Source organism: Pseudomonas sp. 1L-E-NC-VB-C3 (assembly GCF_057291535.1).
In genome coordinates this window covers 112,426-168,358 of the sequence record NZ_JBXAWD010000004.1, presented here as the reverse complement: position 1 = coordinate 168,358, position 55,933 = coordinate 112,426, and the positions used below count along the sequence as shown (strand labels likewise).

The following is a 55,933-nucleotide window of genomic DNA, read 5'->3' as shown; positions in this document are numbered from 1 at the left end:
ACCGGCCCTGACAAGCAAGTGCTGGACAAGGTCGCCGATCGCCTGAAACAGGAATCCTCTACCGCGCAACTGACCGTTACCGGTCACACCGACAGTGTCGGCAGCGATGCCTACAACAAGAAACTGTCGGATCGTCGTGCGCACTCGGTGGTGGAATACCTGATCCAGCAGGGCGTGCCGCGTGCCAGCTTCGTTTCGGTGTCGGGTCTTGGTGAAAGCCAGCCTGTGGCTGACAACAAGTCGGCTGATGGTCGTGCACAGAACCGTCGCACCGAAATCAAAATCGTCCGCTAGCCCCTCTCGCATCCGCGGCTTGTGCAGTCGCGGATGCGGGTCTTTACTCCTGTGTAACCGGTATGGGCCGGTACACAGGAGCGTTCACAAATGCGTCTTTTCTCAAGGTCCGTCTTGCCGGTGCTGCTGCTTGGCAGCTTGCTCACCGGTTGTGCCACTCACAGCGATGGCACCGCCCCCCTCAATCAACGTACGTGGCCGATCTGCAGCCTGCTTGGCGGTCTGGTCGGCGGCGGTCTTGGCGCCATTGAAAGCGCCGGCTGGGCCGGCGGCGGCGCGGCATTGGGTATCGTCACCGGCGGGCTGATCTGTTACGCCCAGGATGGCGACGAAGACAGCGACGGCGTCTTCGACCGCCGCGACCGCTGCCCGGACACTCCGGAAAACACCGAAGTCGATCACCGTGGCTGCCCGCTGCCGCAATATCCGGTGGCAGTCAAACCGGTCGAACCGGCGCCGCAATCTGAAGTGATCACCTTGAGCGATGCCGGCAACGTGCTGTTCGATTTCGACAAGTCCGATCTGACCCCGGCGGCCAAAGCCCAGCTCGACACCTTGATGGACAAGCTGCGCAATGCCGATGTGGTCAGCATCAAGGTCATCGGGCACACCGACAGTAAAGGCTCCGACGCCTATAACCAGGCTTTGTCCGAGCGGCGCGCGAGCAGTGTCGCAGCGTATCTGTTGAGTCAGGGGCTGGCGCCGAACAAGCTCACCAGCGAGGGCCGAGGCGAGAGTGAGCCGGTCGCCGATAACGCCAGCGATGAAGGCCGCGCGGAAAATCGCCGGGTCGAGCTGCACATCAATCGTTAGCAACCGTCTGTAGTGCGCAGGCTAGAGCTGCCGGGTCGAGATCGTCGGCCCGGCAGCCATTTCATCCGCGTTTGCACAAATTTCATTTTTCCCTCTGGCTTATCCCCCGCAGAAGCCGGTACTGTGCGTGCAAAGAATAATTCGCAACACGGGGGAGCGTATGAAGGTGTTCTGGGGGCTGGGGCGTTTGCTGACCCTGCTGTTCTGCTGCGTGGTACTGGCCAATCAACTGGTGCCGTTTGTTCATCCGCTGCATCTGCTGGTCAATCTGGCCGGCGCTCTGTTGTTGCTGATTCATCTACTCGAAGTGCTGCTGTGCAATCGCAGCCTCAAGGGTCGTCCGCACCCTTGGCGTGATCGTGGCCGCATTCTGTTGTTCGGCGTTTTCCACCTGCAAACCATCCCGGCCCCGGCCGCTCCGGAGGCTTCTTCCCATGCGTAAACTCTGCCTGCTCGCTGCATTCATCAGTCCACTGGCCTGCGCCCAGGTGGTCAACGTGCAAAGCAATTCTTTGATGCGCTTGCCCAACACCACCAGCACGCTGCAACTGGAGAAACTGGAAGTCGCCGATTACGGCACCTTGCTGATCCCGTCCAACGTGACTGAATTGAACATTGATGAACTGCGTCTGGGCCACGAAGCACGTATTGCTATCGTTCCGGCTGAACAGGCGCTGGAAGTGAAGGTCAAGCGCGCTGAATTGAGCGAGGGCAGCCAGATCACCGCGCGCGGCGCCCCCGGCACTTATGAAAAAGCGGCCCGGGCCGGGCGCAATCTGAACCTGCAATTTCAGGCCCTGAGCGCGCCTCAACTGACGGTCGATGCCCGTGGCGGCAGGGGCGCGCCGGGTTTCGTCGGCCTCGACGGCGGCAACGGTGAAGATCCGGGCTGCACCTATGGCTCGGCCGGCCACGGTGCCGATGGCAGTGACGGCAGCGATGGTCAGCCAGGCGCGCCGGGTGCGCTGGTGCGCCTCGCCGTACCACGGGATTTCCCAGTCGAGCTGATCAAGGTCAACGTGGCTGGCGGTGCCGGCGGACCGGCGGGTGTCGGCGGCAAGGCGGGCAAGGGTGGCAAGTCCAAGGGCTGCCTGGTCTATCGCGCTGATGGCGGCAAGAACGGCAAGGCCGGCGCGGATGGCCAGCCTGGGCCGGTGGGGGCGGCGGGTTCGGTTACCGTGCAACGGCTCTGAAACTGCGACCCACTCTCTGATCAATAAAATGCTTTGGTGAGTGAAGATCTTTGGTGAGTGAAGATCTTTGGTGAGTGAAGATCTTTGGTGAGTGAAATTATGTGGCGAGGGGATTTATCCCCGCTGGGTCGCGAAGCGGCCCCGCTCTAAAAATCAAAAGCGGGACTGCTACGCAGCCCAGCGGGGATAAATCCCCTCGCCACAACTGTGTTCACAGCAGAAAAATAGTGCGATTCAGAGCATCGGTCTCGCCGCCGCTACCGCCACCAGCACCAACCCGACAAGCAGATTAAGCCCCACCACCCGCCGAATCCGCCCCAGCACCGCCGCACCCGCCGGCCAATCCTTCGCCTCAACCGCCTTGCGCAACTCTGGCAGCATCAACCCCTGAATGCGGATGAACAGTGCCGTCATCACCACGTACAAACCGATCATCACCTGCACGTACTTCGGCGCGGTTTCAAATCCGACCTGCTGCAGATGCAACATGCCCACGCCGCTGATCGGCAACAGGATCACCGCGACCCAGACCCAACGGAAAAAACCTTGAAACACTTCCACCCACAGGGTCAGGCGAGCGGGGCCGTCCAGAGCCTTCACAGCCGCAGGGCGCAAGACCATCCAGGCGAAAAACATACCGCCGACCCACACCAGAGCGGCGAGGACATGCAGGGGGTAAACGAGGCTAAAAGGTGTCATTGGGTCACTCCGTTCTGCGCGGGATCGATTAGCGGGGTATGATAGCCGCCGAATCAAACCACTGAAAATTTATCCAGCGTTTTGCGCCCGACACTCAATGATCAGCACTGAACTCAAAACCACGATCCAGGGCGCCTATTCGCGTTTTCTAGAGGCCAAGAGTCTCAAGCCGCGTTACGGCCAGCGCCTGATGATCGCTGAAATCGCCAAAGTCCTCGGAGATATCGACACCGACGACGAAGGCCGGCGCAGTGGCGACCCCGCGATTGTCGCGGTGGAAGCCGGCACCGGTACCGGCAAGACCGTGGCCTACAGCCTGGCGGCGATCCCCACGGCGAAACTGGCCGGCAAGCGTCTGGTCATTGCCACCGCGACCGTCGCCCTGCAAGAGCAGATCGTCTACAAGGATTTGCCTGACCTGATGCGTAACAGCGGGCTGAATTTCAGTTTCGCCCTGGCCAAGGGCCGTGGCCGCTACATGTGCCTGTCCAAGCTCGACATGCTGTTGCAGGAAGGCCACGCACAAACCGCCACCGCGCAGTTGTTCGAAGAAGAAGGCTTCAAGATCGAAGTCGACGAGGCCAGTCAGAAGCTGTTCACCAGCATGATCGAAAAGCTCGCCGGCAATAAATGGGACGGCGACCGCGACAGCTGGCCGAACGCGCTGGAAGACGCCGACTGGGCGCGCCTGACCACCGATCACAGCCAGTGCACCAACCGTCATTGCCCGAACTTCGGCCAGTGCGCTTTCTACAAGGCTCGCGAAGGCATGGGCAAGGTTGACGTGATCGTTACCAACCACGACATGGTCCTGGCTGACCTGGCACTGGGCGGCGGCGCCGTGTTGCCTGACCCGCGCGACACCATTTACGTGTTCGACGAAGGTCACCATTTGCCGGACAAGGCCATCGGCCACTTCGCTCACTACACGCGCCTGCGTTCCACCGCCGACTGGCTGGAAACCACCGCCAAGAACCTGACCAAGCTGCTGGCCCAGCATCCGTTGCCGGGCGATCTCGGCAAGCTGATTGAGCAGGTGCCCGAGCTGGCGCGGGAGATCAAGACGCAGCAGCAGTTCATGTTCACCGCCTGCGAGCAGATCGCCGATTTCAAACCGGGCGAAGACGTCGAAGGCCGCGAGCGCCCGCGTCATCGCTTTGTCGGCGGGGTGATTCCCGAGGATATGCGCGAGATGGGCATCGAGCTGAAAAAAGGCTATTCGCGCCTAAACGACCTGTTTCAACGCCTGACCGACCTGCTCAAGGAAGGCATGGACGGCGAGGTCAACATCGGTATCGCCAGCAATCAGGCCGAAGAATGGTATCCGCTGTTCGGCAGCCTGCTGTCCCGCGCTTCCGGCAACTGGGAATTGTGGACCGCGTTCACCGCCGAAGACCCGGAAGACAGCCCGCCCATGGCACGCTGGCTGACCCTGGCCGAAAGCGGCTCGCTGTTCGACATCGAGGTCAACGCCAGCCCGATTCTGGCGGCGGAAACCTTGCGTCGCAGTTTGTGGAACGTCGCTTACGGCTGCTTGGTGACGTCGGCGACGCTGACGGCGCTGGGCACCTTCGACCGTTTCCGCATGCGCGCCGGTCTGCCGAAAAAAGCCGTCACCGCCGTAGTGCCGAGCCCGTTCCATCATGCCGATGCCGGCGTGTTGCGTGTGCCGGACCTGAAGGCCGACCCGCGCGATGCTGCTGCTCACACGGCGGCGATCATTCGCGAACTGCCGGATCTGGTCGACGGTTCCCGTGGCACGCTGGTGCTGTTCTCCTCGCGCAAGCAAATGCAGGACGTATTCGACGGCCTCGACCGCGACTGGCGCAAGCAAGTGTTCATTCAGGGCAACCTGTCGAAACAGGAGACCCTCAACAAGCACAAGGCGCGGGTCGACGGCGGTGATTCCAGCGTGCTGTTCGGGCTGGCCAGTTTTGCCGAAGGTGTCGACTTGCCGGGGGCCTACTGCGAGCACGTGGTGATCGCCAAGATTCCGTTCTCGGTGCCCGATGATCCGGTTGAGGCCGCGTTATCGGAGTGGATCGAGGCGCGCGGTGGCAATCCGTTCATGGAAATCTCCGTGCCCGATGCCTCGCTGAAACTGGTTCAGGCCTGCGGCCGTCTGCTGCGCACCGAAGAAGACCGCGGCACCATCACCTTGCTCGACCGGCGTCTGGTCACTCAGCGCTACGGCAAGGCGATCCTCAATGCGTTGCCTCCTTTCCGTCGTGAAATATCCTGAGACACGGGTGGGCCGATTGGCCCGCCGCGTTGTCTATCTCTCTGCCACCGCTTTTCCACTGGCCTTGACTGGTCGTTAGGGAGAACTCCGTTCTTATGATCCGTCGTTCGTTGCCCGCTGTTTTCGCCTTGATCTTTGCCGCGCCGTTGCTGGCTGCGCCCGCCGGTCAGCAGACGCTGTTCAACTTCGTACGCCCGGCCGACGTGGTCAAGGTCGCCACGGAAAACGCCGACCTGCCGCAGGCCAATGCCGAACAGACCGCGGAAGGCGAAGTGCTGCGCCGGGTGACGTTCAACCCGGTCGCCCGGCCGACCTTGCGCCTGACCCCGCAGACCGGCGCTTGGGACTGGTCGCAGTCCGACATGATGACCCTGCGTCTGCAAAGTGCGATGAATTGGGCGGTCACAGTCTATGTGCAGATCCAGAGCAACGATGGCCGCACTCTGGTCAGCCGCGTCGATCTGCCGGCCGGCCCCGCGCAGACCTTGCTGGTGCCGCTGGTGGCTTCGACGCCGCTGAGCCAGGGCATGAAAGCCGGGCCGCCGATGCCGATGACCGTCGATGGCCAACGCATCCTGCTGGCCAGCAGCACTGGCGAGATCGACCGCAGCCAAGTGGTCTCGGTGAGTCTGTCGATGGATCAGCCGAAAGTTGCGCAGAGCCTGTTGCTCGAGCGGTTCGGCGTGCAGGACGGCGAATCGGTGACGCGGGCGGTGTACGGCAATCTGGTCGACGCCTACGGTCAGTCAACCCGTAGTAAATGGCCGGAAAAAGTCAGCAGCGACGAACAACTGAAAAGCGCCGCCAGCAAAGAGCAGCAACAGCTGAATACGTGGCTGGCCGAGCGTGAAAAGGCTTCGCTGGACAAGTTCGGCGGCTGGAACAAAGGCCCGGCGTTCAAGGCCAGCGGATTCTTCCGCACGGAAAAACGCGATGGCCGCTGGTATCTGGTGACTCCTGAAGGCCACCCGTTCTATTCGCTGGGCGTCAACACCGTCAGCGCGCAGGTCAATCAGACCTACGTCGCTGGTCGCGAACACATGTTCGAATCGTTGCCGAAGAACGACGACCCGCTGGCCGCGCATTTTGGCGAGGGTGACAACCGTGGCGGCAATGGCGCCGACCAGGGGCGTGGCTACGGCAACGGCCGCTGGTACGACTTCTATGGCGCCAATCTGCAACGCCTGTACGGCGAACCGTGCAAGGCAGACAGCGACAACAAGGCCGGGATTGCCGAAGCGGCGAAGGCTGGGGCGGCTGAGGCCGGTTCGGTGCAGGCCGCTGAAACCGCAGCGGTGCCTGCCGAGCCAAAATCCGGTATTGCCGAAGCGGCGCAGACCGATGCGGTGCAAGCGTCCAGCGAGGAAACCGCTCCGTGCAAAGCCACTATTGATGAAGAACGCTGGACCCGGCATACCCTCGATCGGCTGCAAGCCTGGGGCTTCAACACAGTGGGCAACTGGAGCGCGCCGTCGCTGGCGGATGCTGAGCGCGTACCGTACACCTTGCCGCTGTCGATCGTCGGCGATTACACCAGCATCAGCACCGGCAGCGATTGGTGGGGCGGCATGCCGGATCCGTTCGATCCGCGTTTCGCCATGGCCACCGAGCGCGCCGTGGCCATTGCCGCCCGCGATCACCGTGACGATCCGTGGCTGATCGGTTATTACGCCGACAACGAACTGGCCTGGGCTGGCCCAGGCGACGATCCGAAGGCTCGCTACGCGCTGGCCTACGGCACGTTGAAAATGACCACCGACGTGCCGGCCAAACGCGCCTTTCTCAAGCAATTGCGCGACAAGTACCGCAATCAGGCCGGACTGTCCAAGGCCTGGGGCATCGAGTTGCCGGCGTGGGAATTGATGGAAGACCCTGGCTTCGTGCCGCCACTGCCGAACCCGGAGCATCCGGAGATCGAAGCGGATTTCAAATACTTCCAGAAGGTCTTCGCCGATACCTATTTCAAGACCATTTCCGATTCGCTGAAATGGCACGCGCCGAACCAGATGCTCCTGGGCGGTCGCTTCGCCACCAGTACGCCTGAAGCCGTGGCGTCCTGCGCGCAGTATTGCGATGTGTTGAGCTTCAACATGTACACGCTCAAGCCGCAGGACGGCTATGACTTCGCCGCGCTGGCAGCCCTGGACAAACCGGTGCTGATCACTGAATTCAACTTCGGCTCGGCTGACCGAGGCCCGTTCTGGGGCGGCGTGACGCAGCTGGCCAAGGAGGAAGATCGCGGCCCGGCCTATGCCAACTTCCTCAAACAGGCACTGAGCGAACCGTCGATTGTCGGCGTGCACTGGTTCCAGTATCTCGACCAACCGGTGACCGGGCGTTTGCTCGACGGCGAGAACGGCCATTTCGGTCTGGTCGGGATGACCGATCTGCCGTATCAGGGCTTCGTCGAAGCGGTGCGCAAAAGCAATCTGCAGGCGCTGGAGCAACTGGGCAAGGAGGCGCAGAAAACCCCGGCGGCGGAAGTGGAAGGCGGGCGCAAGGGCGAGGCTGGCAAAGCGCCGGGGGCTGCACAGGCGGGTGGGCATTCGGGGAATGGTCACTAGGTTTCAGACCGCGTTATCGTTCTTCGCGAGCAGGCTCGCTCCCACACTGGATATCAACAGCAGCGCAGATCCCCTGTGGGAGCGAGCCTGCTCGCGAAGGGATCGCCACAAATTGCGGATCAACCGTCTGGCCCGCGCCTGTTCCCAAATCCCTCAAGGGCTGGAACAATGCGGGCCACTTTGTAGAGCGTTTTCGCGGGGGAGTTGCGGGTGCAGATTCAGGGACATTACGAGCTTCAATTCGAAGCGGTGCGCGAGGCTTTCGCCGCACTGTTCGACGATCCCCAGGAACGCGGCGCAGCCCTGTGCATCAAGGTCGGTGGAGAAACCGTCCTCGACCTCTGGTCCGGTACCGCCGACAAGGACGGCGCCGAGGCTTGGCACAGCGACACCATCGCCAACCTGTTCTCCTGCACCAAGACCTTCACCGCCGTTACCGCGCTGCAACTGGTGGCCGAAGGCAAGTTGCAACTCGATGCCCCGGTTGCCCGCTACTGGCCGGAATTCGCCGCCGCCGGCAAAGAATCCGTCACCCTGCGCCAATTGCTCTGCCATCAGGCCGGCTTGCCGGCGCTGCGCGAACTGCTCGCCCCTGAAGCCCTTTACGACTGGCAAACCATGGTCGACTCCCTCGCCGCCGAAGCGCCATGGTGGACGCCGGGCACCGGTCACGGTTATGCCGCGATTACCTACGGCTGGCTGGTCGGCGAATTGCTGCGCCGCGCTGACGGGCGTGGGCCGGGCGAGTCGATCGTCGCTCGGGTCGCCAAACCGTTGGGCCTGGATTTCCATGTGGGCCTGGCCGACGAAGAATTTCATCGCGTGGCGCACATCGCTCGTGGCAAGGGCAACGCCGGCGACGCTGCGGCGCAGCGCCTGCTGCAAGTCACCATGCGCGAACCGACGGCCATGACTACCCGCGCCTTCACCAATCCGCCGTCAGTGCTGACCAGCACCAACAAGCCGGAATGGCGCCGCATGCAGCAGCCTGCGGCTAACGGCCACGGCAATGCGCGCAGCCTCGCCGGGTTTTACGCCGGCCTGCTCGATGGCAGCCTGCTCGAAAGCGAGATGCTCGAAGAGCTGACCCGCGAGCACAGCCTTGGCGATGACAAGACCTTGCTCACCCGTACCCGTTTCGGCCTCGGCTGCATGCTCGATCAACCGGACGTTCCCAACGCCACCTACGGCCTCGGCCCACGCGCGTTCGGCCATCCGGGAGCGGGCGGCTCGATCGGTTTTGCTGATCCTGAGCACGATGTGGCTTTCGGTTTCGTGACAAATACCCTGGGGCCTTACGTTTTGATGGATCCGCGCGCACAGAAGCTGGCGCGGGTGCTTGCCACTTGTCTGTAAAGCTTCAACTGAGGTTCCAGGGTCGGAACCTCGAAGGGATTTTCGTTTCAAAACGGCTGTTTATCCGGGCGAAAGTGCTCTGATTTTTCATTACTTCATTTTGTGGATTTTCAATGTCATCTAAAAAGACCCTCGCCCTGGCCCTGTGTGTAGCGATCACCGGTTGCGCACAGACTCCGAAAAACGATGCAGACGGCGGCAGTTGGTGGCCGTTCGGTTCTTCCGACAAAGTCGCGGCCAAAGATTCGGCCCCGGCTCCGGCTCCTTTGAAACCTGCGGCGACTGCGCCAGTGGCCAAGGCCGAAAGCAGCAACCCGTGGTACTGGCCGTTCGGTTCCAGCGATGAAGCGGCCAAGGCTGATCTGAAAGCCGAGGTCAAACCTGAAGCCAAACCGGTCGAGGTGGCCAAAGCCGAGGCGCAGTCCAATGGCAAATGGTGGTGGCCGTTCGGCGGCAAGGACCAGCCAACCGCCAAAGCCGTGCCGATGCCCGATCCGAAGGTGACTCAGGCCTGGCTCGACGACTACGAGCCGCGTCTGCGTGAAGCGGTGAAAGACAGCAATCTGCAACTCGAGCGTCGCGATAACGTGCTGGTCGTAACAGCCCCTGTCGAAGGCTCGTTCAACCCGGATCGCCCGGCGATGCTGCTGCCGGTCACCCTTGGCCCGTTCACTCGCGTAGCGAAAATCCTTGAAGCCGATCCGAAAACCGCAGTGCTGGTGCTCGGTCACAGTGACACCAGCGGTGCCGCACCGGCCAACGTCAAGCTGAGCCAGGAACGTGCGCAATCGGTGGCAGCGATCTTCCGCCTCAGCGGCTTGCAGCGTGATCGCCTGATGCTGCGCGGCATGGGTTCCGAAGCGCCGCGTGCGGCCAACGACAGCGTTGAAGGCCGCGCCTTGAACCGTCGTGTCGAACTGCTGGTGACTCCGCAAAACACCATGGTTGCGCTGCTGAGCAAATACAACATGCCTGCGCCGAAGCCGGTGACGATGGTTGCTGCGCAAGACGTCAAGCCAGTGGCCAAACCGGTTACCCCGGCGCCTGCCGCGAAAAAAGCCGCTGTGCCGGCGGCGAAAAAGGCGCCAGCCAAGAAAACCGCCGCCAAGGCTCCTGCGAAGAAGGCACCGGCCAAGGCTCCAGCGAAAAAAACTGCACCGGCCAAAGCCGCCGCGACCGACAAGAAAGTCGCCGCAGCCGACGCTGCCAAGAAGTGATCCGCTAACGAAAAGGAATCCGCCATGACCCAGGCTCTGGCCGATATGCGTCGCGACTACACCCGTGACGGTTTGACCGAGGCGCAAGCCCCGGCCGAGCCGTTTGCGCTATTTCACCAGTGGTTCGCCGATGCGGTGAAAACCGAGCAGGCGCCGGTGGAAGCCAATGCCATGACCCTGGCCACGGTCGATGCCGACGGTCGTCCGCATTGTCGCATTCTGTTGCTCAAGGGCCTGGACGAGCAGGGCTTCACCTTCTTCACCAACTACGACAGCGCCAAGGGCCAGCATCTGGCGGCCAACCCGTTTGCTGCCATGACCTTCTTCTGGCCCACCCTGGAGCGCCAGGTGCGCATCGAAGGGCGGGTGGTCAAGGTCACGCCGCAAGAGTCCGACGCGTATTATCAGGTGCGTCCTCTGGGCAGTCGTCTCGGCGCCTGGGCCTCGCCGCAGAGCCGGGTCATCAACGGTCGTGGCGAACTGGAAGATTTGCTCAAGGCCACCGAGCAACGCTTCAGCGACAGCCAGCCGCACTGCCCGGAACATTGGGGCGGTTACCGCTTGTTGCCCGAGCGCATCGAGTTCTGGCAGGGCCGTCCGAGCCGCCTGCACGATCGCCTCAACTACCGCCTCCAGGGCGTCGAGTGGATTCTGGAACGACTGGCACCCTGAGCAGTCTACCGAGCGAGATAAACGCGGATGGCGCAGGATCGCTGATTTGACGCTACCTTGAGTGGACGCTTGCGGGCATCTGTACCAGGCCTGAATGGAAGCCAATTTTATCCGGATGGTGTCGTGACAGGCGCCAGGCCACGGGGTTTAATGAACACATGTTCTTTTGGAGTTGATGCTATGCGTAAGTCTGTTCTGCTGGTTGCTTCCTTTTCGACGATGGCGATGTTGCTGACCGGCTGCCAATCGAGCCTCACCGGCGACTCCTACTCCCGTGACGAAGCGCGTCGTGTGCAGACGATTCGCATGGGCACCATCGAATCCCTGCGACCGGTAAAAATCGAAGGCACCAAGACCCCGATCGGCGGCGCAGCAGGCGCAGTGGTCGGCGGCGTCGGCGGCAGCGCTATCGGCGGCGGCAAGGGCAGCATTGTGGCTGCGGTCATCGGCGCAGTGGCCGGCGGCCTGCTTGGCTCGGCCACCGAAGAAGGCCTGACCCGCACCCAAGGCGTGGAAATCACCGTCCGCGAAGACGACGGCAGCATGCGCGCCTATGTGCAGCAGGTTCAGGAGAATGAAGTCTTCCGCGTTGGCGAGCGGGTACGGATCTCCACCGTTGGCGGAACCAGCCGCGTTTCGCACTAAGCGAGAAGCTGGGCAAATGAAAACCCCGATCAGGTGACTGGTCGGGGTTTTTCTTTGTTTGTGAATTGCTCATTCAGTATGTGGCGCAGGTGCCCATGAAGTATTCGAGGCCCTTTGGAAAACTGACGTTGAGCAGGTTTTCCAATGCGGTTACCTGATCCTGAGTCAACAACAGCTCGCCGGGTTCCACCTCATCCAAGGGCTTTGATTCAATGAGCTGAGCCACTTTTTCATTCATCTCGCTGCCTGTGATATCCAGCTCGAATTGCAAGGAGTCGTCTTGGGCTTCGTCAGGGAAAAAACCGGTAATTAAAAGAAAGTGCATGGAGCTAATACTTCCGGGGCTGTTAGCCGTAGTCAAACGAAATTTGATAGTCGTGAACTCTCAAATCGATTTGATGTTGAAAATACGGCTGAATGGTGGCGAGCCAATTTTGAGCGACGTTGAAACTGCCATTGTTGATGTTGTCCGCGGCGGGAATCCCCAAGGCGTTTAACACTGACTCGTCACCACCCAGGTCTTTTGACGACTCTTCCCCCTGAAACTCCAAGGTTGCTGTGTCGTACCATTCCAATCTCAGTTCCAGTCCCATCTACCATTGATCCCGGTAAACGAACGATACCTGATAGTCGTAAGAAGAAAATTGAATGGAATGCTGGAAGTGGGGCTGGAGAGTCTTGATCCAATCGGCTTTTACATCAAATCCGCCGTTATTGAAGCTTTTCGACGGTAGGCCTAATGCTTCCATTAATGAGCCGTCCTCGCCAAAATCTTTCGACAGTTCCTCCCCCTCACCCAGTTCGGTTTGTTGGTCGTACCATTCGAGTCTGGCTTTGAGTCCCATGTAATCCTCATAAATATTTTTTAATACTACGGTTTTTTTTGGGTGGATCTATCTGTTCACCAGTTCTGTGGTCGTAAGAGCCTAAATGGCTGCCATCACTTGCGCGGTAGCCTTCAAGCTCGCCGTGTAAATAGTCCCATTCATAAATTATTCGGCCTTTTGCATTGATCCAGCGATCCCGGAGCCCACCGTTGAACGGCGTTTTCTTTTTTGCTCTTCTTAAATCGGGAAAGGCTGTGATATCCGACGTTTCGGGAGCGGGGTGATAGGTATGTCCCGCTTCAGCGGTGCCTTTCGCAGAGCTGACAACGATGTAAATCGGTTTTACACCCGAGTCTGTGGGAAACACCAGAATGAAATCTTTGTACTCCGGCGGATAAAGCGGATTCACCAGTATCCCGTCCGCCGCCTTCGTCGGTGGATACACCCAGATATGCGGTGCCTGCGGTGCGGCCTCCAGTGCTGGAATGCCGAGAATGTCCGAGCCATCCACCGCCGGGGTCCAGAGCAGTTCGACGCCTTCACCCAGATCGGCAACGAACCGGTCGCCACGCGCAATGAACTGCACGACATCGACCATTTCCCAATCGCGGTTCTTACCGGTGTAGAAACCGTAACCCTTGAGGCTGCCATCGGCCTGTTGCTCGACGCGCAGGCGCACGCGGGTTCGGGCTTGTTTGAATGTGCTCAGTTGCTCATCGGTGTAGAGCGCGCTGTCGCCCAGGCTGGATGGCATCAAAAGCGCAACCAGCCCCACCAACGTCGCAGCCGCCGCAGGGGAGGCGAGCGCCGGTAGCACTTCAAAAGCCGAGCCTGCCAAGGCCAGACTGCCGAACCCGACCGGGATGGTGTTGGCGCTGATTTTCTTGAGAGGAATGCCGCCGCTTGCGTCGGCTTCGCGAGCGCCGAGCAGGATCAGCTCGCCGTAATCCTTCAGGCTGTCGGTCGGTACCATGCCGGAAGGATTGCTGTAATCGATAATCGCATCCGGCAACTTGCAGGACTTGGCGAATACACAGCCGGCACGCACGGCTTCAGGTTTTTTCGCAGCCACTTCACGGCTGTGCTCGAAAGCCTCCTGCCGCGCCAGCATCGCGTCGTAAGCGTTTTGCCCGGCTTCGCGCTCGGCCAGTTCTGCCGCCGTCATATACCGCCAGGTAACGTGATGCCCGTCGCCCTGCGGTGGGTTTTGCACCCGGGGAATGTCCTTGTTCCGCGCCACTGATCGTCCCTTCGTTAATCATCGACAGCCCCTCGGAAAGGGGCTGCACGACGTTATCGAAGCGGGGAAAGTGTGGCTGTAGGACGGGTCGCTAATGACGTGGGGATTGTTCGCTGCGTAACTGTCAGGCGAGGAATCTGTGGCGAGGGCCAATCTCCCTCGCCACAGGGGTCATTGCAGTTGTGAATTCTTGCGACTCGCCGCCGCCGTCACCGCATAACCTATCACCGCCGCGAGAATCGAGCCGGTGAGGATGCCCATGCGATCCATGCCGGCGTAATCACTCACGCCCGGTTCGAAGGCCAGCGAGCCGACGAACAGGCTCATGGTGAAGCCGATGCCGCAGAGGATTGCCACGCCGAGGACCTGACCCCAGTTGGCGCCTTGGGGCAGGGCGGCGATGCCGATCTTGACCGCCAGCCAGGTCAGGCCGAACACGCCGACGGTCTTGCCCAACAGCAGGCCGATGGCGATGCCCATCGGTACGTCGTGGGTGAAGCTTTCGACGGTGACGCCGCTCAGTGACAGGCCGGCGTTGGCGAAGGCGAACAGCGGCAGGATGCCGTAGGCGACCCACGGGTGCAGCGCGTGTTCGAGGGTCAGCAGCGGCGACGACTCGGCGTTTTTCGTGCGCAGGGGAATGCAGAAAGCCAGGGTCACGCCGGCCAGTGTCGCGTGGACACCGCTCTTGAGCACGCAGACCCAGAGGATCAGGCCGATGATCATGTACGGCCCGAGCTTGACCACGCCGAGCCGGTTCATCGCCACCAGCGCGGCAATGCACGCAGCCGCCAGGCCAAGGGACAGGGTCGAGAGTTCGCCGGAATAGAAGATTGCGATGATGACGATGGCGCCCAGGTCATCGATGATCGCCAGGGTCATCAGGAACAGTTTCAGCGACACCGGCACGCGTTTGCCGAGCAGGGCCAATACGCCGAGGGCGAAGGCGATGTCGGTGGCGGTCGGAATGGCCCAGCCGCTCAGGGCGGCGGGGTTGTCGCGGTTGAGGAACCAGTAGATCAGCGCCGGCACCAGCATGCCGCCGATCGCCGCTGCGCCGGGCAGGACGATCTGCGAAGGCTTGGACAATTGGCCGTCGAGCACTTCGCGTTTGACTTCCAGACCGATCAGCAGGAAGAACATCGCCATCAGGCCGTCATTGATCCACAGCAGCAGGGGTTTGGCGATTTTCAACGCGCCGATCTGCGCCACCACCGGGGTGTCGAGCAGGCCGGTGTACAGCCACGACAGCGGTGAGTTGTTGATGATCAGCGCGAGAACGGCTGCGGCGATCAATAGCAGACCGCTGGCGGCTTCCAACTGAAAGAAACGCGTGAAAGTGCTACGCAGAGGCAAGGTCGCTCTCCATCGAATCAAGAAAAAGGTGAAACACCCTAACCCGTACCGTTAGTTGTTAAAACAAAAGTTATATTCTTTTTTGTTATATGTCGTTACAGGCTGTCTGGCTCGGGCAGCACTGAGCCTAGCAGTTGCCTGACACATTGAGACTCAGCTGTATCTTTGCCGCCTGCGGGATTTTTCCTAAGCTTGCGGCAGACCTTTTTCAGAAGACCGATCTTCTGGCTGATTCAACGAGAACCGAAACCATGAGCGACAACCGACAGTGGGCACGCGAAGCCATCCGCATCATCGAGGCGGACTTCCAGCGCAGCGCCGACACCCACCTGATCCCTTTGCCGCTGCCCGGTTTTGCCGGCATCGAGTTGTATTTCAAGGACGAATCGAGCCACCCGACCGGCAGCCTCAAGCATCGCCTGGCCCGTTCGCTGTTCCTTTACGCGCTGTGTAACGGCTGGCTGAAACCCGGCGCGCCAGTGATCGAAGCGTCCAGTGGGTCGACGGCGATTTCCGAAGCGTATTTCGCGCGCATGCTCGGTTTGCCGTTTATCGCAGTAATGCCGGCGACGACTTCGAAAGAGAAGATTGCCCAGATTGCTTTTTACGGCGGGCAGAGCCATCTGGTGCAGGATCCGACGCAGATCTACGCCGAATCCGAGCGCCTGGCCCGCGAGCATGGCGGGCACTTCATTGATCAGTTCACTTACGCCGAACGTGCCACCGACTGGCGAGCGAACAACAACATCGCCGAGTCGATCTTCCAGCAGATGCGCTACGAAAAGCACCCTGAACCGACCTGGCTGATTTCCAGCCCCGGCACCGGCGGCACCACCGCGACCCTCGGCCGTTACGTGCGCTATCGCCAGCACTGCACCCGCGTGTTGTGTGCCGATGCCGAGCGTTCGGTGTTCTTCGATTTTTACCAGACGGGAGATGCCAGCCTGCGTCTGGATTGCGGCTCACGCATCGAAGGCATTGGCCGGCCTCGGGTGGAAGCGTCGTTCCTGCCCAAGGTGATCGATGCGATGGTCAAGGTGCCGGACGCCCTGTCGCTGGCGGCCATGCATTATCTGGCGCAGCGTTTGGGGCGGCATGTCGGCGGGTCGAGCGGGACCAATCTGATCGGTGCGCTGATTGCGGCGCAGCAGATGAAAGCGGCGGGGCAGTCGGGGTCGATCGTGGCGATCCTGTGCGATGGCGGAGAGCGTTATGCCGACACGTATTACGATCAGCAATGGCTGAAGGCGCAGGGCTATGAACTGGGTGATTTGATTGCAGTGGTGGCGGCGAGTGCCGAGCGCGGGGAGGCGCTGCCGACCTCGGTGCTGCGCGCCAACATCTGAAGAAACGCAAAAACCAATGTGGGAGCGAGCCTGCTCGCGAAGGCGGAATCACATTCAACAACTTCGTTGAGTGACAGACCGCTTTCGCGAGCAGGCTCGCTCCCACAGGGTTTTGTGTTGGGTCAGCTGATGCTGATCAGGCTTCCAGGCCGAGGATATCGCGAGCCACTGCCTCGGCAATGCGAATCCCGTCAACACCCGCCGAGAGAATCCCGCCGGCATAGCCCGCGCCTTCACCGGCCGGGAACAGGCCTTTGACGTTCATGCTCTGCAGCGACTCGTTGCGGGTGATGCGCAGCGGCGATGAAGTGCGCGTCTCGATCCCGGTCAGCACGGCGTCGTGCAGCGAATACCCGCGAATCTGCTTCTCGAACGCCGGCAAGGCTTCACGGATCGCCTCAATGGCAAAGTCCGGCAGCGCCAAGGCCAGATCGCCCAGCGCCACGCCCGGCTTGTACGACGGCTCGACTTCGCCCAGTTCGGTCGATGGAATGTCGTTGATGAAGTCGCCAACCAGTTGCGCCGGAGCCTTGTAGTCGCTGCCGCCAAGGATGAACGCGTGGGATTCCAGGCGCTCCTGCAACTCGATACCGGCGAGCGGGCCGCCCGGATAGTCGACTTCCGGGGTAATGCCGACGACGATGCCGGAGTTGGCATTGCGCTCGTTACGCGAGTACTGGCTCATGCCATTGGTGACCACGCGATTGGGCTCGGAGGTCGCCGCGACCACGGTGCCGCCCGGGCACATGCAGAAGCTGTAGACCGAACGCCCGTTCTTGGCGTGGTGCACCAGTTTGTAATCGGCCGCGCCAAGTTTCGGGTGGCCGGCGTACTTGCCCAGGCGCGCGCGGTCGATCAGCGATTGCGGGTGCTCGATGCGGAAACCCACCGAGAACGGCTTGGCTTCCATGAACACGCCACGGCTGTGGAGCATGCGGAAGGTGTCGCGGGCACTGTGGCCGAGGGCCAGAACCACATGCTTCGAATGCAGGATTTCGCCGCTGGCCAGTTGCACGCCGACCAGTTGGCCGTCTTCGATCAGCACGTCGCTGACGCGCTCCTGGAAGCGCACTTCACCGCCCAGTTCGCGGATCTGCTCGCGCATGTTTTCGACCATACCGGTCAGGCGGAACGTACCGATGTGCGGCTTGCTGACGTAGAGGATTTCTTCCGGCGCGCCGGCCTTGACGAACTCGTGCAGGACTTTGCGGCCGAGGAATTTCGGGTCCTTGATCTGGCTGTACAGCTTGCCGTCGGAGAACGTGCCCGCGCCGCCTTCGCCAAACTGCACGTTAGACTCGGGATTGAGCACGCTTTTGCGCCACAGGCCCCAGGTGTCTTTGGTGCGCTGACGGACTTCGGTGCCGCGTTCGAGAATGATCGGTTTGAAGCCCATTTGTGCCAGCAGCAGGCCGGCGAAGATGCCGCACGGGCCGAAACCGACGACGATCGGCCGCTGACCCGGATCGCTCGGTGCCTGACCAACGAATTTGTAGCTGACATCCGGCGCCACGTTGACGTTACGGTCGTCGGCAAACTTGCCCAACACTCTGGCCTCGTCGCGTACGTTGAGGTCGATGGTGTAGATGAAGCACAGTTCGGAGGACTTTTTGCGCGCGTCATAGCTGCGCTTGAACAAGGTGAAATCGAGCAGATCATCGCTGGCGATGCCCAGGCGTTGCACGATGGCGACGCGCAGGTCTTCTTCGGGATGGTCGATTGGCAGCTTGAGTTCAGTGATTCGTAACATGGCGGGGATCCGGATTCGCGGGGCGCACAACTGCGCCAGGGCGTTTGAAGGCGGCGATTATAAGCCGCCGCGAGCGGATCCGTGGGGGAAAAACGATCAGTCGTTGCGTGCGCCGCCGAAATAGCCGCAGCCGCGCTGGACCTGACCGTCGATGCGCAACTCGGCGCTCATGTGCTGCACGCTGCCGGTGCTGCTGTCGACGCAGCGCTGTGGCGCCACCCACAATTCGATGCGCTGGTTGTTGGCTTCGCTGCTGAGATTGAAGCGGCCGTCGCCCAGTTGCTCTTCCACATACGGCACGGCGAGTGGAGCCTGGCCGTCGCGCTCGATGACCATGCCTTTGCCGCTGACCTTGACGTTCCACTCCGGGCCATGGCCGGCGGCGCGCAGGATCAGCAGTTTGAAATTCGGATCGTCGCAGGCCGTGCCCGAGCGCTCGACGCGATACAACTGGCCGAGGTCGAGACGGTCGCCGGAGACCTTGCCGCGCGCATCGGCAAACAGCTTGCCCTGTTCGTCGGCGAGTGTAGCGGCCTCTTGCAGGACGCTGGTGCCGCCGATGTCGTTGACCACCAGTTGCCGCTGATCCTGGCACGGCTGGAACACCAGTTTGCCGTCGGCGGCGGTCAGTTGCCCCTGCATGCGCGTCTGTCCGGCATGGGACACACTTTCACGCTGGCCGTCGAACAACTGGCAGGCGGCAAACATCGGCAGCAGGGCAACGAGGACGAACGAACGGGCAACACGCATCTTTGGCTCTCCAGACAAGTGCTGCCACGTTACGCAGCCTGACCGCTCATCACAAGGGCCTTAACCCACGTGAAACGTCTGCCCTGTTTGCAATCCTTCGACACTTTTCGCGTAGGCCAATGCCACTTCCGCGGCAGGAACCGGCTTGAAGCCACGGAAGTAGGGCGCGTATTTGCTCAGGGCTTCGGTCAGTACGGTCGGGCTCACCGAGTTCACCCGCAGGCCACGCGGCAGTTCGATGGCGGCGGCGCGGACGAAGCTGTCGATGGCGCCGTTGACCAGCGCTGCCGAGGCACCGCTGCGAATCGGGTCGTGGCTGAGCACGCCGGTGGTAAACGTGAACGAAGCGCCATCGTTGGCGTACTCGCGGCCGATCAGCAGCAGATTGACCTGACCCATCAGTTTGTCTTTCAGGCCGAGGGCGAAGCTGTCTTCGGTCATGTCGTCCAGCGCTGCAAAAGTCACGTTGCCCGCCGCGCAGATCAGCGCATCGAACTTGCCGGTCTGTTCGAACAGCTTGCGGATCGAGGCGCTGTCGCTGATATCCACTTGCAAGTCACCGCTGTTACGACCGATACGAATGACCTCGTGGCGTTGCGACAATTCTTTGTCCACCGCTGAGCCGATGGTGCCGCCTGCGCCTATCAACAGAATTTTCATCGTGCTGTACCCCATGTGTGTGAATGAGGTTTCAGTCTAGGGTGGTTTTTTTTGCGGATAAGCGCACTAATAGGCAACCTTTGGTTTTCAATTGGAAACAATCCATGAGCGAAATGGATGATCTCGCCGCGTTCGCTGTGCTGATCGAGGCCGGCAGTTTCACCCTTGCGGCGCAGCAGTTGGGCTGCAGCAAGGGCCAGTTATCCAAGCGCATCAGCCAGCTCGAAGCGCAGTTCGGTGTGGTATTGCTGCAACGCACCACCCGGCGCTTGAGCCTGACGGCGGCGGGGGCGGCGCTGCTGCCGCAGGCCCAGGCGCTGGTGGTCCAAGTCGAACGCGCACGGCAGGCTTTGGCGCGGTTGAAGGACGACATGGCCGGCCCCGTGCGCATGACGGTTCCGGTGTCGCTCGGCGAGACCTTCTTCGACGGCTTGCTGCTGGAGTTTTCCGGGCAATACCCGGAGGTGCAGATCGAGCTGGAGCTGAACAACAGTTATCGCGATCTGTCGCGCGATGGCTTTGATCTGGCGATTCGCGCCGAAGTCGCCAATGACGATCGGCTGGTGGCCAAGCCGCTGTTGGCGTGGCACGAAATGACCTGCGCCAGCCCGGCCTACCTCGAGCGCTTCGGCGAGCCGGCGACGCCGCATGCCTTGGCCGAGCATCGTTGTCTGCTCAACAGCCATTACAGCGGTCGCGAAGAATGGCTGTATCACCAGCAGCACGAGTTGCTGCGGGTGCGGGTCTCGGGTCCGTTTGCCAGCAATCACTACAGCCTGTTGAAGAAAGCAGCGCTGTCCGGCGCCGGCATCGCCCGTCTGCCGTCGTATCTGCTGCAAGCGGAACTGGCTGACGGCCGCTTGCGCTGGTTGCTGCGCGATTACCAGACCCGACGCATGCCGATGTATCTGGTGCACCCGTATCAGGGTGGATTGCCCAAACGCACGCAGGTGTTGGCGGATTATTTGATGGGCTGGTTCAAGCGCAGTGGCGAGGCGCTGGATCGACTCCAGCGCTGACACCGAACCTGTGTAGGAGCTGCCGAAGGCTGCGATCTTTGGATTTTTAGAAGCAAGATCAAAAGATCGCAGCCTTCGGCAGCTCCTACAGTTTCAGGTCAGCCTTGGCATCGGCGGGCAATCAGGTGATCGATCGACAATTTGCCCGGCCCGGTCGCCATCAGGTACAGCAACACCGCCGCCCAAGTGCCGTGGGTCGGGTAGGCAGCCGGGTAGACGAACAGTTGGATAGTCAGGGTCATGCCGAGCAGTGCCAGCGCCGAAAATCGTGTGGCGAAGCCGAGCAGGATCAGCAGCGGAAACACATGCTCGGCAAACGCCGCCAGATGCGCGGCAATTTCCGGCGAAAACAGCGGCAGGTTGTACTCGCTCTGAAACAACGGAATCGTCGAGTCGGCCAAACGTGGCCAGCCCAGTTCAAAGGTGCCGTCAATCAAGTCGACGGCCAGTCCTTCGACCTTGGTTTGCCCGGATTTCCAGAACACCGCAGCAATGGAAAAACGCGCGATGAAGGCAATCAGGCTGTGCGGGATTTTTTCCAACAGCGCGATGACGCGCAGGATAAAAGCGTTCATGGCAACTCCTTGTAATTCAGACGGGTAATCGCGTTATGCGCAATCAGTAAGGCGAGGGTTTGCGCGAGATCGAACGGCGGGCTGTTTTCTGCCGCCGCGAGCAGTGGCGAGTCCTGGAGCAGATGGCCAATGAACACGCTCGCACCCGCCTCAAGAGCAAACACCTCAACGTCGAGACCGTTGCGCAGCACCAGGGCATGCTGGCCTTGATGGAGGCCAATGCCCGCCAGACTTGGCTCCTGCTGATGCGCGGCCCAGATCGCCACGACCGCAAAAGCAGAGTCGAGCAGGTGCAGCGAGGGATGGAGTTCGAAACACAGTTCACTCAGCGTCTGCGGATCGGCCAGCGCGGCACTGACTTGTTCAGGCCGGATCGGCTGCGCATCGGCGGCGTGGTAGGCAACAGTGCGCAAATGCTCGAGTCGCGCGACATCAGCCACATAAGGCACGCCGGCAATGGGTTCGAATTGTGCGATAAAGTCGGCGAAGTCCTCGCCATAGCGGCTCATCAACGGACTTTGTGGCGGCTGACTCTGGACGAAAATCGCCGCCATGGCGCGGAAGAATTCCTCGCCGACCAATTGCAGCACCACTGGATAACTGTCGGCCAGGGCATTGATCAGCGAACTCTGCACGTTGTTGCGATAGACCGCAAAACGCCGCGACGGATCGGCGCCGTTGTGGCTGCACAGGCCCTTGGGATACGGCAGTTGCGCATTGAGCAGGGCGGCGGCGAAGTCCGCTTGCGTGCTCATGCCGCACGCTCCGCGCGACGCAACAGCGTCTCGGCTTGCTGCGCTTCGGCGAACAATGCGTTGAAAGTCGGGACGTGATTATCGCGTTCGATGAGTGTCGCCACCGGGCCGATACGGCGCAGCACTTGCCGGTACAGATCCCAAACGGCCTGATCAACCGGCGCGCCGTGATCGTCAATCAGCAAGCGGTCGCCGAGGTTGTCGCAATCTTCAGCGAAGCCGGCCAGATGAATCTCGCCGACTGCGTGCAGCGGTAACGCATCAAGGTAGGCCAAAGGATCGCGCTGATGATTGATGCACGACACGTAGACATTATTGACGTCGAGCAACAAGCCGCAGCCGCTGCGGCGGATTACTTCGGCGATGAACTCGGCCTCGTCGATCGTCGAATGCTCAAACGCCAGATACGTCGCCGGGTTTTCCAGCAGCATCGGTCGTTTCAGAGTGTTCTGCACCTGGTCGATGTGCGCACAGACGCGGTTCAGTGTCGGCGTGTCGTAAGCCAGTGGCAGCAGGTCATTGAGGAACACCGGGCCGTGGCTCGACCACGCCAGATGTTCGGAAAAGGCTTGCGGTTGATAGCGCTCGATCAGCTCGGCGAGGCGTTTGAGGTGCTGGCTGTCCAGCGCGCCTTCGCCACCGATCGACAGCCCCACGCCGTGCAATGACAGCGGGTACTGTTCGCGAATCAGACCGAGAAAATGATGAAACGGGCCGCCGGCCACCATGTAGTTTTCGGCGTGGACCTCGAAGAAACCGAGGTCCGGTACGGAGCCGAGCACATCAAGGAAGTGCCCGGTCTTGAGCCCCAGCCCGGCGCGGGCAGGGAGCTCGGTGCGAGCTGCCTGAGTGCGCGGCAGGGACGGTTCGTGATGACTGAACATGAGCGTCACTCAGGCAGGACGTGGATCAGGACTTGGCTTTGAAGGCTTCGAGCTGACCGAAACCGGTCGGCGAGGTTTTGCTCTCGGTGGTGGCGCAGGTGCCCTTCGGAACGAGCTTCCAGGCGTTGGCCTGATAGTCCATTTTCGCCGTGCCGGCGCAGGTGGTGCCGGCACCTGCGGCGCAATCGTTCTTGCCTTTCAGGGCTACGCCGAAGCATTTTTCCATGTTGGCATCAGCGGCTTGAGCGGTGGAGACAGTGGCGATGCTCAGAGCGGAACCGAGAGCCAGAACCAGAGCGGTGGCGGACAGGGTACGGGTAGTCGCAGTCATGATGTTTCTCCAGGTTTATCAGGGTTTCTGCAAGTGCTGTTGCGCTTGCTTGTCCCTCTAGAGAACGGGTGGGGGGATGCGTTACAGGTGGGGCGATAAATATATAAAAAATTTCGGATTCAGCAGTATCCCTGTGGGAGCGAGCCTGCTCGCGAAGGCGGTGTGACATTCAACATTATTGGTGCGTGATACATCGCTTTCGCGAGCAGGCTCGCTCCCACAGAGGATCGGTGTTTTTCGTTTGGGCATAAAAAACGGCCCGAAGGCCGTTTTTTTGTGCAGCGATAACACTCAACCGCCGAGGTACGCCTCGCGTACTTTCGGATCGGTCAGCAGCGCTTCACCGGTGCCTTGCATGACCACGCGGCCGTTCTCCAGAACGTAGGCGCGGTCAGCGATTTTCAGCGCCTGGTTGGCGTTCTGCTCGACCAGGAACACCGTCACACCGTCCTTGCGCAGCTGTTCGATGATGTCGAAGATCTGCTGGATGATGATCGGCGCCAGACCCAGCGACGGCTCGTCGAGCAGCAGCAGCTTGGGCTTGCTCATCAGTGCACGGCCGATGGCGAGCATCTGCTGTTCACCGCCGGACATGGTGCCGCCGCGCTGGTTGAAACGCTCTTTCAGGCGTGGGAAAAGTCCGAGGACCTTGTCCATCTGTTCCTGATAGTCGCCCTTGTCGGTGAAAAATCCGCCCATCGACAGGTTTTCTTCCACGGTCAGACGGGCAAACACTCGACGACCTTCCGGGACCACGGCGATGCTCTTGCGCATGATCTGCGACGAGTCCTGGCCGACCAGTTCCTCACCCATGTAGCGGATGCTGCCGCTGTGCGCCTGCGGCGAACCGCACAGCGTCATCAGCAGCGTGGATTTGCCGGCACCGTTGGCGCCGATCAGTGTCACGATCTCGCCCTGACGGACTTCGACGTTGACGCTGTGCAGGGCCTGGATCTTGCCGTAGAAGGTGGAAACGTTTTCGAACTGCAGCATTTACGCTTCCCCCAGGTAGGCTTTGATCACTTCAGGATTGTCGCGGATCTGTTCCGGCGTACCGTCGGCCAGCGGCGTGCCCTGATTGATCACGACGATGTGGTCGGAAATGCTCATGACCAGTTTCATGTCGTGTTCAATCAGCAGCACGGTGACGTTGTGCTCTTCGCGCAACACACCGATCAGCGCCTTGAGGTCTTCGGTTTCCTTCGGGTTCAGGCCGGCGGCCGGTTCGTCGAGCATGAGAATCCGCGGACGGGTCATCATGCAGCGGGCGATTTCCAGACGCCGTTGCTGGCCGTAGGCGAGGGTGCCGGCGGTGCGGTTGGCGAACTCTTTGAGGTTGACCTTTTCCAGCCAGTATTCGGCAAATTCCATCGCCTCGCGCTCGCTTTTGCGGAACGCCGGGGTCTTGAACAGGCCGGACAGGAAGTTGGTGTTCAAGTGACGGTGCTGGGCGATCAACAGGTTCTCGACCGCAGTCATGTCCTTGAACAAACGCACGTTCTGGAAGGTACGCACCACGCCTTTGAGCGCGATCTTGTGGCCCGGCAGGCCCTGGATCGGCTCGCCGTCGAGCAGGATGCTGCCGCCGGTAGGCTGATAGAAGCCGGTCAGGCAGTTGAACACGGTGGTCTTGCCGGCGCCGTTCGGGCCGATCAGGGCAACCACCTGTTTTTCCTTGACGGTCAGCGCCACGCCGTTGACCGCCAGCAAGCCGCCGAAGCGCATGCTCAGATTTTCGACTTTAAGGATCTCGCGGCTCATTTGCGCAACTCCATGTGTGGGCGTTGCATCGGCAGCAGACCTTGTGGACGCCAGATCATCATCAGCACCATCAGCGCACCGAACATCAACATGCGGTACTCGCTGAACTCACGCATCATTTCCGGCAACAGGATCATCACGATCGCCGCCAGAATCACACCCAATTGCGAGCCCATGCCACCCAATACGACGATGGCAAGGATGATCGCCGACTCGATGAAGGTGAACGACTCGGGCGTCACCAGCCCCTGACGCGCGGCGAAGAAGCTGCCGGCGAAACCGGCGAACGCAGCGCCCAGGGTGAAGGCGGAGAGCTTGATCACGGTCGGGTTCAGGCCCAACGCGCGGCAGGCGATTTCGTCTTCACGCAGCGCTTCCCACGCACGGCCGATCGGCATGCGCAGCAGACGGTTGATCACGAACAGCGCGGCCAGTGCGAGCAACAGCGCAACCAGGTAAAGGAAGATCACCTTGTTGATCGAGTTGTATTGCAGGCCGAAATACTCGTGGAACGTCTGCAGGCCTTCGGCGGCTTTGCGCTCGAAGGTCAGGCCGAAGAACGTCGGTTTTTCGATGTTGCTGATGCCGTTCGGACCACCGGTGATGTCGGTCAGGTTACGCAGGAACAGACGGATGATTTCGCCGAAACCCAAGGTCACGATCGCCAGATAGTCGCCACGCAGACGCAACACCGGGAAGCCCAGCAGGAAGCCGAACGTCGCCGCCATCAGGCCGGCAATCGGCAGGCAGATCCAGAAGCTCAAGCCGTAGTAATGCGACAGCAGCGCGTAGCTGTAGGCGCCGACGGCGTAGAAACCGACGTAGCCCAGGTCAAGCAGACCGGCCAGACCGACGACGATGTTCAGGCCCAGGCCGAGCATCACGTAGATCAGGATCAGCGTTGCGATATCCACCGCGCCACGGGAGCCGAAGAACGGCCAGACCAGGGCGATCAGAATCAGCGCAATGATGAAATAGCGCTGGGTGGTTGGCAGGGTCAGGAAGTTGCTGGCCTTGGCCGGGATCAACGGCATGCCCGGCGAGGAGCGCCAGGCCTTGCTGATCTGCTGGTTGAACAGCACGCGCAGGAACATCAGCACCGAGCAGATCGCGATGGTCGCGAGTACCGCAGGGCTGGTGTTGTGCACTTCCAGATTGATGCCGACGATGGTCAGTTTCAGACCCAGTACCGGGTAGGCCACCGCCCACACCAGCAAGGCACTGAACAGTGCCTGTTTAAGATTCCTAGTCATACTTTCTCAACCTCCGGACGGCCCAGAATGCCGGTCGGACGGAACAACAGCACCAGAACCAGCAGGCCGAACGCAACGACGTCCTTGTACTGGTCGCCGAAGATATCGGCACCGAACGCTTCCGCTACACCGAGCACCAAGCCGCCGAGCATGGCCCCGGGGATGCTGCCGATGCCGCCCAGTACCGCAGCGGTGAAGGCCTTGAGGCCGACGAGGAAACCGGCGTTGGGGTTGATCACGCCGTATTGCATGCTCAGCAGCACCGCAGCGACCGCCGCCAGCGCAGCACCGATGACGAAGGTCAGGGCGATGATGTTGTTGGTATTGATGCCGAGCAGGTTGGCCATCTTGATGTCCTCGGCACAGGCGCGGCAGGCGCGGCCCAGACGGGAACGGGAGATGAACAGGGTCAGGCCGAGCATGGCGATCAGGGTCACCACGAACACCACGATCTGCATGTAGGAAATCAGCACTTCTTGTGCGCCACCCGGACCGAAGGCGAAGTTGCCCGGGATCAGGTTGGGGATAGCTTTGTCCTTGGAGTCTTGCGCCAGCAGAACGGTGTTCTGCAGGAAGATCGACATACCGATGGCAGAAATCAGCGGGATCAGACGGTTGCTGCCGCGCAGGGGGCGGTAGGCGATCCGTTCGATGCTGTAACCGTAGGAACTGGTGACGACGATGCTGGCGATGAACGCCGCGGTCATCAACAGCGGGACACTGTCGAGTCCCATCATGGTCAGCCCGGCGATGGCGATGAAGGCCACGTAGGAACCGATCATGTACACCTCGCCGTGGGCGAAGTTGATCATTCCAATGATGCCGTAGACCATCGTGTAGCCGATGGCGATCAGGGCATACATGCTGCCAACGTTGAGGCCGTTAACCAGCTGTTGGAAGAAGTGATAGAGGTCAGGCATTACAGCGCTCCTAAAAACCTGTACGCATTTCACTGGTGGAGTCATTTTCCCGCCCGGCCCCGTGGATCTCTATCCACTTCGAATCCGGGTTTTGCCAGCGAACCGCTGATGACGGTTTTGAGATTTTCAGGTGGGCAGACTGGCGGATCACGCCAGCGCGGCCCATACATTCGCAAAACAAAGCCCACGGCACGCCGTGGGCTTTATTGGCAGTCAGTCGGGCAAGGCCTTACTGAGGCGAAACTTCGGTTTTAGGTTTGCCGTTGTGCCACTCGTACACGACAAATTTGAAGTCCTTCAGGTCGCCTTTGTCGTCGAAGCTCAGGTCGCCGGTCGGGGTCTTGAACGAACCGGCGTGGATGGCTTCAGCCACTTTGGTCGCGTCTTCGGACTTGGCCGCCTTGATGCCTTCGGCAATCACGGTCACTGCCGAGTAGGACGGGAACACGAACGGACCGCTCGGATCTTCCTTCTTGGCCTTGAACGCGTCAGCCAGGGCAACGTTGGCCGGATCCTGGTCGAAGGATTTCGGCAGGGTCACCAGCAGGCCTTCGGACGCATCCTTGGCGATCTGGGTGATCGAGTCGTTACCCACGCCTTCCGGACCCATGAAGCGGGCTTTCAGGCCTTTTTCCTGAGCTTGGCGCAGGATCAGACCCAACTCCGGGTGGTAGCCGCCGTAGTAGACGAAGTCGACGCCGGCTTGCTTGAGCTTGGCGATGATGGCGGAGAAGTCCTTGTCGCCAGCGTTGACGCCTTCGAAGACGGCAACCTTGGTGCCTTTCTTCTCGAGGGTCGATTTCACCGCGGTGGCGATGCCTTCACCGTACTGCTGTTTGTCGTGCAGCACGCCAACCACTTTCGGTTTCACGTGATCGGCGATGTAGTTGCCGGCGGCAGGGCCTTGGGCGCTGTCGAGACCGATGGTGCGGAAGATCATTTTGTAGCCACGGGCGGTGATGTCCGGGCTGGTGGCAGCCGGGGTGATCATGATCACGCCTTCGTCTTCGTAGATGTCCGAAGCGGGCTGAGTGGAGCTGGAGCACAGGTGACCGACCACGAACTTGACGCCGTCGTTGACGACCTTGTTCGCTACCGCTACCGCTTGTTTCGGATCGCAGGCATCGTCGTATTCAACGGCTTCGAGTTTCTTGCCGTCGACGCCGCCCTTGGCGTTGATCTGCTCGATGGCCATCTTCGCGCCACTGAACTGCATGTCGCCGTACTGGGCTACTGGACCGGTTTTAGGACCGGCGATACCGATTTTGATGGTGTCAGCTGCGAACGAATGGCTGGCAACCCCGGCCAGAACCATAGCGGCAAACAGTTTGGAAATCTGCTTAGTAGCCTTAGTCATAGTGCTCCACTCTTACTGTTGTATTTTTTAGAGTTCTGGCGCCGTAGCAGCAGAACCGGGTCAGATATCTTTGCGATACCCTCCGGAAAATGCCCCGGCAACTGTACCGGTACAGTGTAGAGCGCCGCTTGATCAACTGGGAAGCGGGCGCCACGGGGCAAAACTTGGGGGTGTCGCATTTTTGAATGAAAGAGACAGAATTGCGGCGGGGCAATCGGGGGCATATATCCCAAAAGGCAGCATTCCCTGGCGTTCCTGCTCTTTTCGTTCGGTGCAGCGATTTGCAACCGGGTTTTTCTGACGGACCACCGACGTTATCATTCGCGTCGATTTCTTTTCCGGACAGCTCCCATGAATCAAGAACCTAGCACCCTCTATGCCAAGCTGCTTGGTGAAACGGCATCTATTACCTGGAAAGAGCTGGAGCCGTTCTTCGCCAAGGGTGCCCTATTGTGGGTCGACCCTGACCTGGATTTGATCGCCGCCGCCGAGGCCGTGGCCTCGGATGAAGGCGAGAAAGTCGCGGCCTGGCTGGCCGACGACAAGGTCGCCAAGCTGTCTGAAACGCGGGCGCTGGATATTTTCGAACGTGATCCGCAGCTGTGGGCCGTGGTGGTTTCGCCGTGGATTCTGATCCAGGAAAGGGCGACCGTTTAATTGCCTGCACCCTTTTGGTGCCTCGATTGCCGCGCCGCAAGTGTGTAGCGGAGTAGCGTGATGGCACCTTGCCGTGGAGAAATGCCACGCCTCACGGTGACGTAAACGTAACGGGAACAGTTTATGGAGCGGCCTGAGGGTCGCTTAATTGTTTCTGAATGTTCGCAGTGTTGGAGTTTGTCGGTGAAGTCGAGGGCGCCTTCGCGAGCAGGCTCGCTCCCACACTGGAATGCACTTTCCTGTGGGAGCGAGCCTGCTCGCGAATGGGGCGACTCGGTGCTGGATCAGACCGAGTAAGTCTTGCCGGTATGGTTATTCAGCGAAATGACCTTGGTCTTGCCAATCCGGTGGCGGTAGATCTCGCGCAGGTACTTGATCGACTTCTTCACGCAATCGCGTGACAGGCGAATGTCATTGATCGAGACGAACTTGTCCTTGTCGTTGATCAACTCACGGTATTTCTTTTCGTACATCGGTTTGATCGCGTACCAGTTGGTATCGAGGATCTTCGCCGGGTTCTCGAATTCGTTGAGCAGGTCGTCGATCCGCTCCTCGTCGAAGTCTTCCTGAATGATGAAGTCGAGAATCGAGTTATCCAGCGTCTCGTCGAAACGGTACGGATTCTTCGCGAAGCAGCGCTTGATGAACGCCACGATCAGTGTGAGGAAGTCGTCCGACAGGCACGGGCTCTTGGCGATCAGGGTGGTCAGCGACAGGTTGGCCGAAGCGCCGATCACCAGCGCGTAGCGCTTGAGCGTGGTGTTGGGGAACAGGCTGTTGAGGTGGGTCTTCAACCGGTTCAGATCCATGTACGACAGTTTGTAGTCTTTCGGCAGCGAGACGATCGAGACCACCGACGAGCAATTCTTGAAGAAGTGCAAATCGTGCAGCGCGGCGGCGTCGTAGCCGGAATTCTTGTACTGCTCAAGCGAAGCGCGATAACGCTTGGATTCGATCGGCAGCAGGCTGATGCCTTCGATGGCCTGAGTGACCTTGTTGAAGTGCGGCAGGTCGATCGAACGGAAGAACAGGTCGTCGATGTTCAGGCGCTGTGGCTCTTTATCGAAGACCTTGAACTTGTCGCTGCTCGGCGGCGGGGTTTCCGGCACTACCGATTCGGCGTAGGCAATCGCCACAGGCCCGGCCAGACTCATGAACAGGTCGTTGGCATCCAGGCGGATGGTTTCGCCGATGTCGATGCCGGCGCGGCGGAAGTAGTTCTGGTCGTAGTCGGTGGTGACTGCCTGCGCCGTCAGAATGTTGAAGATCTGTTGCGAGATGTACTGGTTGGCGTGCTTCTCCATGGCATTGACATCAATGTTCTGGATGTTGCCGTCATCGCTTTCTTCGGCGTAACGCATGATGTCGTTGGAGATCAGCATCATCGCGTTCCACGGGCGGATACGCCCCATCACGCTGGCTTCGCTGCTGTCTTCGTTGGCGAAGTTGTAGGAGAAATCCCATTCTTCCGACAGGTACTTGCAGAGCAGGCGCCCGGCGTTGATGTGCAGCGCCTCGGACATTTCGCTGCGGTGGTCGGAAATGTTCGGCAGCACGCAAATGCCGCTGGTGAAGATTGGCTCAAAGACAAACGAATGGCCGCTCTTGCCGTCATGCTCATCCATCGGCTTGGTGTCGAAGGTCTTGTTCATGTACGAGTGCTGCTGCGCCAGACCGAACTCCGAGGCCATGCCCGAACCGGTACCGCCGCCGGCACTGAAGATCGAGAAATACAGGCGCGACTGGTTGGCCTTGATTCCGCAGCTGTCGATCAGGTACGAGTGGATCATTTTCCAGTCGGGGCTGGAGAAGCGCTGGGTGTCCTTGTTGAGGATGATCTTCGCCAGATACTGGCCGAGGATCGGCGCGTTACCGGCGCCACCGGCGTGGACTTCGGACAAGTCCATGATCTTCATTTTGCTGTAGTCGCGCAGGAAGCCGCTTTTCTCGCCCTTGCGCGAGAAACGGATGCGCCCGGCGATGTCCTTGTCGAGGTCGCCAAGCATCACCAGCGGTTCGACCAGAAACACCGGTTTGGTCGATTTGCTGGTGCCGATGCGCAGGTTGTTCTTGATCCACTGCGCTGGGCTGTAGCCCTTGTCGGCCAGGCGTCGGTCGCTCGGGCGGTCTTCGGTGTTGAACTCGTTGAGGTAGAACTTGCGCGCGTTGTACACCAGCTCCGCCACGTCGAGGGCGATGTTGGAGCCGCAGCGACCGAGGCCGATCAGGCACACCGAGGGAAATTCCTGGTCGTTGTGCTGCTCGTTGTCGCCTTCCTGATGCGCCGGGCGCGGGAACACCGAATCGCGCAGGCCGTCGAGGTTATCGAGGATGCGGTCAGTGTTGGTTTCGGTGAAGTACAGGTATTGCTGGGTCGACAGCGGACGCGAAGGCGGCGTCGGTCTGGATAATGACGCGCTGTTCGCGGCGGGGCTCAGGGTCAGATCGGCTGTTGCACTGGCGGGGTTGTTTTTAGAGGTCATGGTGCGCCATTTACCTGGACTGGGTTGGCCCGCCGAACAGTGCCGGCGAACCTCACGGAATAAGATCTCGCGTCTTGTGTGCGCGAATACGGCCCGGGCGTCGTAGTGCTGGCTGGTCTGATCGCCGGGCGGAATCCTTTCCTGATCGTTGATGAATCGGCCATGATTCGGTGATCTTTAATCGAAAAGAGGCGAAATGATGTCAACGCTACCTTCGTTGGGGTTTGCCGGAATCGGCCTGATGGGCCTGCCCATGTGCCGGCGTCTGCTGGCGGCGGGTTACCCGTTGACGGTGTGGAACCGCAACCCGGACAAGTGCGCACCGCTGGTTGCGACCGGCGCCCGCCAGGTATCGAGCCCCGCCGAACTGTGCGCACACGCCGACATCGTTATGCTGTGCCTGGCCGATACCGCCGTGGTGCGTGAAGTGGTGTTTGGCACTGGCGGTATCGCCGAAGGGGCAAAAAACGGCCAGCTATTGGTGGATTTCTCCAGTCTTGAACCGACCGCGACTCGCGAGATGGCCGCAGCGCTGGCCGAGAAAACCGCCATGGGCTGGCTCGATTCACCAGTGTCCGGCGGCGTGGTCGGCGCCGAGGCCGGCAGTCTGGCAATCATGGTCGGTGGTGCAGCGGCAGATCTTGAGCGCGTGCGCCCGGTGCTGCTCAGCCTTGGTCAGCGCGTCACGCACATGGGCGGCATCGGTGCCGGCCAGGTGACCAAGGCCTGCAACCAGATGATCGTCGCGTGCAATGCGCTGGTGATTGCCGAAGTGGTGGCGTTGGCCGAGCAGGCCGGGGTCGATGCCAGTCTGATCGCCGAGGCGCTGGCCGGTGGCTTTGCTGATTCGAAGCCGTTGCAGATCCTTGCCCCGCAAATGGCCGAAAGCCGTTTCGAACCGGTCAAGTGGCACGTGCGCACGCTGCTCAAGGATCTCGACACAGCAGTGAAATTTTCCCGCGAGCAGGGCTCGGCGACGCCAATCAGCGGATTGGCCGCACAGTTGATGCGCCTGCATGGGGCGCAAGGCTTTTTAGCGAAGGATCCAGCGACGCTGGTGCAAATGTATCGCGCGCCAGACTCAACGGATTGACCCCGAGCACGGGTTTGCGCTGGTTGATTTCATCGAGCACCGCGCGCAATTCGTCCAGCGGCACCGGGCGGCTGAGCAGATAACCCTGAATGAAGTCGCAGCCCGAACGCTCGAGAAACTCATATTGCTCCAGGCTCTCGACGCCCTCAGTGACCACCTGCAGATGCAGGGTGTGGGCCATGACGATGATCGCCTGCACGATCTCTATGTCCGCCGTGGCGGTGGGAATGTCGAGGATGAACGAGCGGTCGATTTTCAGGGTGTTCAGCGGCAGACGCTTGAGGTAGGCCAGCGACGAATAGCCGGTGCCGAAATCATCGATCGACAGCGACACACCGAGGGCGCGGATCTGCCGCAGCAGCACCAGAGTGTCGGCGATATTGCCCATCAAGGCGTTTTCGGTGACCTCCAGTTCCAGGCGTTCCGGGGCAACGCCCGCCGTGTGCAAGGCGTGCTCGATCTCCTCGGCCAGCTCTTCGCGCGCCAGATTCAGCGGCGAGCAGTTCCAGGCGATTTTCAATTCGGCACAACCATGCCGCGACAGCTCGCCAAGATCCTTGCAGGCGCGGCGCAGCACCCAATTGTCCAGTTCGGCGATCAAACCGTTGTTCTCGGCGATACCTATGAAGCGATCCGGTGTGAGCAAACCGTGAACCGGATGCTGCCAGCGAATCAGCGCCTCGAGCTTGGTCACGCGTCCGGTTTTCACTTCGAAGATCGGCTGGTAGTAGAGCATCAGCGCGTTGTCTTGCCGTAGCGCACTGCGCAGTTCTTCTTCCAGTTGCAGCTCGAAACTGGCGCGGGTCTTCAGGCTGGAATTGAAGAAGTGCAGACCGTTGCGCCCGGCGCCTTTGGATTGGTACAGGGCCAGGTCGGCGTGTTTGAGCAGCTCTTCGCAGGTAGTGCCGTCTTCGGGAAACAGGCTGATGCCGATGCTGGTGGTCATCACCATGCGCCGGCCGGCCAGTTCGATCGGCTCTTTCATCTTGTGCATGATGCGCTGCGCCATACCGCGCGCCTCTTCGCGGTCGCGCAGGCTGATGAGGATGCAAAACTCGTCGCCGCCGAACCGCGCGACCACGTCTTCGTGGCTGCGCACCGAGCTCTTGATGTGCTGGGCGATGACTTTGAGCAGCGCGTCACCGGCATCATGGCCGAGGCTATCGTTGATGCGCTTGAAGTGGTCGATGTCGAGAAACATCACCGCGAGCATGCCGCCTTCGCTGGTTTTCTGGCTGAGTTTTTCGGCGAACATCTGGTTGAAACCACGGCGGTTGATCAGGTTGGTCAGCGCGTCGTAATTGGCCGCTTGCTGCAAAGACATGCGCGCCTGATCGAGTTGGCTGAGCAGGGCGTTGACCCGGCGCAGGTCGTTTTCCTTGTTCTGCAGTTTCTTGTCGGCGAGGGCGGCGCTGATCGCACTGCCGAGAATCAACAGGATGATCAGCGCCACGGTCAGGCCAAGTTGCAAATGCCCGGTTTCACTGCCGCTCGCTGCCAGGGCACCTTCGGGAAGAACCAGATCCAACGCGGCCATGCCGGTGAAGTGCATGCTGATGATGCCGGCGCCGAGAATCAGCGCCGCGCTGTACTTGAGCAATTGATGCGCGACCCCGCTGCCTTCGCTGAGATAGCGCGCCACCCACAGCGCGGTGAAACTGGCGCCGATGGCAATCAGCACCGACAGCGCTAACAGCCCTGGCTGATAGTAGGCGGTGGCGCTCGACTTCATCGCGGCCATGCCGACGTAATGCATGCCAGCGATGCCCAAACCGATGACACACGCGGTCTTCAGGCAATGCAGCGCGCTCGGCTGCACCTCACTGAGAGTGTGCATGGCCAGCCACGAGGCGAGCAGAGCGATCAGTAACGACAAGAGGGTGATGCCGAGGTCGTACTGAATATCGATGGGGGTCTGGAAGGCCAGCATGCCGATGAAGTGCATGGCCCAGATGCCGCCGGCCAGGCAGGTCGCGCCGATCCAGCGCCAGATGCGCCGCGACCCCGGATCTTCGGCATGCACCAGGCGCTCTGCCATGTCCAGGGTGGCGAAACTCGCCGCGCAGGCGACCAGATAGGCCACCATCACCAACAAAGGGTTGTGGCTGCAATCGAGGAGAATCTGCCCGCTCGCCGGCAGCTCGGCAACAAACTGCAAACCAAGCCACTCCATAGCATGCCCCGTCTCGGATTCATCTGGCCCGTGCGTCAATCAACGCAGGCGAATGGATGGAGTATAGAGGCGGTTTTCACGCTGCAAGGCGTAGTGGCACATTGGTGGTAATGATTTTGCCATTAGCCTCATAGCGATTTGCGCTAAGGCTCAGGCAATGCGCTCCAGCGGCAGATCATTCCAGTGTGGCGGCAAGGGCGGCAGGCCGTGGGCAGCGCGGGCCTTGTCGCAGTCCGGATTGTGTTCGCCGTTCTCCCACGACGCCTCGAACTCACGACACGTACTCGAGCGCTTGTCATAGATCGTGCAGGCCACGGCACTGCCGACCTCACCCGCCAGGGACATGCAACGCGCCGGTTTGCGATCGGTGCCGATCATTGCCACCCGGCTCGGGGTGATCTGCGCGACCAGTTCATCGGGCACCGTTCCGCCAGAGGATGAGCACTCACCCCAGAAAAAAGACACACGAAAATGGGAACAGCAGGCACCGCAATTCAGACACGGACTGGCTTCGGACATGGGCGGGGGTATCAAAGGGATTGATCGGAAGATCCGGACGGATCCGGCGGCCATTCTAGACTTTGCCATGGCGTTGGGAAGGGGGGCGCGAAACTATTTTTTTGTCGCCGGATTTTGCCGCGAAAGCCCCGTATGGCGGGGGATTCCAGACTTATCAAGGGCTTACGTTTCGTTACAGTGCGATGGGTCGATATCAGGCTGACGAATGATGACAGACAGCCCCCGTGCGGCTGACTAGATTGCAGGTTCCGGGCTCGACGCGCTGGCAGTGAAGCCCTCATAACAATAAAGAGACGGACCCATGCAGAACTCGACCCAAGCGGCGAATGCCTGGCGCATTCTGTTCCTGCTGTTCCTCGCCAACCTGTTCAATTTCTTCGACCGCACCATCCCGGCGATCATCATCGAACCGATCCGCATGGAATGGCACCTCAGCGACTTTCAGCTGGGCATCATCGGCACCGCGTTCACCATCGTTTACGCCATTGCCGGCCTGCCACTCGGGCGCATGGCCGACACCGGTTCACGCAGCAAGCTGATGGGCTGGGGCCTGGCCACCTGGAGTGCGCTGACTGCGGTCAACGGTATGGTCGGCAGTTTCTGGAGCTTTTTGATCGTGCGCATGGGCATCGGCATCGGCGAAGCCAGTTACGCACCAGCGGCCAACTCGCTGATCGGCGATCTGTTTCCGGCGCACCGTCGGGCGAGGGCGATGGGTATTTTCATGCTGGGCCTGCCGCTGGGGCTGCTGCTGGCGTTCTTCACCATCGGCGCGATGGTCAAGGCCTTCGACAGCTGGCGCGCGCCGTTCTTCATCGCCGCCGTGCCGGGGCTGATCCTCGCGGTGTTCATGTTCTTCATCAAAGAGCCGAAACGCGGCGCGGCTGAAACCGTGCAGGTCTCGCAAGAGAAAGTCGACAGGCCTATCCGCCGCGTTCTCGCTGTGCCGACCTTCCTGTGGCTGGTGATGGCCGGGCTGTGCTTCAACTTCGCGACCTATGCCTGCAACTCGTTTCTGGTGCCGATGCTGCAACGCTACTTTCTCATGCCGTTGCAGGAGGCAGCGGTGGCCACGGGCGTGATCGTCGGCGTCACCGGACTGGTCGGGCTGACCCTTGGCGGCTGGATCGCCGACAAGATCCATCAGCGTTTCGCCAGTGGGCGGCTGTTGTTCGCCGCGTTCAGTCTGATCATTTCGACGTTGTGCACAGCCTGGGCGCTGCATGCCGGGCGCATTGAGATCGGCGTGTTCGTCGCGGTGTTCAGCGTTGGCTGGCTGTTCGCGTACAACTTCTATACCTGCGTGTACACGGCAATTCAGGACGTCGTCGAACCGCGCCTGCGGGCCACGGCGATGGCGTTGTTCTTTGCCGGTTTGTATCTGCTCGGCGGCGGGTTGGGGCCGGTGGTCGTGGGTGGTCTGTCGGATCACTTCGCGCACACGGCGATGCTGGCGGCAGGGGCTGAGCAGATGACCGAAGCGTTCAAGGCTGTCGGCCTGCATGACGCGATGTACCTGATCCCGGTGGCGCTGTTCCTGACCATGGTCTTTCTGTTTCTGGCATCGCGGTGTTTTGTTCGCGATGCACAGCGGATGAAGGAGGGGTTGGTGGCGGTGGTTGAGCCTGAAATTTCTGCGGCGACTGCCTGACCGTTTTCGCGAGCAGGCTCGCTCCCACATGATCGTTCCCACGCAGAGCGTGGGAACGATCGGCCCGCATCACTGCGGGCCTCTTGGTTTTCAGCGGTGGAGCGGGGCGGTTAGCCCGCTACCAGCACCCGAATCGCTTCCAGGCGCAACGCCGCTTTGTCGAGCATCGCCAGACCTTGCTCACGCTGAGTGCGCAACGCCTCCAGTTCGCTGTCGCGCACGGTCGGGTTGACCGCCTGCAACGCGGTCAGGCGCGCCAGTTCTTCGTCGGTGTCGGCGGCCAGACGGCGGCGCGCTTCGGCCACACGTTCGGCGTGACGCGGGGCGATCTTTTCTTCGCCGGCGTTGATCCGTGGCGTCAACTGATCGCGCTGAGCCTGGATGAACTTGTTGGCGCTGGCGCGGGGCACGCTTTCCAGCTGATCGTTGAGGGTTTCGAACGACACCCGTGGCGACAAGTCGTTGCCATTGGCATCGAGCAGGCAACGCAGCGCCGCCGGTGGCAGGTAGCGACCCAGTTGCAGCGAGCGCGGTGCGACCACTTCGCTGACGTACAGCAATTCCAGCAACACAGTGCCCGGCTTCAACGCCTTGTTCTTGATCAGCGCGACGGCGGTGTTGCCCATCGAACCGGACAGCACCAGATCCATGCCGCCCTGCACCATCGGGTGTTCCCAGGTGATGAACTGCATGTCTTCGCGCGACAGCGCCTGGTTGCGGTCGTAGGTGATGGTCACGCCTTCGTCGTCGCCCAGCGGGAAACTGGCGTCGAGCATCTTCTCGCTCGGCTTGAGGATCAGGGCGTTTTCCGAATGGTCTTCGCTGTCGATGCCGAAGGCGTCGAACAGGGTTTCCATGTAGATCGGCAGGGCGAACTGATCGTCCTGCTCGAGAATCGCCTCGACCAGCGCTTCACCTTCGCCAGCGCCGCCGGAGTTCAGTTCCAGCAGACGGTCGCGACCGGTGTGCAGCTCGGCTTCGAGACGCTCACGCTCGGCGCGTGCTTCGTCGATCAGCGCTTGCCACTCGCCGTCATCGGCTTCTTCGAGCAGCGGCAGCAGGCGTGGGCCGAACTGATGCTGCAAGGCGTTGCCGGTCGGGCAGGTGTTGAGGAAGGCGTTGAGCGCTTCGTGGTACCACTGGAACAGGCGCTCTTGCGGGCTGGTTTCCAGGTACGGCACGTGCAGTTCGATGATGTGTTTCTGGCCGATCCGGTCAAGACGACCGATACGCTGCTCGAGCAGGTCCGGGTGCGACGGCAGATCGAACAGCACCAGATGATGAGCGAACTGGAAGTTGCGACCCTCACTGCCGATTTCCGAGCAGATCAGCACTTGCGCGCCGAACTCTTCATCAGCGAAGTAGGCGGCGGCGCGGTCACGCTCAAGGATGTTCATGCCTTCGTGGAACACCGTGGCCGGGATGCCGGAACGCACGCGCAACGCGTCTTCCAGGTCCATCGCGGTTTCGGCGTGGGCGCAGATCACCAGCACCTTGGTGCGCTTGAGCATTTTCAACTGATCGATCAGCCACTCGACGCGCGGATCGAATTTCCACCAGCGCTCTTCTTCACTGGCTTCCGGCTGCGCCTGGAAGCTGACTTCCGGGTACAGCTCGGCGTGTTCGCCCAGTGGCAGTTCGAGGTATTCGTCCGGGCACGGCAACGGGTACGGGTGCAGTTTGCGCTCCGGGAAACCCTGCACAGCGGCGCGGGTATTACGGAACAGCACGCGGCCGGTGCCGTGGCGATCGAGCAGCTCACGCACGAGGCGGGCGCTGGCTTCAGTGTCGCCATCGTTGACGGCGGTGAGCAGGGCTTCACCTTCGTTGCCGAGGAAACCGTGAATGGTCTTGTGCGCTTCGGCGGAGAGACGGCCCTTGTCGAGCAGTTCCTGCACCGCTTCGGCGACCGGACGATAGTTGTCGCTCTCGGCGCGGAACGCGGCCAGGTCGTGGAAACGATTCGGGTCAAGCAGGCGCAGACGGGCGAAGTGGCTGTCCTGACCGAGTTGTTCCGGGGTGGCGGTGAGCAGCAGCACGCCGGGAATCACTTCGGCCAGTTGCTCGACCAGCGAATATTCCGCGCTGGCCTTGTCTTCATGCCAGACCAGGTGATGCGCTTCGTCCACCACCATCAGGTCCCAACCGGCAGCGAACAAGGCGTCCTGCGCCTTCTCGTCGTCGACCAGCCACTCCAGCGCGACCAGCGCCAGTTGCGTGTCTTCGAACGGGTTGGTGGCATCGCTTTCGATAAAGCGTTCTTCGTCGAACAGCGCGACCTGCAGATTGAAACGGCGGCGCATCTCCACCAGCCACTGATGCTGGAGGTTTTCCGGGACCAGAATCAGCACGCGATTGGCGCGGCCCGAGAGCAGTTGGCGATGGATCACCAGACCGGCCTCGATGGTTTTACCCAGACCCACTTCGTCCGCCAGCAATACGCGCGGGGCGATACGGTCGGCGACTTCGCGGGCGATGTGCAGCTGGTGCGCGATCGGTTGCGCACGCACGCCACCCAGGCCCCACAGCGAGGACTGCAACTGGCGGCTGGTGTGTTCAAGGGTGTTGTAGCGCAGGGAGAACCACGGCAGCGGGTCGATCTGTCCGGCGAACAGGCGGTCGCTGGCCAGACGGAACTGAATGAAGTTCGACAGCTGGGTTTCCGGCAGGGTGACGACTTCGTTCTGCCCGTTGAGGCCGTGATAGACCATCAGCCCGTCGACGTCGTCGACCTGCTGCACGGTCATCTTCCAGCCTTCGAAATGGGTGATGGAGTCGCCCGGCGAGAACCGCACGCGGGTCAGGGGCGCATTCCGTAGCGCGTACTGGCGGGTTTCGCCAGTGGCCGGGTAAAGCACGGTCAGCAAGCGGCCGTCCTGTGCCAGAACGGTGCCTAAACCAAGCTCTGCTTCGCTGTCACTGATCCAGCGTTGCCCCGGTTGATACTGCTGCGCCATGCTGCCTGACTCCCACCTTGAAAAAGCGGGCTATCTTAACGGAATGACGGCTTCAGGGCCAAAGATTACTGGCGTAGGAGCTGCCGAAGGCTGCGATCTTTTGATCTGTGGGAACACTTGGGTTTTGCGTTGTCCCATGAAAGATCGCAGCCTGCGGCAGCTCCTACGGGTGCGAGGTGCATCACACAATTACGACAGGCGGCTCAAGGCGCCTGCACCCCAGCCGATAGCCTGCAGACAGGAGACCTTTATATGTTGCCACCGATGCTCCCCTTGAGCGCCGTGCCGATCACTTCCCAGCAGGATCCGATCCGCCAGCGGCCGGACATCCCGCCGGTGGTGCCGGTGCAGGAAAGCTCCAACGAAAGCACGATCGACCTGCAGAAGCGTGATCCGGAAGAGGATCGTCTGCTCGCGCGCGAAGAACAGCGTCGTCAACAAGAACGTGACCGCCGACGTCGCGAGGCCGATGAAGATCCCGAAGAGCATCTGGCGGTGCCCGGCACTGAGCTCAATGCCGATAACACCGTGCCGGTGGTGCCGCTGATAGACGATCAGCCGCGTCAGGGCTTGTGGGTTGATATCGAGATTTGAGCAGCGACTGGTCAGCGCCTGCGCCAAGCGGCATGATTGGCGCAATCCTGTCGGTGACGGCAGCTGTGATCTCTTCTGCGATGTGCCGGACGCCATGAGCCAAGACGACAAACTGATCGACCTCAGCACTGAACGCGCCAAGCGAGTGCATGACCTCAACGAAAAGCGCCTGAACGAAGTGCGCCAGGCTTTCGAGCAGGCGATGCCGTTGGGAAAAGCCAAGAAAAAGTCGAAGAACAAGCCGAAAAAGCGTTGATCTCCCGCTGCATTGGTTGATGCAGATCAGTTATTTCCCCTCCTTTATTTCCCTTCGTTGCGGATATTGATCCTGGTCAATATGTGCGCCTGTGTGTTTGTTAATTTGAATCCATCGCAGCAAAGCAAAGCAAAGCAAAGCAGGGCCGGGAGGTCAGTCATGTTTTTCGATAACGTGGTGTTTGCCGGGGTTCTCACGGTGGGGCTCATGGTGCTGTTTTTTGCAGGGTTTGGATTTTTTATCTGGAAGGATGCGCATAAGCGGCGCAAGTGAGTTCTTCTGGATTGATGGGCACGCAAGGCATTTTGGGGCGACTTCGGTTGCCCCTTTTTTTTGTGCCTTGGCGGCCTTTGGGCCGACCAGGCTGTTGGGGGTTTGGGTGAATATCCGTTGCTTCGGTAGCGGCTGCTGGCGGTTTCGCCTGACGGCGACTTACTTTTTTACAAGCGCCTAAAAAAGTAAGCAAAAAACGCTAGCTCCTGCGTTCGGCCCTCGCAGGCTCGGGTCCCTTCGCTCCGGGACTGATCCGGGCGCAGCGGCTACGGTTTGCTTCGCTGCACCTCCTTCCGCTGTGTCTGGCTGCGCCAGACGGTCGCTGCGCTCCCACGCCCGGATCAATCCCTCCGCTCAGCCTTCCGACGTCGCCGGTGGATCAAGATCAAAAGCGTTACTCGAGCTTGCGCTCATTGTTGAGTGGTTAGAAGCGTCGCATGGCTTGAGATTTTCGGTGGATTCGCCCCTCACCCCAGCCCTTTCCCGAGGGAGAGGGAGCCGATTTTTGCGGTGTTCAAAACCTGCATTCGACTCGGTATCGCAAGTCGGCGTGTTTCGCCCAAACACCTCGGTCAGTCCCCTCTCCCTCTGGGAGAGGGCTAGGGTGAGGGGCTCTTGATCTGGCTTTGGCTTTTGCTTTTGATCTTTTGCCCCTTCGGCAGGCTTCGTTACGGGATCGATCCGGGGGTGGGAGCGTAGCGACCGTACGACGCAGTCGTACACAGCGAGTGTAGGTGCAGCGAAGCCAACCGGAGCCGCTGCGCCCGGATCGGTCCCGTAACGAAGGTACCCCGAGCCCCAGCGAGCGGGCCGTACGCCGGGGCAAAGCCTTTTGGGTTACCTTTTCGGCGTTTGGAAAAGGTGACTCGCTGTAAGAGCGAAACCGCCAGCGGCAGCACCCGCAGCAACGGATATGCCCCCAATCCAAAAAACAAAAAAGGCGCGATTCCAAAGAATCGCGCCTCCTTCACAAGCAACAATCGATCAACTACCCAAAGCCTTCGAAGCCAACCAGAACAACCCGGCCGACAGCGCCACGGTCGCAGGCAAGGTCAACACCCAGGCCAGCAGAATAGTCTTGACCGTGCCACCCTGCAGGCCGCTCTTGTTGGCAACCATGGTCCCGGCCACACCCGAAGACAACACATGAGTGGTCGACACCGGCAGGCTGAAAATGTTGGCCATGCCGATCAGGCTGGCGGTGGTGATCTGCGCCGACATGCCCTGGGAATAGGTCATGCCCTGCTTGCCGATCTTCTCGCCAATGGTCAGCACTACGCGCTTCCAGCCGACCATGGTGCCCAGGCCCAGTGCCAGGGCGACCGCCAGAATCACCCAGAACGGGGCGTATTCAGTGGTGGTGGTCAGGTCTTTGCGCAGCTTGTCGAGGTCAGCCTTTTCACGGGCTTCCAGGCCTGGCAGCTTGCCGACTTTCTTCGCCGTGTCGTCCAGGCAGAGCAGGTAGCGACGCACTTCGATGCGGCTGTCCGACGACAGCGAATGGTAGTCCGCTACACCTTTGAGGGTATGCAGCAGGGCGGTGATGGTCGGTTCGGTCTGCTGCGGGTTGCAGCGGAATTTCTCCGGCAGGTCGCCTTCCACGCTCTTGCCCAGGGCCAGGAACTCACCCAGCGAATCGGCGTTGCGCTGGTAGAACTGGCTCAGGTGCAGGGTCGCGTCGCGGGTGCGTTCGATCTGGTAGGTGGTGCTGTTCAGATCGAGTACGAACTGCGCCGGGACGATACCGATCAGCACCAGCATGATCAGGCCGATGCCTTTCTGGCCGTCGTTGGAACCGTGCACGAAGCTCACGGCCATGGCCGAGATCACCAGGACCAGACGGTTCCAGAACGGCGGGTGCTTTTTGTCGTCGATCTTGCGGCGCTGTTCCGGCGTCTTGTGCATCTTCGACAGCGGGCGCCACCATTTCAGGCCGATCAGCACCAGCGCGGCGATGAGGAAGCCGGCCATCGGCGAGAACACCAGCGAGGCGCCGATGTCGATCGCTTTCTGCCAGTTCACGCCATCTCTCAGCGGGATGTCGTTGATCAGCGCGTTGGCCAGGCCGACACCGAGGATCGAGCCGATCAGTGTGTGCGAGCTGGAAGCCGGGATACCGAAGTACCAGGTGCCCAAATTCCAGGCGATTGCCGCGGCGAGCAACGAGAACACCATCGCCAGGCCATGGCCGGTGTTCACATTGATCAGCAGTTCAACCGGCAGCAGGTGGACGATGGCATACGCCACGCCAACGCCGCCCAGCAGCACGCCGAGGAAATTGAACACACCGGAAAAGAACACCGCCAGGTGTGGCGGCATGGCTTTGGTGTAGATAACAGTGGCTACCGCGTTAGCGGTGTCATGAAATCCATTGATGAACTCGAAGGCGAGGACAAACGTCAGGGCGAGCAAGAGGCTCACAAGCACCCAAGCATCCAGTCCGCTGAATAAATCGATCATGAAGGTTTTCTGACCCGGTCGTAAGGGGGCGCGATTATGCCAGAAAAGACAGGAAATCGATGCCCCGTCTGCTCACTGGTCACACCCTTCTTCGATTTAATTTGTTGCAGGGCGTGAAAACCAAGCAGCACGCAGGGTTTTTCAACTACTTGATTTTATTGAATAAACTATATTTTCGAGCCGTTTTTTCAGACATCGCAAAGGCTCAAACGCTTGTCTGAAATATCTCTGAAACCTGTGGGACGCTCGTTCATAAGCCCCAGAACAGCGATGCAGCCGCTGCCCGCAGATAGCGGGCGCGCGAGGTGTCGTCTTCCACCGCGCTGTGGCTCAGGCGGACGCCGACTTTCGAATGCTCAACCGCCGTGGCTCATGGCTCTTCGGCTTTGAGTTCCTTTTCGATCTTTTCGATTTCCTGCTTGAACACCTGATCCTGAACAGTAGGGCGCTTGCGCCATGCCTTGCGTTCCGGTTCCGGCTGAGCGGCGTAGGTGGTGACTTCCCCGCCGTAAACTTCCTTGTAACGTTGTTCCTGGCGCTCTAGTTCCGCGCGCAGTTCGTCTTTTGTCACGGTGCTACCTGTATGAGTTGAATTGAATATCCGGTGAAACACACTGCAACGAGTCAATTGAGCGAACCCGCCAGTCATCCACAGCCCGATCAGGCGCGGAGACATTGCAGAGGCGATCAAGACTTCCGTGTTACAGGCGGCTACGGCACCAGATAAAAACTGACGCAGCATCAGTTTCCTGTTTCAGCGAGCGCTGGCGTTGCATGTGTGATGGGCGCCGGGCGCTGGCCGGAGCTGAGACGAAGGACCTCGTTTCAGCAAGTCGCGGGCTTTTGATTAAAGCGCCGCGACTAGGGTGCATTATAGCGGCCGATTCGGGAATGACTATCTTTGCCAAGTTAAAAACGGTTCTGAATGTGTGAGGGTTTTGTTACCGGCAACTTTTACCGCTAGTTAAGTGTAAAGACCGCGTTATAGAACAGGCGTTCTGTTTTTGGCGCCATTAACTGGAACAACTAAGTTGCTAGCAGAATCGCTAAAGCTGCCTCAAGGATGAAGAGGAGGGCGGGGGGCTGGATTGCGATTATCGGTCGGCGGTTCGATAATCGCCCAATGTTGGCGCCGCGATGCTTGTGCATCGCGCGGCGAGCCGTTTGACTAGGCATCGATGCGTGCCGGACAAGGACAAGAAATGAACGATCAAATGCGCAACTCCTTCACGTCGGTGGCGCCGCCCATCGTCGCTTCGCCGGCCAAGCGCATTCAGGCGCTGACCGGTGATCCGGATTTCATGACGTCCCTGGCCCGTGGTCTGGCGGTGGTGCAGGCGTTTCAGGAACGTAAACGCCACCTGACCATCGCGCAGATCAGTCATCGCACGGAAATTCCCCGCGCCGCCGTGCGCCGTTGCCTGCACACGCTGATCAAACTCGGCTACGCCACCACCGACGGGCGCACCTATTCGCTGCTGCCGAAAGTGCTGACCCTCGGCCACGCCTATCTGTCCTCAACCCCGCTGGCCGTTTCCGCACAGCCGTATCTCGACCGTATGAGCGAGCAATTGCACGAAGCCTGCAACATGGCGACGCTGGAGGGCGATGACATTCTCTATATCGCGCGTTCGGCGACCACTCAGCGATTGATCTCGGTCGACCTTTCCGTCGGTGGGCGGTTGCCGGCGTATTGCACGTCGATGGGGCGGATTCTGCTAGCGGCACTGGATGACACCTCCCTGGGCGAATACCTCGACCACGCCGAACTGGTGGCCAAGACCAGCCGCACCATTCATACCCCGGACGCGTTGCTCGAATGTTTGCAGCAGGTGCGTCAGCAGGGCTGGTGCATTGTCGATCAGGAACTGGAACAGGGCCTGCGCTCGATCGCTGTGCCGGTGTACGACGCCTCCGGGCAAGTGGTCGCCGCGCTGAATGTCAGCACCCACGCCGGGCGAGTCAGCCGCGCCGAGCTGGAGCAGCGCTTCCTGCCCGGCCTGCTCAGCGCCAGCCGCGACCTCAGTGCGCAGTTGTTCGCCTGAGGAAGCTGTTCGATAAACGCACAGTGTTGCGTTTATCGAATTGACGCTAAAACCCTCGGATCATTAATGTCGCGGCAGCGTCATCCGGCGCTGATGTGAATGAGCTCGCCGGACTGTCGACCCCATAATAATGACAAGAGGCAACTCACCATGCGCTCGCTCCCCGACTGTCCGTATCCCACCCGTTGTTGCCGGGTTCACCGCAACGCCTGATAACAACCTTCTATTCTTGTGACCGTGCCTTCCTTTGGCCGGCCGCCGTTCGACTGCGTTTTTTGCGTGGAATAAAAATAATGAACCAGCCTCAGTCCGCTGTGGGTAACTGCCTCGATGTGCAGACCTTTATCAACGCCCAACCGATCTCGCGCTATCAGTGGCGAGTGGTGATCCTGTGTTTCCTGATCGTATTTCTCGACGGCCTCGACACCGCCGCCATGGGCTTCATCGCCCCGGCGCTGTCGCAAGACTGGGGCATTGATCGCGCCAGCCTCGGCCCGGTGATGAGTGCCGCGCTGATCGGCATGGTCTTCGGCGCCCTCGGCTCCGGCCCTTTGGCTGACCGCTTCGGGCGCAAAGTCGTACTCGTTGGTGCGGTGATTCTGTTCGGCGGCTTCAGCCTGGCCTCGGCTTACAGCACCAACGTTGAACAACTGCTGGTGTTGCGCTTCCTCACCGGCCTCGGTCTCGGCGCGGGCATGCCCAACGCCACGACGCTGCTCTCGGAATACACCCCGGAGCGCAAGAAGTCGCTGCTGGTGACCAGCATGTTCTGCGGCTTCAACCTCGGCATGGCCGGCGGCGGTTTCATCTCGGCAAAACTGATCCCGGCGTTCGGCTGGCACGCGCTGTTGATGATCGGCGGGATCCTGCCGCTGATCCTCGCGGTGGTATTGGTGTTCTGGCTGCCGGAATCGGCGCGCTACCTGGTGGTACGCAACCGCGGCACCGACAAAGTTCGCAAGACCTTGGCACCGATCGACCCGGTTACCGTCGCCCAGGCCGCGAGCTTCAGCGTGCCGGAACAGAAAACCGTCAAGGCGCGTAACGTTTTCGCAGTGATTTTCTCCGGCACTTACAGCACCGGCACGCTGCTGTTGTGGCTGACCTATTTCATGGGCCTGGTGATCGTCTACCTGCTGACCAGTTGGCTGCCGACGCTGATGCGCGACAGCGGCGCGAGCATGGAACAGGCCGCGTTCATCGGTGCGTTGTTTCAGTTTGGTGGGGTGTTGAGCGCGGTCGGGGTGGGCTGGGCGATGGACCGCTTCAATCCGCACAAGGTCATCGGCATTTTCTACCTGCTGGCCGGGGTGTTTGCCTACGCGGTAGGGCAAAGCCTGGGCAACATCACCTTGCTGGCGACGCTGGTGCTGGTCGCAGGCATGTGCGTCAACGGCGCGCAATCGGCGATGCCGTCATTGGCAGCGCGCTTCTACCCGACCCAGGGCCGTGCGACCGGGGTGTCGTGGATGCTCGGCATCGGCCGCTTTGGCGCGATCCTCGGCGCGTGGATGGGCGCAACCTTGCTGGGCCTGGGCTGGAATTTCGAGCAAGTGCTGACCGCGCTGGTGATCCCGGCGGGGTTGGCGACGGCGGCGGTGCTGATCAAGGGCATGGTCAGTCATGCGGATGCGACCTGAATCGGGCGCAGATCGTTATTGAACAGGCTGGCCCCTTCGCGAGCAGGCTCGCTCCCACATTCTGGAATGCATTCCAAGGTGGGAGCGAGCCTGCTCGCGAAGCTTTTGATCTGATTGTTAGCTGAACAACAATCCGTTCGATAAACGAACACTCAGTCGATTATCGGATTGTTTGGCGATTTTCCCGAGCTTAATCTTCAGTGACTCCGGCGCTGAACCTCGCGCCTTTTTATCACTGGCGATTCCTTACAAGAACAGGAGCCCGCTCCATGGCTGAGATCCTTTCGCTGCACGACGCGGTGAAGCAATTCGTCAACGACGGCGACACCGTCGCCCTCGAAGGCTTCACTCACCTGATCCCTACGGCAGCGGGTCATGAAATCATTCGTCAAGGCAAGAAAGATCTGACGCTGGTGCGGATGACGCCTGATCTGATCTACGACCAACTGATCGGCGCCGGTTGCGCGCGCAAACTGATTTTCTCCTGGGGCGGCAACCCAGGTGTGGGTTCGCTGCACCGTCTGCGTGACGCGGTCGAAAAGCAGTGGCCGCACGCGCTGGAAATTGAAGAACACAGCCACGCCGACCTCGCCAACGCCTACGTTGCCGGCGCGTCCGGCCTGCCGTTCGCGGTGCTGCGTGCCTACGCCGGCTCCGACCTGCCGAAGGTCAATCCGCTGATCAAAACCGTGACCTGTCCGTTCACCGGCGAAGTGCTGGCGGCAGTGCCATCGGTGCGCCCGGACGTCACCGTGATTCACGCGCAGAAAGCCGACCGCAAGGGCAACGTGTTGCTCTGGGGCATTCTCGGTGTGCAGAAAGAAGCCGCGCTGGCCGCCAAACGCTGCATCGTCACCGTGGAAGAAATCGTCGACGACCTCAACGCACCGATGAACGCTTGCGTGCTGCCGACCTGGGCCTTGAGTGCGGTCTGTCACGTGCCGGGCGGCGCGCATCCGTCCTACGCCCACGGTTACACCGAGCGTGACAATCGTTTCTATCAGGCGTGGGACCCGATCGCTCGCGACCGTGAGACGTTTACCGCGTGGATCAACGAATACATCCATGGCTGCGCTGACTTCAGCGAATTCCAGGCCAAATTGGCCGCTGCTTCGGAGGCCAAGTAATGACTTACACCACCAATGAAATGATGACCGTCGCGGCGGCCCGGCGACTGAAGAACGGCTCGGTATGCTTCGTCGGCATCGGCCTGCCATCGAAAGCCGCCAACCTCGCGCGCCTGACTTCATCGCCGGACGTGGTGCTGATTTACGAATCCGGCCCGATTGGCGCTAAGCCGAGCGTACTGCCGCTGTCCATCGGTGACGGTGAGCTGGCCGAGACCGCCGACACCGTGGTGCCGACCGGTGAGATTTTTCGCTATTGGTTGCAGGGCGGGCGCATCGACGTTGGCTTCCTCGGCGCCGCGCAGGTCGACCGTTTCGGCAACATCAACACCACCGTGGTCGGCGACTACCACGCGCCGAAAGTGCGCCTGCCGGGTGCCGGTGGCGCGCCGGAGATTGCCGGTTCGGCGAAAAGCGTGCTGATCATCCTTAAACAGTCGGCGCGTTCGTTTGTCGACAAGCTCGATTTCATCACCTCGGTCGGTCACGGCGAAGGTGGCGATTCGCGTAAACGGCTGGGCCTGCCGGGCGCTGGGCCGGTGGGCATCATCACCGACCTGTGCATCATGGAACCGGAGGAGGGTACCCACGAATTCGTGGTCACCGCGCTGCATCCGGGCGTGACCCGCGAGCAAGTGGTCGCCGCCACCGGTTGGGCGATTCGTTTTGCCGACTCTGTTGAAACCACCGCTGAGCCGACCGAAGTCGAGCTGACGGCGCTGCGTGATCTTGAAGCGCGCACCGCTGCCGCCCACGGTCAGGCACCGGGAGAAGCATGATGCGTGACGTGTATATCTGCGACGCGATTCGCACCCCCATTGGCCGCTTCGGTGGCGCATTGTCCGCCGTGCGCGCCGACGACCTGGCCGCCGTGCCGATCAAGGCCCTGATGGAGCGCAATCCATCGGTGGACTGGAACGCCGTCGATGAGGTGTTCCTCGGCTGCGCCAATCAGGCCGGCGAAGACAACCGCAACGTTGCGCGCATGGCGCTGCTGCTGGCGGGACTGCCGGACAGCGTGCCCGGCGTTACGCTCAATCGCCTCTGCGCTTCGGGCATGGACGCGATCGGCACCGCATTCCGCGCTATCGCCAGTGGCGAAATGGAGCTGGCGATTGCCGGTGGCGTCGAATCGATGTCCCGCGCGCCGTTCGTGATGGGCAAGGCCGACGCGGCGTTTTCGCGCAACATGAAACTGGAAGACACCACCATCGGCTGGCGTTTCATCAACCCGCTGATGAAGGCGCAGTACGGCGTCGATGCCATGCCGCAAACCGCTGACAACGTCGCCGACGACTATAAGGTCTCGCGCGCAGATCAGGACGCCTTTGCCTTGCGCAGTCAGCAACGTACCGCCGCCGCGCAGGCCGCCGGTTACTTCGCCGAAGAAATTGTTGAAGTACGGATTGCCCACAAGAAGGGCGAAACCGTGGTTAGCCAGGACGAACATCCGCGCGCCGATACCACGATTGAAGCGTTGACCAAGTTGAAACCGGTCAACGGCGCGGACAAAACCGTCACCGCCGGCAATGCCTCGGGGGTCAACGATGGTGCTGCTGCGCTGATTCTGGCTTCGGCCGAAGCGGTGAAAAAACACGGCCTGACCGCCCGCGCAAAAGTGCTCGGCATGGCCAGCGCCGGTGTCGCACCACGGGTGATGGGCATCGGCCCGGTGCCGGCGGTGCGCAAACTCGCCGAGCGCCTTGGCGTCGCGGTCAGCGATTTCGACGTGATCGAGCTCAACGAAGCGTTCGCCAGCCAGGGCCTCGCGGTATTGCGCGAGTTGGGTCTGGCCGACGATGCGCCGCAGGTCAACCCGAATGGCGGCGCGATTGCCCTCGGTCACCCGTTGGGCATGAGCGGTGCGCGGCTGGTGCTGACCGCCCTGCATCATCTGGAAAAGACTGGCGGCAAGAAAGGTCTGGCGACCATGTGCGTCGGTGTTGGCCAGGGTCTGGCCCTGGCCATCGAACGTGTCTGACGCACTGCGGCACTTACAAGAACTGAGGAAAGCGAAATGACTGACAAGCCTGGTTACCGTCGCCCACAGGCAGGCACTCAGCCTGACTACCTGCACCCGACGTATCAATCCACCAACCTGCGCTCGCCGTCCAAGCCGTTGGTGCACCTGCCCCATTCACTCTCGGAAATCACCGGGCCGACCATCGGCGCCGAACACGTTGCCGAGAAGGACAATGACCTGACCGCTCAGCACGACGGCGAGCCGCTGGGCGAGCGCATCATCATTCACGGCCGCGTGCTCGACGAAGACGGCCTGCCGGTGCCGGGAATTCTGGTGGAGATCTGGCAGGCCAATGCCGCCGGTCGTTACAACCATGCCCGCGACCTGCACGACGCGCCGCTGGACCCGAACTTCACCGGCACCGGCCGCACCGTCACCGATGCCGATGGCTGGTACCAGTTCCAGACCATCAAGCCCGGCGCCTATCCGTGGGGCAACCACCACAACGCCTGGCGCCCGGCGCACATCCACTTTTCCCTGTTTGGGCCGAGCATTCTTACGCGTCTGGTCACGCAGATGTACTTCCCCGGCGACCCGCTGCTGGCGTATGACCCGATCTACAACTGCGTGCCGGACACTTCGGCCAAGGAACGCCTGATCGCTGCTTTCGATCTGGAAAAAACCATTCCGTCCTACGCCCTCGGTTACCGCTGGGACATCGTGCTGCGCGGCCGTGAAGCCACGCCGATGGAGAAATAAGATGACGCTCTATGCGACCACGTCCCACACCGTCGGGCCGTATTACCACATCGGCCTGACCTGGCTGAACCGCGAAACCCTGGCCAACGAGCTGACCCTCGGCGAGCGCGTGGCGATCACCGGCCAGGTGGTCGACGGCAATGGCGATGTCGTCAACGACGCCATGCTCGAAGTCTGGCAGGCCAACGCCGCCGGCAAGTACGACCACCCGGAAGATCAGCAGGACAAACCGCTCGACCCGAATTTCGAAGGCTTCGGCCGGGTACCGGTGGACGCCGAAGGGCGCTTCCGTTTCACCACGATCAAACCGGGCACCGTGCCGGGGTTGAAAGGCTCGACCCAAGCGCCGCATCTGGTGGTGCTGGTGTTTGCCCGTGGTCTGGTCAAGCATTTGCTGACGCGGATTTATTTTGAAGGTGAACCGGCGAACGTGGCTGATCCGTTGCTGGAATGTGTGCCGGCGGAGCGTCGCGCAACGTTGCTGGCCAAGCAGGATGCCTCGGGTGTTTACCAGTGGAATGTGGTCCTGCAGGGCACCGATGCCGAGACGGTGTTCTTCGATTATTGAGAGAACACCCCAAATCCCCTGCAGGACAGAGTCCCTGTGGTGAGGGGATTTATCCCCGCTGGGCTGCGAAGCAGCCCCAAAAACCAGTCGGCGCGGTATTCAGATGAACCGCGTGTATCTGATTTGCGAGTGCTTTGCACTCGAGCGGGGATAAATCTCCTCGCCACAAAGGCTGATCCATACGTGGGTGATGATCCGATGCGGAACGGGACTGTTGCAAAGTATGTCTAGACTGTGACTGTCCCTATCGAGTGAAAAAACAATGACAACCACCACCTCTCACTACACCGGCGAAGAGCGCAGCAAGCGCATCTTCGCCATCGTCGGCGCTTCCTCCGGCAACCTCGTCGAATGGTTCGACTTCTACGTCTACGCCTTCTGCGCGATCTATTTTGCCCCGGCGTTCTTCCCTTCCGATAACCCCACTGTGCAACTGGTCAACACCGCTGGCGTATTCGCCGCCGGGTTCCTGATGCGGCCGATTGGTGGCTGGATTTTCGGCCGGGTCGCTGACAAGCACGGGCGCAAGAACTCGATGCTCATCTCGATTCTGATGATGTGCTTCGGCTCGTTGCTGATCGCCTGTTTGCCGACCTACAAGGACATCGGCGTCTGGGCGCCAGTGCTGTTGCTGTTTGCGCGTTTGCTGCAAGGTCTGTCGGTCGGCGGCGAGTACGGCACCACCGCGACTTACATGAGCGAAGTCGCGCTCAAGGGCCAGCGCGGATTCTTCGCTTCGTTCCAGTACGTGACGCTGATTGGCGGACAACTGCTGGCGGTGTCGCTGGTGGTGGTGCTGCAACAGTTCCTCACTGAAGAAGACCTGCGTGCCTACGGCTGGCGGATTCCATTCGTGGTCGGTGCGGTGGCGGCGCTGATTTCGCTGTTCCTGCGTCGTTCGCTGAAGGAAACCACCAACAAAGAAACCCGCGCACACAAAGACGCCGGCAGCATCACTGCACTGTTTCGCGATCACAAAGCGGCGTTCATCACCGTGCTCGGCTACACCGCTGGCGGCTCGCTGATTTTCTACACCTTCACCACCTACATGCAGAAATACCTGGTGAACACCGCCGGGATGCACGCCAAGACCGCCAGCTACATCATGACCGGCGCGCTGTTCCTGTATATGTGCATGCAGCCGCTGTTCGGCATGCTCGCCGACAAGATCGGCCGGCGTAATTCGATGCTCTGGTTCGGCGCCCTCGGCACGCTGTTCACCGTGCCGATTCTGCTCAGCCTGAAAAGCATCAGTAGCCCGTTCCTCGCCTTCGTGCTGATCACCCTGGCGCTGGCGATCGTCAGTTTCTACACCTCGATCAGCGGGCTGGTGAAAGCCGAGATGTTCCCGCCGGAAGTCCGCGCGCTTGGTGTCGGCCTGGCTTACGCGGTGGCGAATGCAATCTTCGGCGGTTCGGCGGAATTCGTTGCCTTGAGCCTCAAGGCTGGCGGCATGGAAAACGCCTTCTACTGGTACGTCACGGCGATGATGGCGGTGGCTTTCCTGTTCAGCCTGCGTTTGCCCAAGCAGGCGAAGTATTTGCACCACGATCTGTAAACCCATGTGCGCGGGCTGCGAGGCCCGCGCCGGCAAGGACTGTTTATGACTCAGCGACCGGGCAATCAATTGTTCGATGCCTACTTCACCGCCCGCGATATGCGCGAAGTGTTCTGCGATCAGGGCCGGGTGCAGGCGATGCTTGATTTCGAAGCGGCGCTGGCCCGGGCCGAGGCGCGGGTCGGGCTGATTCCTTCATCGGCCGTGGCACCGATTGCCGCAGCGTGCGACGCGGGCCTGTATGACTTCGCGGCGCTGGGCGAGGCGATTGCCACGGCCGGCAATTCGGCGATTCCACTGGTCAAGGCCTTGGGCAAGCAGATCGCCTCGAGCGATGCCGAGGCCGAGCGCTATGTGCATCTGGGTGCGACCAGCCAGGACGTGATGGATTCCGGGCTGGTCTTGCAATTGCGCCAGGCGCTGGCGCTGATCGAAAACCAACTGGCACAACTGGCCGACTCGCTCGCCGCTCAGGCACAACGTTTCGCCGCCACGCCGCTGGCCGGGCGCACCTGGCTGCAACACGCGACGCCAGTGACCCTCGGTATGAAAATCGCCGGTTGGTTGGGCGCCGTGACGCGCAGCCGTCAGCGTCTGCAACAACTGAAGCCACGGCTGCTGGTGCTGCAATTCGGTGGCGCCTCCGGCACGCTCGCGGCGCTGGGGGAACAGGCGTTGCCGATTGCCGAAGCCTTGGCCGAGGAACTGCAACTGACCCTGCCCGAGCAACCGTGGCACGCCCAGCGTGACCGCATCGTCGAGTTCGGCGCGGTGCTTGGCCTGATCGCCGGCAGCCTCGGCAAATTCGGCCGCGACATCAGCCTGTTGATGCAGACCGAAGCGGCGGAAGTGTTCGAGCCCGCCGCACCGGGCAAGGGTGGTTCGTCGACCATGCCGCACAAACGCAATCCAGTCGGCGCGGCGGTGCTGATCGGCGCGGCCACGCGGGTGCCGGGGCTGGTGTCGACGCTGTTCAGCGCGATGCCGCAGGAACACGAACGCAGCCTCGGTTTGTGGCACGCCGAATGGGAAACCCTGCCGGAGATCTGCTGCCTGGTGTCCGGTTCGCTGCAACAGGCACGTTTGCTGGCCGACGGTCTGGAAGTCGATGCGGCGCGCATGGCCCGCAACCTCGAATTGACCCAAGGCCTGGTGCTGGCCGAAGCGGTGAGCATCGTCCTCGCCCAACGCGTCGGCCGCGACACCGCGCATCACCTGCTCGAACAATGCTGCAAACGCGCCGTGGCCGAGCAGCGCCATCTGCGTGCGGTGCTGGCTGACGAGCCGCAAGTCACCGCCGAACTCAGTGGCGCTGAACTCGATGATCTTCTGAACCCCGCGCATTACCTTGGCCAGGCGCAAGCCTGGGTCGAGCGCGCGGTGGCTGAACACAACGCTTTGAATGTCTGAAGGAGAGGGCTGTGGCTTTCGTTCAACTCGCCGATGGCGAACTGCACTATCAAATAGAAGGCCCGGCCGCTGCGCCGGTGCTGGTGCTGTCCAACTCGCTGGGCACCGACCTGCACATGTGGGACGCGCAGATGCCGGCGTTCACCGAGCATTACCGCGTGCTGCGTTTCGACACGCGCGGCCATGGGCAATCGCTGGTCACCGAAGGGCCGTACAGCATCGAGCAATTGGGCCATGACGTACTCGGTCTGCTCGATGCGCTGCACATCGAGCGCGCGCATTTCTGCGGGCTGTCGATGGGCGGGCTGATCGGTCAGTGGCTGGGGATCAACGCAGGCCATCGTCTGCACAAATTGATCGTGTGCAACACGGCGGCGAAAATCGGCGATCCGTCGGTATGGAATCCACGCATCGAAACCGTGTTGCGTGACGGCCCGGCGGCGATGGTCGCACTGCGTGATGCCTCGATTGCGCGCTGGTTCACCCCGGACTTTTCCGCAGCGCATCCCGAGGCGGCGAAGAAGATTACCGACATGCTCGCCGCGACCAATCCACAAGGTTATGCGGCCAACTGCGCGGCCGTGCGAGATGCCGATTTTCGTGAACAACTGGCTTCGATCAACGTGCCGTTGCTGGTGATTGCCGGCAGCGAAGATGCGGTGACGCCGCCGTCCGGCGGGCACTTCATTCGCGACCATGTGCGCGACGCCGAGTACGCCGAGTTCCATGCGGCGCATTTGTCCAACGTGCAGGCCGGCGCCGATTTCAGCGACCGTGTGCTGGCGTTTTTGCAGGCTCAGTGAGGAAGATTTTGTGGACGAGAAACAACGTTACGACGAAGGCATGCAAGTACGCCGCGCGGTGCTGGGCGATGCCCACGTCGATCGCAGCCTGACCACGCTGACCGAGTTCAACTCGGAGTTCCAGGAAATGATCACCCGCCACGCCTGGGGCGACATCTGGACCCGCCCGGGCCTGCCCCGGCACACCCGCAGCCTGATCACCATCGCCATGCTGATCGGCATGAACCGCGAGGGCGAACTGAAACTGCACCTGCGCGCAGCGGCCAATAATGGTGTGAGCCGTGGCGAGATCAAGGAAGTGATCATGCAGAGCGCGATCTACTGCGGCATACCGGCGGCGAACGCGACGTTTCATCTGGCCGAATCGGTGTGGGATGAACTCGGGGTTGAATCCCGCGAGTGAGGTTGTTGCACTGACGCCTTCGCGAGCAGGCTCGCTCCCACATTGGAATGCATTTCCCTGTG

The 55,933-nt window shown here is 60.9% G+C and carries 53 protein-coding genes (1 of these 53 cut by a window edge); 29 read left to right on the top strand and 24 right to left on the bottom strand.

Annotation, left to right across the window (positions count from 1 at the left end; all coding sequences use genetic code 11):
* The 4 genes from AC0Z5Z_RS08565 to AC0Z5Z_RS08550 form a co-directional block, all read left to right on the top strand.
* Positions 1-294 carry the 3' end of a PA1041 family peptidoglycan-binding anchor lipoprotein gene (locus AC0Z5Z_RS08565; RefSeq protein ID WP_016770616.1) on the top strand. Its footprint begins 402 nt before the window's first position, so only the last 294 of its 696 coding nucleotides appear in the window; the start codon falls outside the window, past its left edge; it ends in the stop codon at positions 292-294.
* Between the two features lie 90 nt (positions 295-384).
* On the top strand, positions 385-1,107 hold the full coding sequence (locus tag AC0Z5Z_RS08560; protein ID WP_150636395.1) for a PA1041 family peptidoglycan-binding anchor lipoprotein: 723 nt from the start codon (positions 385-387) through the stop codon (positions 1,105-1,107).
* Positions 1,108-1,267: 160 nt separating this feature from the next.
* Positions 1,268-1,549, top strand: coding sequence for a DUF1145 domain-containing protein (locus AC0Z5Z_RS08555; RefSeq protein ID WP_016771375.1), 282 nt, complete (start codon positions 1,268-1,270; stop codon positions 1,547-1,549).
* Entirely contained in the window at positions 1,542-2,300 is a 759-nt protein-coding gene (locus AC0Z5Z_RS08550) for a collagen-like triple helix repeat-containing protein (RefSeq protein WP_150636396.1), read from the top strand. The genes AC0Z5Z_RS08555 and AC0Z5Z_RS08550 overlap by 8 nt, the downstream gene beginning before the upstream one ends.
* 234 nt (positions 2,301-2,534) lie before the next feature.
* Here AC0Z5Z_RS08550 and AC0Z5Z_RS08545 read toward each other — a convergent pair whose 3' ends face one another.
* Positions 2,535-2,999 carry a CopD family protein gene (locus AC0Z5Z_RS08545; protein ID WP_016771373.1) on the bottom strand — a complete coding sequence of 155 codons (465 nt, stop codon included), beginning with the start codon at positions 2,997-2,999 and terminating at the stop codon, positions 2,535-2,537.
* A gap of 97 nt (positions 3,000-3,096) precedes the next feature.
* On the opposite strand from AC0Z5Z_RS08545, the gene dinG reads away from it, so the two are divergent.
* The 6 genes from dinG to AC0Z5Z_RS08515 all read left to right on the top strand — a co-directional run bounded on the left by dinG (position 3,097) and on the right by AC0Z5Z_RS08515 (position 11,695).
* Entirely contained in the window at positions 3,097-5,241 is a 2,145-nt protein-coding gene (gene dinG / locus AC0Z5Z_RS08540; protein ID WP_150636400.1) for an ATP-dependent DNA helicase DinG, read from the top strand.
* A 95-nt stretch (positions 5,242-5,336) separates the two neighbouring features.
* Entirely contained in the window at positions 5,337-7,805 is a 2,469-nt protein-coding gene (locus AC0Z5Z_RS08535) for a beta-galactosidase (protein ID WP_485610956.1), read from the top strand.
* 210 nt (positions 7,806-8,015) lie between these two features.
* Complete coding sequence (locus AC0Z5Z_RS08530) at positions 8,016-9,161, top strand: serine hydrolase domain-containing protein (RefSeq protein WP_460160437.1); 1,146 nt, start codon at positions 8,016-8,018, stop codon at positions 9,159-9,161.
* A 113-nt stretch (positions 9,162-9,274) separates the two neighbouring features.
* On the top strand, positions 9,275-10,378 hold the full coding sequence (locus AC0Z5Z_RS08525) for an OmpA family protein (RefSeq protein ID WP_095180546.1): 1,104 nt from the start codon (positions 9,275-9,277) through the stop codon (positions 10,376-10,378).
* A 24-nt stretch (positions 10,379-10,402) separates the two neighbouring features.
* On the top strand, positions 10,403-11,050 hold the full coding sequence (pdxH, locus tag AC0Z5Z_RS08520) for a pyridoxamine 5'-phosphate oxidase (protein WP_236168024.1): 648 nt from the start codon (positions 10,403-10,405) through the stop codon (positions 11,048-11,050).
* A 180-nt stretch (positions 11,051-11,230) separates the two neighbouring features.
* Entirely contained in the window at positions 11,231-11,695 is a 465-nt protein-coding gene (locus tag AC0Z5Z_RS08515) for an outer membrane lipoprotein (RefSeq protein ID WP_016771369.1), read from the top strand.
* A 73-nt stretch (positions 11,696-11,768) separates the two neighbouring features.
* Here the strand turns inward: AC0Z5Z_RS08515 and AC0Z5Z_RS08510 are convergent, their stop codons facing one another.
* The 5 genes from AC0Z5Z_RS08510 to nhaA form a co-directional block, all read right to left on the bottom strand.
* A complete protein-coding gene (locus AC0Z5Z_RS08510) occupies positions 11,769-12,020 on the bottom strand; it encodes a pyocin S6 family toxin immunity protein (protein WP_122705009.1) in 252 nt (83 codons plus the stop codon).
* 22 nt (positions 12,021-12,042) lie between these two features.
* Positions 12,043-12,288: a colicin E3-like toxin immunity protein gene (locus AC0Z5Z_RS08505; protein WP_095180547.1), complete on the bottom strand. Its 246-nt coding sequence runs from the start codon at positions 12,286-12,288 to the stop codon at positions 12,043-12,045.
* Complete coding sequence (locus AC0Z5Z_RS08500) at positions 12,289-12,540, bottom strand: colicin E3-like toxin immunity protein (RefSeq protein WP_095180548.1); 252 nt, start codon at positions 12,538-12,540, stop codon at positions 12,289-12,291.
* Between the two features lie 7 nt (positions 12,541-12,547).
* Positions 12,548-13,762, bottom strand: coding sequence for an S-type pyocin domain-containing protein (locus tag AC0Z5Z_RS08495; RefSeq protein ID WP_485610955.1), 1,215 nt, complete (start codon positions 13,760-13,762; stop codon positions 12,548-12,550).
* 171 nt (positions 13,763-13,933) lie between these two features.
* Positions 13,934-15,118: a Na+/H+ antiporter NhaA gene (gene nhaA / locus AC0Z5Z_RS08490; RefSeq protein ID WP_122505756.1), complete on the bottom strand. Its 1,185-nt coding sequence runs from the start codon at positions 15,116-15,118 to the stop codon at positions 13,934-13,936.
* Positions 15,119-15,369: 251 nt separating this feature from the next.
* Here nhaA and AC0Z5Z_RS08485 point away from each other — a divergent pair, with 251 nt between their 5' ends.
* A complete protein-coding gene (locus AC0Z5Z_RS08485) occupies positions 15,370-16,464 on the top strand; it encodes a PLP-dependent cysteine synthase family protein (RefSeq protein WP_485610954.1) in 1,095 nt (364 codons plus the stop codon).
* A gap of 136 nt (positions 16,465-16,600) precedes the next feature.
* On the opposite strand, the gene AC0Z5Z_RS08480 is transcribed toward AC0Z5Z_RS08485, so the two are convergent.
* The 3 genes from AC0Z5Z_RS08480 to AC0Z5Z_RS08470 form a co-directional block, all read right to left on the bottom strand.
* Positions 16,601-18,214 (bottom strand): NAD(P)/FAD-dependent oxidoreductase, encoded by a 1,614-nt coding sequence (locus AC0Z5Z_RS08480; RefSeq protein ID WP_485610953.1) that lies wholly within the window; start codon positions 18,212-18,214, stop codon positions 16,601-16,603.
* Positions 18,215-18,310: 96 nt separating this feature from the next.
* Entirely contained in the window at positions 18,311-18,964 is a 654-nt protein-coding gene (locus AC0Z5Z_RS08475; RefSeq protein WP_485610952.1) for a COG3650 family protein, read from the bottom strand.
* A 60-nt stretch (positions 18,965-19,024) separates the two neighbouring features.
* Positions 19,025-19,624, bottom strand: coding sequence for a short chain dehydrogenase (locus AC0Z5Z_RS08470; protein WP_485610951.1), 600 nt, complete (start codon positions 19,622-19,624; stop codon positions 19,025-19,027).
* 104 nt (positions 19,625-19,728) lie between these two features.
* Here AC0Z5Z_RS08470 and AC0Z5Z_RS08465 point away from each other — a divergent pair, with 104 nt between their 5' ends.
* Positions 19,729-20,643 carry a LysR family transcriptional regulator gene (locus AC0Z5Z_RS08465; protein ID WP_056783386.1) on the top strand — a complete coding sequence of 305 codons (915 nt, stop codon included), beginning with the start codon at positions 19,729-19,731 and terminating at the stop codon, positions 20,641-20,643.
* A gap of 98 nt (positions 20,644-20,741) precedes the next feature.
* Here AC0Z5Z_RS08465 and AC0Z5Z_RS08460 read toward each other — a convergent pair whose 3' ends face one another.
* The 9 genes from AC0Z5Z_RS08460 to AC0Z5Z_RS08420 form a co-directional block, all read right to left on the bottom strand.
* Complete coding sequence (locus AC0Z5Z_RS08460) at positions 20,742-21,218, bottom strand: DoxX family protein (RefSeq protein WP_485610950.1); 477 nt, start codon at positions 21,216-21,218, stop codon at positions 20,742-20,744.
* Positions 21,215-21,973 carry an HvfC/BufC N-terminal domain-containing protein gene (locus AC0Z5Z_RS08455; protein ID WP_485610949.1) on the bottom strand — a complete coding sequence of 253 codons (759 nt, stop codon included), beginning with the start codon at positions 21,971-21,973 and terminating at the stop codon, positions 21,215-21,217. Before AC0Z5Z_RS08455 ends, AC0Z5Z_RS08460 begins: the two co-directional genes overlap by 4 nt.
* Complete coding sequence (gene bufB, locus AC0Z5Z_RS08450; protein WP_485610948.1) at positions 21,970-22,857, bottom strand: MNIO family bufferin maturase; 888 nt, start codon at positions 22,855-22,857, stop codon at positions 21,970-21,972. Before bufB ends, AC0Z5Z_RS08455 begins: the two co-directional genes overlap by 4 nt.
* Before the next feature lie 25 nt (positions 22,858-22,882).
* On the bottom strand, positions 22,883-23,188 hold the full coding sequence (locus tag AC0Z5Z_RS08445) for a BufA1 family periplasmic bufferin-type metallophore (protein ID WP_041478029.1): 306 nt from the start codon (positions 23,186-23,188) through the stop codon (positions 22,883-22,885).
* A 291-nt stretch (positions 23,189-23,479) separates the two neighbouring features.
* The gene (locus tag AC0Z5Z_RS08440; RefSeq protein WP_003222380.1) at positions 23,480-24,181 is read right to left on the bottom strand and encodes an ABC transporter ATP-binding protein; all 702 of its coding nucleotides are present in this window, start codon (positions 24,179-24,181) and stop codon (positions 23,480-23,482) included.
* Complete coding sequence (livG, locus tag AC0Z5Z_RS08435) at positions 24,182-24,949, bottom strand: high-affinity branched-chain amino acid ABC transporter ATP-binding protein LivG (protein WP_016771357.1); 768 nt, start codon at positions 24,947-24,949, stop codon at positions 24,182-24,184.
* Complete coding sequence (locus AC0Z5Z_RS08430; RefSeq protein WP_016771356.1) at positions 24,946-26,202, bottom strand: high-affinity branched-chain amino acid ABC transporter permease LivM; 1,257 nt, start codon at positions 26,200-26,202, stop codon at positions 24,946-24,948. Before AC0Z5Z_RS08430 ends, livG begins: the two co-directional genes overlap by 4 nt.
* Positions 26,199-27,122, bottom strand: coding sequence for a high-affinity branched-chain amino acid ABC transporter permease LivH (livH, locus tag AC0Z5Z_RS08425; RefSeq protein ID WP_016771355.1), 924 nt, complete (start codon positions 27,120-27,122; stop codon positions 26,199-26,201). The genes AC0Z5Z_RS08430 and livH overlap by 4 nt, the downstream gene beginning before the upstream one ends.
* A 229-nt stretch (positions 27,123-27,351) precedes the next feature.
* Entirely contained in the window at positions 27,352-28,479 is a 1,128-nt protein-coding gene (locus AC0Z5Z_RS08420; protein WP_016771354.1) for a branched-chain amino acid ABC transporter substrate-binding protein, read from the bottom strand.
* Positions 28,480-28,830: 351 nt separating this feature from the next.
* On the opposite strand from AC0Z5Z_RS08420, the gene AC0Z5Z_RS08415 reads away from it, so the two are divergent.
* The gene (locus AC0Z5Z_RS08415; RefSeq protein WP_150636428.1) at positions 28,831-29,136 is read left to right on the top strand and encodes a DUF2288 domain-containing protein; all 306 of its coding nucleotides are present in this window, start codon (positions 28,831-28,833) and stop codon (positions 29,134-29,136) included.
* A 284-nt stretch (positions 29,137-29,420) separates the two neighbouring features.
* On the opposite strand, the gene AC0Z5Z_RS08410 is transcribed toward AC0Z5Z_RS08415, so the two are convergent.
* Positions 29,421-31,619 (bottom strand): hypothetical protein, encoded by a 2,199-nt coding sequence (locus tag AC0Z5Z_RS08410; RefSeq protein WP_323620819.1) that lies wholly within the window; start codon positions 31,617-31,619, stop codon positions 29,421-29,423.
* A gap of 196 nt (positions 31,620-31,815) precedes the next feature.
* On the opposite strand from AC0Z5Z_RS08410, the gene AC0Z5Z_RS08405 reads away from it, so the two are divergent.
* A complete protein-coding gene (locus AC0Z5Z_RS08405) occupies positions 31,816-32,712 on the top strand; it encodes an NAD(P)-dependent oxidoreductase (protein WP_256810542.1) in 897 nt (298 codons plus the stop codon).
* Here AC0Z5Z_RS08405 and AC0Z5Z_RS08400 read toward each other — a convergent pair.
* Positions 32,603-34,885, bottom strand: a complete 2,283-nt coding sequence (locus AC0Z5Z_RS08400; RefSeq protein ID WP_095180558.1) for a putative bifunctional diguanylate cyclase/phosphodiesterase — start codon at positions 34,883-34,885, stop codon at positions 32,603-32,605. The genes AC0Z5Z_RS08405 and AC0Z5Z_RS08400 overlap by 110 nt on opposite strands.
* A gap of 150 nt (positions 34,886-35,035) precedes the next feature.
* A complete protein-coding gene (locus AC0Z5Z_RS08395) occupies positions 35,036-35,404 on the bottom strand; it encodes a YkgJ family cysteine cluster protein (protein WP_024011928.1) in 369 nt (122 codons plus the stop codon).
* Positions 35,405-35,705: 301 nt separating this feature from the next.
* Between AC0Z5Z_RS08395 and AC0Z5Z_RS08390 the strand changes: the two genes are divergently transcribed.
* Positions 35,706-37,055 carry a spinster family MFS transporter gene (locus AC0Z5Z_RS08390; RefSeq protein WP_041478024.1) on the top strand — a complete coding sequence of 450 codons (1,350 nt, stop codon included), beginning with the start codon at positions 35,706-35,708 and terminating at the stop codon, positions 37,053-37,055.
* Between the two features lie 110 nt (positions 37,056-37,165).
* On the opposite strand, the gene rapA is transcribed toward AC0Z5Z_RS08390, so the two are convergent.
* Positions 37,166-40,012 carry an RNA polymerase-associated protein RapA gene (rapA, locus tag AC0Z5Z_RS08385; protein ID WP_041478023.1) on the bottom strand — a complete coding sequence of 949 codons (2,847 nt, stop codon included), beginning with the start codon at positions 40,010-40,012 and terminating at the stop codon, positions 37,166-37,168.
* 252 nt (positions 40,013-40,264) lie between these two features.
* Between rapA and AC0Z5Z_RS08380 the strand changes: the two genes are divergently transcribed.
* The 3 genes from AC0Z5Z_RS08380 (at position 40,265) to ccoM (ending at position 41,135) form a co-directional block, all read left to right on the top strand.
* A complete protein-coding gene (locus AC0Z5Z_RS08380) occupies positions 40,265-40,606 on the top strand; it encodes a hypothetical protein (protein ID WP_024011931.1) in 342 nt (113 codons plus the stop codon).
* A gap of 94 nt (positions 40,607-40,700) precedes the next feature.
* Entirely contained in the window at positions 40,701-40,862 is a 162-nt protein-coding gene (locus AC0Z5Z_RS08375) for a hypothetical protein (protein ID WP_016771347.1), read from the top strand.
* Between the two features lie 159 nt (positions 40,863-41,021).
* Entirely contained in the window at positions 41,022-41,135 is a 114-nt protein-coding gene (ccoM, locus tag AC0Z5Z_RS08370) for a cytochrome c oxidase subunit CcoM (RefSeq protein ID WP_016771346.1), read from the top strand.
* 984 nt (positions 41,136-42,119) lie between these two features.
* On the opposite strand, the gene AC0Z5Z_RS08365 is transcribed toward ccoM, so the two are convergent.
* Together AC0Z5Z_RS08365 and AC0Z5Z_RS08360 are read right to left on the bottom strand one after the other, a co-directional pair.
* Complete coding sequence (locus tag AC0Z5Z_RS08365) at positions 42,120-43,595, bottom strand: inorganic phosphate transporter (RefSeq protein WP_016771345.1); 1,476 nt, start codon at positions 43,593-43,595, stop codon at positions 42,120-42,122.
* A 370-nt stretch (positions 43,596-43,965) separates the two neighbouring features.
* Positions 43,966-44,166, bottom strand: coding sequence for a hypothetical protein (locus AC0Z5Z_RS08360; protein WP_008080067.1), 201 nt, complete (start codon positions 44,164-44,166; stop codon positions 43,966-43,968).
* A gap of 631 nt (positions 44,167-44,797) precedes the next feature.
* Here AC0Z5Z_RS08360 and pcaR point away from each other — a divergent pair.
* The 11 genes from pcaR to pcaC all read left to right on the top strand — a co-directional run bounded on the left by pcaR (position 44,798) and on the right by pcaC (position 55,871).
* On the top strand, positions 44,798-45,640 hold the full coding sequence (gene pcaR, locus AC0Z5Z_RS08355) for a pca regulon transcriptional regulator PcaR (RefSeq protein WP_016771343.1): 843 nt from the start codon (positions 44,798-44,800) through the stop codon (positions 45,638-45,640).
* Between the two features lie 293 nt (positions 45,641-45,933).
* Positions 45,934-47,280, top strand: coding sequence for a 4-hydroxybenzoate transporter PcaK (gene pcaK / locus AC0Z5Z_RS08350; protein ID WP_073475852.1), 1,347 nt, complete (start codon positions 45,934-45,936; stop codon positions 47,278-47,280).
* A gap of 269 nt (positions 47,281-47,549) precedes the next feature.
* Complete coding sequence (locus AC0Z5Z_RS08345) at positions 47,550-48,407, top strand: CoA transferase subunit A (RefSeq protein ID WP_024011937.1); 858 nt, start codon at positions 47,550-47,552, stop codon at positions 48,405-48,407.
* Positions 48,407-49,186 carry a CoA-transferase subunit beta gene (locus tag AC0Z5Z_RS08340; RefSeq protein ID WP_016771341.1) on the top strand — a complete coding sequence of 260 codons (780 nt, stop codon included), beginning with the start codon at positions 48,407-48,409 and terminating at the stop codon, positions 49,184-49,186. Before AC0Z5Z_RS08345 ends, AC0Z5Z_RS08340 begins: the two co-directional genes overlap by 1 nt.
* Entirely contained in the window at positions 49,183-50,388 is a 1,206-nt protein-coding gene (gene pcaF / locus AC0Z5Z_RS08335) for a 3-oxoadipyl-CoA thiolase (RefSeq protein ID WP_191622378.1), read from the top strand. The genes AC0Z5Z_RS08340 and pcaF overlap by 4 nt, the downstream gene beginning before the upstream one ends.
* Positions 50,389-50,424: 36 nt before the next feature.
* Positions 50,425-51,129, top strand: coding sequence for a protocatechuate 3,4-dioxygenase subunit beta (pcaH, locus tag AC0Z5Z_RS08330; RefSeq protein ID WP_076566301.1), 705 nt, complete (start codon positions 50,425-50,427; stop codon positions 51,127-51,129).
* A gap of 1 nt (position 51,130) precedes the next feature.
* The gene (gene pcaG / locus AC0Z5Z_RS08325) at positions 51,131-51,697 is read left to right on the top strand and encodes a protocatechuate 3,4-dioxygenase subunit alpha (protein WP_041478915.1); all 567 of its coding nucleotides are present in this window, start codon (positions 51,131-51,133) and stop codon (positions 51,695-51,697) included.
* Positions 51,698-51,959: 262 nt separating this feature from the next.
* Positions 51,960-53,255, top strand: coding sequence for an MFS family transporter (locus AC0Z5Z_RS08320; RefSeq protein WP_041478914.1), 1,296 nt, complete (start codon positions 51,960-51,962; stop codon positions 53,253-53,255).
* 45 nt (positions 53,256-53,300) lie between these two features.
* Entirely contained in the window at positions 53,301-54,665 is a 1,365-nt protein-coding gene (locus AC0Z5Z_RS08315; RefSeq protein WP_150636440.1) for a 3-carboxy-cis,cis-muconate cycloisomerase, read from the top strand.
* An 11-nt stretch (positions 54,666-54,676) separates the two neighbouring features.
* Entirely contained in the window at positions 54,677-55,468 is a 792-nt protein-coding gene (pcaD, locus tag AC0Z5Z_RS08310; protein WP_460137847.1) for a 3-oxoadipate enol-lactonase, read from the top strand.
* Between the two features lie 10 nt (positions 55,469-55,478).
* On the top strand, positions 55,479-55,871 hold the full coding sequence (gene pcaC, locus AC0Z5Z_RS08305) for a 4-carboxymuconolactone decarboxylase (RefSeq protein WP_007917093.1): 393 nt from the start codon (positions 55,479-55,481) through the stop codon (positions 55,869-55,871).
* The last annotated feature ends 62 nt before the right edge of the window (positions 55,872-55,933 follow it).

Bases quoted from the DNA above. Each gene is read 5' to 3' on its own strand.
- AC0Z5Z_RS08560 (WP_150636395.1), top strand. From the start codon at position 385: ATGCGTCTTTTCTCAAGGTCCGTCTTGCCGGTGCTGCTGCTTGGCAGC.
- AC0Z5Z_RS08555 (WP_016771375.1), top strand. From the start codon at position 1,268: ATGAAGGTGTTCTGGGGGCTGGGGCGTTTGCTGACCCTGCTGTTCTGC.
- AC0Z5Z_RS08550 (WP_150636396.1), top strand. From the start codon at position 1,542: ATGCGTAAACTCTGCCTGCTCGCTGCATTCATCAGTCCACTGGCCTGC.
- AC0Z5Z_RS08545 (WP_016771373.1), bottom strand. From the start codon at position 2,999: ATGACACCTTTTAGCCTCGTTTACCCCCTGCATGTCCTCGCCGCTCTG.
- dinG (WP_150636400.1), top strand. From the start codon at position 3,097: ATGATCAGCACTGAACTCAAAACCACGATCCAGGGCGCCTATTCGCGT.
- AC0Z5Z_RS08535 (WP_485610956.1), top strand. From the start codon at position 5,337: ATGATCCGTCGTTCGTTGCCCGCTGTTTTCGCCTTGATCTTTGCCGCG.
- AC0Z5Z_RS08525 (WP_095180546.1), top strand. From the start codon at position 9,275: ATGTCATCTAAAAAGACCCTCGCCCTGGCCCTGTGTGTAGCGATCACC.
- pdxH (WP_236168024.1), top strand. From the start codon at position 10,403: ATGACCCAGGCTCTGGCCGATATGCGTCGCGACTACACCCGTGACGGT.
- AC0Z5Z_RS08515 (WP_016771369.1), top strand. From the start codon at position 11,231: ATGCGTAAGTCTGTTCTGCTGGTTGCTTCCTTTTCGACGATGGCGATG.
- AC0Z5Z_RS08510 (WP_122705009.1), bottom strand. From the start codon at position 12,020: ATGCACTTTCTTTTAATTACCGGTTTTTTCCCTGACGAAGCCCAAGAC.
- AC0Z5Z_RS08505 (WP_095180547.1), bottom strand. From the start codon at position 12,288: ATGGGACTGGAACTGAGATTGGAATGGTACGACACAGCAACCTTGGAG.
- AC0Z5Z_RS08500 (WP_095180548.1), bottom strand. From the start codon at position 12,540: ATGGGACTCAAAGCCAGACTCGAATGGTACGACCAACAAACCGAACTG.
- AC0Z5Z_RS08485 (WP_485610954.1), top strand. From the start codon at position 15,370: ATGAGCGACAACCGACAGTGGGCACGCGAAGCCATCCGCATCATCGAG.
- AC0Z5Z_RS08480 (WP_485610953.1), bottom strand. From the start codon at position 18,214: ATGTTACGAATCACTGAACTCAAGCTGCCAATCGACCATCCCGAAGAA.
- AC0Z5Z_RS08475 (WP_485610952.1), bottom strand. From the start codon at position 18,964: ATGCGTGTTGCCCGTTCGTTCGTCCTCGTTGCCCTGCTGCCGATGTTT.
- AC0Z5Z_RS08470 (WP_485610951.1), bottom strand. From the start codon at position 19,624: ATGAAAATTCTGTTGATAGGCGCAGGCGGCACCATCGGCTCAGCGGTG.
- AC0Z5Z_RS08465 (WP_056783386.1), top strand. From the start codon at position 19,729: ATGAGCGAAATGGATGATCTCGCCGCGTTCGCTGTGCTGATCGAGGCC.
- AC0Z5Z_RS08460 (WP_485610950.1), bottom strand. From the start codon at position 21,218: ATGAACGCTTTTATCCTGCGCGTCATCGCGCTGTTGGAAAAAATCCCG.
- AC0Z5Z_RS08455 (WP_485610949.1), bottom strand. From the start codon at position 21,973: ATGAGCACGCAAGCGGACTTCGCCGCCGCCCTGCTCAATGCGCAACTG.
- bufB (WP_485610948.1), bottom strand. From the start codon at position 22,857: ATGTTCAGTCATCACGAACCGTCCCTGCCGCGCACTCAGGCAGCTCGC.
- AC0Z5Z_RS08445 (WP_041478029.1), bottom strand. From the start codon at position 23,188: ATGACTGCGACTACCCGTACCCTGTCCGCCACCGCTCTGGTTCTGGCT.
- AC0Z5Z_RS08440 (WP_003222380.1), bottom strand. From the start codon at position 24,181: ATGCTGCAGTTCGAAAACGTTTCCACCTTCTACGGCAAGATCCAGGCC.
- livG (WP_016771357.1), bottom strand. From the start codon at position 24,949: ATGAGCCGCGAGATCCTTAAAGTCGAAAATCTGAGCATGCGCTTCGGC.
- AC0Z5Z_RS08430 (WP_016771356.1), bottom strand. From the start codon at position 26,202: ATGACTAGGAATCTTAAACAGGCACTGTTCAGTGCCTTGCTGGTGTGG.
- livH (WP_016771355.1), bottom strand. From the start codon at position 27,122: ATGCCTGACCTCTATCACTTCTTCCAACAGCTGGTTAACGGCCTCAAC.
- AC0Z5Z_RS08420 (WP_016771354.1), bottom strand. From the start codon at position 28,479: ATGACTAAGGCTACTAAGCAGATTTCCAAACTGTTTGCCGCTATGGTT.
- AC0Z5Z_RS08415 (WP_150636428.1), top strand. From the start codon at position 28,831: ATGAATCAAGAACCTAGCACCCTCTATGCCAAGCTGCTTGGTGAAACG.
- AC0Z5Z_RS08410 (WP_323620819.1), bottom strand. From the start codon at position 31,619: ATGACCTCTAAAAACAACCCCGCCAGTGCAACAGCCGATCTGACCCTG.
- AC0Z5Z_RS08405 (WP_256810542.1), top strand. From the start codon at position 31,816: ATGATGTCAACGCTACCTTCGTTGGGGTTTGCCGGAATCGGCCTGATG.
- AC0Z5Z_RS08400 (WP_095180558.1), bottom strand. From the start codon at position 34,885: ATGGAGTGGCTTGGTTTGCAGTTTGTTGCCGAGCTGCCGGCGAGCGGG.
- AC0Z5Z_RS08395 (WP_024011928.1), bottom strand. From the start codon at position 35,404: ATGTCCGAAGCCAGTCCGTGTCTGAATTGCGGTGCCTGCTGTTCCCAT.
- AC0Z5Z_RS08390 (WP_041478024.1), top strand. From the start codon at position 35,706: ATGCAGAACTCGACCCAAGCGGCGAATGCCTGGCGCATTCTGTTCCTG.
- rapA (WP_041478023.1), bottom strand. From the start codon at position 40,012: ATGGCGCAGCAGTATCAACCGGGGCAACGCTGGATCAGTGACAGCGAA.
- AC0Z5Z_RS08380 (WP_024011931.1), top strand. From the start codon at position 40,265: ATGTTGCCACCGATGCTCCCCTTGAGCGCCGTGCCGATCACTTCCCAG.
- AC0Z5Z_RS08375 (WP_016771347.1), top strand. From the start codon at position 40,701: ATGAGCCAAGACGACAAACTGATCGACCTCAGCACTGAACGCGCCAAG.
- ccoM (WP_016771346.1), top strand. From the start codon at position 41,022: ATGTTTTTCGATAACGTGGTGTTTGCCGGGGTTCTCACGGTGGGGCTC.
- AC0Z5Z_RS08365 (WP_016771345.1), bottom strand. From the start codon at position 43,595: ATGATCGATTTATTCAGCGGACTGGATGCTTGGGTGCTTGTGAGCCTC.
- pcaR (WP_016771343.1), top strand. From the start codon at position 44,798: ATGAACGATCAAATGCGCAACTCCTTCACGTCGGTGGCGCCGCCCATC.
- pcaK (WP_073475852.1), top strand. From the start codon at position 45,934: ATGAACCAGCCTCAGTCCGCTGTGGGTAACTGCCTCGATGTGCAGACC.
- AC0Z5Z_RS08345 (WP_024011937.1), top strand. From the start codon at position 47,550: ATGGCTGAGATCCTTTCGCTGCACGACGCGGTGAAGCAATTCGTCAAC.
- AC0Z5Z_RS08340 (WP_016771341.1), top strand. From the start codon at position 48,407: ATGACTTACACCACCAATGAAATGATGACCGTCGCGGCGGCCCGGCGA.
- pcaF (WP_191622378.1), top strand. From the start codon at position 49,183: ATGATGCGTGACGTGTATATCTGCGACGCGATTCGCACCCCCATTGGC.
- pcaH (WP_076566301.1), top strand. From the start codon at position 50,425: ATGACTGACAAGCCTGGTTACCGTCGCCCACAGGCAGGCACTCAGCCT.
- pcaG (WP_041478915.1), top strand. From the start codon at position 51,131: ATGACGCTCTATGCGACCACGTCCCACACCGTCGGGCCGTATTACCAC.
- AC0Z5Z_RS08320 (WP_041478914.1), top strand. From the start codon at position 51,960: ATGACAACCACCACCTCTCACTACACCGGCGAAGAGCGCAGCAAGCGC.
- AC0Z5Z_RS08315 (WP_150636440.1), top strand. From the start codon at position 53,301: ATGACTCAGCGACCGGGCAATCAATTGTTCGATGCCTACTTCACCGCC.